This is a genomic window from Roseovarius tolerans (assembly GCF_900109855.1).
GTDB classification, from domain to species: Bacteria; Pseudomonadota; Alphaproteobacteria; order Rhodobacterales; family Rhodobacteraceae; genus Roseovarius; species Roseovarius tolerans.
In genome coordinates, this window is record NZ_FOBO01000009.1 from 111,474 (window position 1) to 152,644 (window position 41,171).

The following is a 41,171-nucleotide window of genomic DNA, read 5'->3' on the forward strand; positions in this document are numbered from 1 at the left end:
TTTTCACCGGGTGCAGGAACAGGGCTTCTACAGCCTGCTCTTTCTCGCACAGGCCATGGCGGACGAGGGGCTGGACACGCCCTTGCAGATCACCGCCCTCACCACCGGCGCGGCGCAGGTGCATGATGAAGCCTTGCCCTACCCCGCCAAATCCACGCTCGCGGGCCCCCTGCGCGTGATCCCGCGCGAGATGCCGCATATCACCACAGCGAGCCTCGATCTGACCCTGGCCGCGCGCGGCGCGCCCGATGCGGGCCTTGTGACCCGCGTGCTCGAAGACCTGGCGCAAGATCCCCGCAGCCACGCCGCCGCCCTGCGCGGCACAAGGCGCTATGAGGCCGAATGGCGCGAAACGGTCCTTGCCCCCGGCACCGCCCCGATTGCAAAGGGCGACACGGTTCTGATCACCGGCGGCTTTGGTGGTATCGGCCTCACGCTGGCCGAAGACCTCATCACGAAAAACAACGCCAATATCATCCTGATGGCGCGCCACGCCCTGCCGCCCCGCGCTGACTGGCCCCGGATCACCGCGACGCGCGGTGCCGGTGATCCGCTCGCCCGCCGCATCGCCGCCGTCAGCCGTCTCGAGGCACTGGGCGGCGAGGTCATGGTGATCGCGGGCGATGTCAGCAATATCGAGGACATGCAGGCCGCGAAATCGCAGATCGAGACGCGCTTTGGCCGGCTCAATGGCGTGATCCACGCCGCTGGCGTCATCGCCGACGCACCCCTGCTGGCCAAGGGGCCAGACACGATCGAGGATGTCTTCACCCCCAAGATCCACGGCACGCAGGTGCTGGAGCAGGTCTTTCCCGACGGCACGCTCGACTGGCTGGTGCTGTTCTCGTCCTCCTCCACCGCCACCGCGCCCGCGGGACAGGTCGATTACGTCGCCGCCAACGAATATCTCAACGCTTACGCCCGGTCACGGGCGGGCGGGCGCACCCGCGTCCTGGCGCTCGACTGGGGCATCTGGGCCGAGGTCGGCATGGCCGCCGAGGCCGTGGCACAGCAGACCGGCGAGGCCCCCACTGCCCCGCGCCTGCCGGTCGATCAGCCGCTCATCGACGAGGCCAGCTTTGACGCCGAGGGCAACCGCGTCTTTCACGCAAGCTACAGCGCCGCCACCCATTGGGTCTTCGATCAGCACCGCACGCGTGACGGTCAGGCGCTTCTGCCCGGCACCGGCTATCTCGATCTGCTGGCGCAGGCGCTGCGCGCGCAGGGCGAGGACGGCGCGTTCGAGATCCGCGATCTGATGTTCCTGCGCCCCTTCGACCTGGCCCAAGGGGCTACACGTGAGATGCGCCTCACCCTTACCCGCAGCGATCAGGGCTACGCTGCCCGGATCGAGGCCGACCACCTGCAGGCGGGCCGCCAGGGCTGGGTCACGCTGGCCGAGGCCGATCTGCGGCTGCTGCCGCTCACGCCGCCCGCGCCCCGCGATATCGACACCGTGCGCACACGCATGGAAGGCTGGAAGGAAGCGACCGATCCTCTCCCCTCCCCGCAAGAGAGGCATCTCGATTTCGGCCCCCGCTGGCGCGTGCTCCATGCGATGGGTCTTGGCGCGGGCGAGGGCCTCGCCCATCTGCACCTGCCCCCCGAGGCGCAGGGCGATCTGGAAAACGGCCACCTCTTGCACCCTGCTCTGATGGATATCGCCACCGGCTGGGCCATGGGCCTGATCGAGGGCTATGACGGCAGCGATCTCTGGGTGCCGATGTCCTATGGCGCGGTGCGGGTGCATGCGCCGCTTGGGCAGGATGTCCGGAGCATGATCCGGCTGACGACCGCACAGGCGCAAGAGACCGGCGTCGCCCGCTTCGATATCACGCTCACCGACCCCGCCGGTCGGGTGCTGGTCGAGATCGAGGATTTCGCCATCCGCAGACAGGCGGGCGGGCTGGCGATCACGCCGCCCCGCGCCGGTGAGATCCGCTTTGACGCTGGCGCTGACAGCACCCCCAACAGCCCCGCCGAAGAGCGCCTGCGCCACAACCTTCGTGAGGGCATCCGGCCCGCCGAGGGGGCCGAGGCGTTCCGCCGCGCCCTCGCCCTCGGTCAGCCGCAAGTGCTGGTCTCCTCGCTGGATCTGCCCGCGCTCATCCGTCAGGCCGAGGCCGGTGCGCAACCGCAAGAGACCGGTGCTCAACGCTTCGAGCGGCCCGATCTCGACGGCGATTACGTCGCCCCCGAAGGCGAGATCGAGACCCGGCTCGCGGGTTTCTGGTCCGACCTTCTCGGCCTCGACCCGGTCGGCGTCGAGGACAGCTTCTTCGACCTTGGCGGGCATTCGCTGATCGCCGTGCGCCTCTTCGGCATGATCCGCAAGGCGTATCGCGTTGATTTCCCGATCTCGATCCTCTTCGAGGCCCCCACAATCCGCGCCTGTGCCCGGCTGATCGAAGAGCGCATCGGCCCGCAGGAGGCAGGGGCGAGCACCCCCGCGACATCCGAGCCCGCCCGCCGCTTCACCCATCTGGTGCCGATGCATCGCGGCGAGGGCGGGCCGAAAACGCCATTCTTCCTCGTCGCAGGCATGTTCGGTAACGTTCTGAACCTGCGGCACTTGGCGCATCTTCTGGGGGATGATCGGCCGTTCTTCGGCCTGCAGGCGCGCGGACTCTATGGCGACGACAGCCCGCATGACGACCTGACCGAAGCCGCCCGCGACATGATCGCCGAAATCCGTCAGGTGCAACCCAAGGGGCCCTATCTGGTGGGCGGCTTTTCGGGTGGCGGCATCACCGCCTATGAAATGGCGCAACAGCTTGAGGCGGCGGGCGAAACGGTGGCCGTGGTGATCCTGCTCGACACCCCGCTGCCACAGCGCCGTCCCCTGGCGCGCCGGGACAGGGCGATGATTCAATGGCAGGAATTCAAATCGAATGGCCCGCTCTATCCGCTCAAATGGGCCGCGCGCCGCGTCGCGTGGGAGATCGCCAAACGCCGCCCGCAGCCGCATACCGACACGTCCGAACATCAGTTCCACGATCATGAGATCGAGGCCGCCTTCTACCGCGCCATCGACACGTATCAGGTCCACCCTTGGACCGGCACGCTGCACCTCTTCCGCCCGCCGCAATCGGGCAAGTGGCAGGTCTCGAACGGCCAATGGGTCAGCGATGAGCGCGCCTATGTACTGCCCGACAATGAATGGTCCGGCCATGCCCCCAACCTGTCGGTGACCGAAGTGCCGGGGGATCACGATTCCATGGTGCTGGAGCCCAATGTCCGCGTCCTCGCCGCCCGCATGCGCCGCGTGATCGAGGCGGCAGAGGGCACGCGGGATACCCCACCCGGCCACCGGGAGGCTGCCGAATGACTGCCCCGCGCGTCCTGACGATCGTGCTCAACTGGCGCACGCCCGAGATGAGCCTCAAATCCGCCACCGCCGCGCAGCGCGCCATGGCAGGCATCGCCGGTGAGATCGTGATCGTCGATAACAATTCAGGCGACGGCTCGTTCGAGAAAATGCAGGCGGAAACCTCCGGTTGGGACCGCGTCCGCGTGGTCCAATCGGGCCATAACGGCGGCTTTGGCGCGGGCAATAATGCGGGCATGCACGAAGGCCTCTCGGACGGCACACGCCCGGATTACGTCTATATCCTCAACTCCGATGCCTTCCCGGCTGAGGGCGCCATCGCGGCCCTGCTGGCCCATCTGGAAGCGACCCCCAAGGCCGGGCTGGCGGGCAGCCATATCCACGGCCCCGACGGTGCGCCGCATGTTAGCTGCTTTCGCTTCCCGTCTATCCTTGGCGAGTTCGAAGGTGCCGCGCGCATCGGCCCCATAAGCCGCCTCTTGCGCCATCATGCCGTGCCGTTGCCGATGGCCGAGACCACGCAGCCTGTTGACTGGCTGGCGGGCGCAAGCCTGATGATCCGGCAAGAAGTTCTGGAGCAAATCGGCGGCTTTGACGAAACCTTCTTTCTCTATTTCGAGGAAACCGACCTCTGCCGCCGCGCCGCGCAGGCGGGATGGCAAACGCATTACGTGGCCACCTCCCGGGTCGAGCATATCGGCTCGGTCTCGACAGGCATGAAGGGCTGGGACCGGGTGCCGGATTACTGGTTCGCCTCGCGCCGGCATTATTTCATCAAGAATCACGGGCGCGGCTATCTCGCGCTGGTCACGCTGGCACATCTGACCGCCGCGAGCCTCGGCAGCCTGTGGCGGCTGATCCGACGCAAGGGCGCGCCGCGCCCGCCGCATTTCCTGCGCGATCTGGTGTTGGGCGATCTGGGCTCGGCCCTGAGGGGCCCGATCAAACGTAAGGCGGACGCATGATGCAGGCGCTCCTCATCGGCAACGAGTCCCTCGCCCTGCAATGCGGCGAGGCGTGGCTGGCGCGCGGGCATGGCATCGCGGCAGTGGTGACACGCCATGCCGATGTTGTCGCATGGGCTGGCGAAAAGGGGCTGCGGATCGAGGCCCCCGGCGCAGGGTTGGCCGAACGCCTCGGCAATCTGAGCTGTGGCTGGCTGCTTTCCATCGCCAATCTCGATCTTCTGCCGCAAACGGTGCTTGCGCACGCCACGCGCGGCGCCGTGAATTTCCATGACGGCCCGCTGCCGCGCCATGCCGGGCTGAACGCACCGGTCTGGGCCATTCTGGAGGGTGACGCGCAGCATGGCATTACCTGGCACCTGATCGAAGGCGGCATCGATGAGGGCCGCATCGTGGTGCAACGCCTCTTTGACATTGCACCGGATGAAACCGCCTTTACCCTCAACGCCAAGTGCTATGCGGCGGCGCTCGACAGCTTTGACGAGGTGATCGGCGCGCTGGAACACGGCGTGCCGGGGCTGGTCGCACAGCAGAGCGTGCCGCGCAGCTATCACGCGCGCGACGACCGGCCCGGGAGCGCCTGGCTCGATGTCACCCGTCCCGCCGCCGATCTGGCGCGGGTGGTGCGCGCGCTTGATCATGGTGGCTATTTCAACCCGCTCTGCATGGCGCGCCTGCGCATCGGGGATCACATATTGCTGGTCGGGCAGGCCGCCCCCGTGCAAGGCCAAGGCATACCGGGCACAGTGCTGGAGAATGACGGCACCCGGCTGACCGTCGCCACCGACGATGGTGCGCTGCGCCTGAGCAGGATCACCGGCTCCGATGGTGCCACGGTCGATCTTGCCGCCTGCGCACCGGTGGGTCACTTGGTTACGCCCGCCTCTGATGAGGACCGGCAGGCGCTCGCCGATCTCGCCACGCAAGACGGCTATTGGCGCAGGGTCATGACGGCAATGCGTCCGATCACCCTGCCCGTTGTCTCGGGCAAGAGTGCAGCGACAGAGCGCCGTGCCCTTGACCTTGCGCCCGAGACGGCCCTTGCCGCCATCGCCACATGGGCTGCGCGGATTGGCGGCGATGAGGGCGCACATCTGGCCTATGCAGGCCCTGTGCAGGCCGACGCCCCGGATCTCGCCTGCCCCTGGGTGCCCGTTGATGCGAGCCGCCTGGCCGAGGACATGGCCGAGGCCGACGCACGCGGCCCCTTCGCGCTCGATCTCTTCGCGCGCGAACCCGCACTCGACGCCGCACATCGCCCGCATCTGGGGCTGCGCCTTGCGGGCAAGGACCTGATCCCCGGCACTGCCCTCACCGTAGATCTGACCGATACCCCGGCGCTGCTCTTTGACTCCGCCCGCGTATCGCCCGCGATGGCCGATCTGCTGGCCAAGCGATTGGAGGCGCTCGGGCGCGGCGAGAGTGCCGCGATGCCCGAGGCCGAGCGACGGTTGGTGGTCGAAGCGTGGAACCGCAGCGATACCGCCTATGACGCCCGCCCCATCCACCGGCTGATCGAGGCGCAAGCGCACAAGAGCCCCGAGTCGCGCGCGCTTGTCTTCGAGTCCGAGACCCTGAGCCATGCCGCGCTGGAAACCCGCGCCAATTGCCTCGCCCATGTTCTGCGTCAGATGGGCGTCGGCCCCGGCGTTCTGGTCGGGCTTTGCCTGCCGCGTTCCGCCGATATGGTCGTGGCCGCACTCGCCATCTGGAAGGCGGGTGGGGCCTACGTGCCGATGGACCCGGCCTATCCCGCCGACCGGCTGGCGCATTACCTGAGCGACAGCGGCGCGCGGGTGGTGGTGACCCGCTCGGATGTGGCCGAGGCCCTGCCGCAAGGTGACGCGCGACGGCTGTTGCTCGATACTGACCCCCGACTTGCCACCGCGCCCGACACGGGCCTCGACGGCGGCGCGGGGCCCAACGATCTGGCCTATGTGATCTATACCTCCGGCTCCACCGGGCGGCCCAAGGGCGTGATGGTCACGCATCGCAACGTCGCCAATTTCTTCGCGGGAATGGACGACCGCATACTCACCGAACCCGATGCCGTCTGGCTTGCCGTGACCAGCCTCAATTTCGACATTTCGGTGCTGGAGCTGTTCTACAGCCTCGCGCGCGGCTACACCCTCGTGCTCAGCGGCGACGAGGCCCGCGCGCTGGTCTCCTCGGGGCAGATCGCCACCTCAGAGCGCGGCATGGAGTTCAGCCTCTACTATTGGGGCAATGATGACGGCACCGGGCGCGACAAGTACAAATCCCTGCTCGAAGGCGCGCAATTCGCCGACACCCATGGCTTCTGCGCGGTCTGGACACCCGAGCGGCATTTTCACGCCTTTGGCGGGCCCTATCCCAACCCCTCGGTCACCGGGGCCGCCGTGGCCGCCGTCACGCAAAACCTCGCCGTGCGCGCCGGTAGCTGCGTGGCCCCGCTCCATCACACCGCCCGCATCGCCGAGGAATGGGCGGTGATCGACAACCTGACCAATGGCCGCGCGGGCATGGCCATCGCGTCAGGCTGGCAGCCCGACGATTTCATCCTGCGCCCGGAAAACGCACCGCCCAACAACAAGCCCGCGATGTTCGACGCGATCCGCGATCTGCGCAAGCTGTGGCGCGGCGAGGCCGTCGGCTTCCCCCGCGCCGATGGCACGCTGCACGAGGTGGTCACGCAGCCGCGCCCGGTGTCATCCGACCTGCCGGTCTGGGTCACGACCGCCGGCAACCCCGAAACATGGCGCGAGGCAGGCGCACATGGCGCCAATGTGCTGACCCACCTGCTCGGCCAATCGGTGCAAGAGGTGGGCGACAAGATCGCGCTCTACCATGCCGCGCTGCGCGAGGCGGGCCATGATCCGGCCGATTTCACCGTGACGCTGATGCTGCACACCTACGTGGCCGAAACCCGCGAGGAGGCCGCCCGCGTCGCGCGCGAGCCGATGAAGGATTACCTGCGCTCCGCCGCCGGGCTCATCAAGCAATACGCCTGGGCCTTCCCGGCCTTCAAGAAACCCAAAGGCGTGGATAACGCGTTCCAGCTCGATCTCGGATCATTGGACGAAGAGGAACTCGAAGGCATCCTCGATTTCGCCTTCGAGCGGTATTTCAACGACTCAGGGCTGTTTGGCACCATCGAGGATTGCGTCGCGCGAGTGGAGGAATTGAAACGCATCGGCGTGGATGAGGTCGCCTGCCTGATCGACTATGGCATCCCGGTGCGGCAAGTGCTAGACGGCTTGCGGCCCCTCGCCCGCGTGCTGGAACGCTCGAACCGGGTGGGCGGTATCCCCGAGGATGACTTCTCCATCGCCGCGCAGATCCTGCGCCACAAGGTCACGCATCTGCAATGCACCCCCTCGATGGCGCGGATGATCGCGATGAATGACGAGGCGCGGCATGCGCTCGGGCGGATCAGGCACCTTATGCTCGGCGGTGAGGCGCTGCCCGGCAGTCTGGTGCAGGAGTTGCGCGGTCTCACGCAAGCGCAGATCACCAACATGTACGGGCCCACCGAGACAACCATCTGGTCCACCACCGGCCCCGCCGAGGACGCGCCCGGCGTCTGCCCCATCGGCACGCCGATTTCAAATACGCAGACGTATGTTTTGGATAGCGACATGCAGCCCGTGCCGATTGGACAGCCCGGCGAATTGTGGATCGGCGGCGATGGCGTCACGCGCGGCTATCTGGGCCGCGAGGATCTAACCGCCGACCGCTTCCGCCCCGACCCGTTCCGTGACGGGGGCCGCATCTACGGCACCGGAGACCTCGTGCGCTGGCGCGCCGATGGGCGGCTCGATTTCATCGGGCGGGCCGATACACAGGTCAAGCTGCGCGGCTACCGGATCGAGTTGGGCGAGATCGAAGCGGCATTGGAGACTTGCGACGGCGTCGAGCAGGCCGTCGTGCTCCTGCGCGAGGACACGCCCGATGATCCGCGTCTCGTGGCCTATCTACGCGGCACCGCCTCTGACACCGCAATCAAGGCGCATCTGGCGCAGCACCTGCCCGCCCACATGATCCCTGCCCATGTCGTCACGCTCGACACCTTCCCGCTGACGCCCAACCGCAAGGTGGATCGCAAGGCGCTCCCTGCGCCTGCGCGCATCAGCGCACCGCGCCCGGCCAAGGCCACCGCCCCCGTGGCCCCCGCCAACAGCCTCGAGCGCGAGATCGCGGCGATCTGGGCGCGCATTCTCGGCGTGGCGGAGATCGGCGCGCAGGACAGTTTCTTCGACCTTGGCGGGCATTCCCTGCTGGCGGTGCAGGCGCATCGCGAGATCCGGTCAGAACTGGGCGTCGAGCGCCTCGGCATCACCGACATCTTCCGCTGCCCGAAACTGGCCACTCTCGCCGCGCGGGTGGCGGAATTGCGCGGTGACGTGCCCAAACCGGCCAATGATCCCGAACCGGCCCCGGCGACAGGCAACCGTGCCACCGCCCGGGCCGAGGCGATGGCCAAGCGCCGCGCGATGCGCGCCGCGCGCCGGGGATGACCGAGGCCCTCACCGCCACCCTGCGCGCGCTCCTGCCGCCTGGCGTGGCGCTTGGGCAGGCCGACCCGACCGCACCCGTGACGGGGCTGCTGCCTCAAGAGGCCGCGGCGATGGCACGCGCGGTCCCCGCACGCCAAAGGGAATTCGCCGCCGGACGCCGCGCCGCGCGCGCGGCGATGATCACGCTTGGCTTGCCTTCCGCCCTGGTCCCGCAGGGTGGCGATCGCGCTCCCGTCTGGCCCGACGGCCTGACCGGCACGATCAGCCATGGCGCGGGCACCTGCCTCGCTCTGGTTGCGCGCGTCGGTGATTTTGCCGGGCTTGGGCTCGATCTAGAACCCGCCACGGCCTTGCCCGACGATCTGAGGGATACGGTCTGCACCACGCAGGACCGCGCGCGACATACCTCGGCGCTTGCTGGTCGTCTGATATTCTGTGCCAAGGAAGCCACCTACAAGGCGCAATATGTCCTGAGCCGACAGCTGCTGGAGTTCCACGATCTGGCGGTCACGCTCAGCCCTGATGTCAGCCGCTTTACCGCCACGCTTTTGCGCCCCTGCCCGCCATTTGCCGAGGGCACGACATTCTCCGGGCATCTCGCGATCGCGGACGGGATTATTGCCGCGCTCATCACCCTGCCCCACGAGAGCAACACAGTGTTTCCGGATCGCGGGCAATAAACTATGGCGCAAATGTGGCCGGATCGTTAAATTGGGGCGAAATCAAGACGCAATTCTGTCAGGACCGTTTGGGGGCATTCGGTCGGCGGGGCGCGCGGGGTTACCCGCCTGACCTGTCGGCGTGATTTGGTCACCGGGCGGTTGGGTCGTCGATGCACTGCGATACGACGCTGATAGGTAGACCATGAGTTCGATCAAATCCTTGCCCGACGTGATGCGGATGCTGCGGCGCAGGCTGTGGCTTATCATGCTTGTCGCGCTGATCGGATCGGTCGTGTCGATCATGGTCGCGCTCAACCAGCCCAAGGTCTATCAGGCGACGGCGGTCATCCAGATCGAGACCCCGCAGGTCGAGCGCGACAGCCGTGGGCAGATCATCGGCAGCGATGCGCGCCACCGGCTGCAACTCATCGAACAGCGGCTGATGGCGCGCGATCACCTGATCAAGATGATCGACAAGCACGGGCTCTTTGCCGATGCCCACGACATGCCGCTGTCGCAGAAGATCTATCAACTTCGGATTTCGGCCCGGATCGAACAGATCACCGTCGGCATGCCCGGCGCGGGGCCCGCGACCACGCCCTCGGGGCTGAGCGTCACGGTCAGCCTTGGCGACCCGGACAAGGCCGCCGAGGTCGCCAATGATTTCGTCGATGCGGTGATCAGTCAGAACCGTCAGCGCCGCATGGAGTCGGTGCGGGAAACTCTCGATTTTTACAGCGATGAAGAGGCCCGCGTAGATGCGCGCATCGTGGCGCTCGAGGAACAGATCGCCGACTTCAAGCGCGCCAATGCCGACGCCTTGCCGACCAGTATCGGGTCGATGCGCGATCAGCTTGGGACCTTGCAGGAAACGCTGCTGGAGATCGATCAGCAGATCATCGCGCTAGAGACCGAAAGTTCGCGTCAGCGCGAAGAGGTGTTCGCCCGCCAGGTCGGGCAATTGAACGATCAGCGCGCGCTGGTATCCAGCCGCATCGCTGCCATCGAGGCCGCACTTGCCGCCGCACCACGGGTGGAGCGTGAACTCGGCGCGCTCAATCGCGATCTGGCCCAGCTTCAGGAACAGCTGACCGCGATCACCCGCAACCGGGTCGAGGCGGAAATGGCCAGCGTGCTTGAATCCCGGCAACAGCAGGAGCGGTTCGAAATCCTCGAAACCGCGATCCCGCCGCAGTATCCGGTCTCTACCAGCCGCAAGAAGCTGGCGCTCGCGGGCGGGCTGGCCAGCCTCGCACTCGGGCTGGCCCTCGCGCTTGTGCTGGAAATCCTCAACCCGGTGCTGCGCACCCCGTCGCAGCTCGAGGACGAGTTGGGCATCACCCCCGTGATCTCGATTCCGGTGGTGCGTCTGCGCGGCGAGCGGCGGGCGCGCCTGTTCAAGCGCCTTGGCACGTTGGCCCTCGCACTGCTGGTTTTGCCGATCCTGTTCCGGTTGATCGAGGAAAGGCTCTTGCCGTTGCGCGCACTTGGCGGCAACTGAGCCGGGTCAATATCCGTATTTGGTGATGTTCTCGCCCTCGGCCCGGTTCATCACCACGCCCAGTAGCGGCACCTCGTCGCCAAAGCGGGCCTTGAGGTCGCGCACCTCTTTTGCGGTGCTGCGCCCGCCGCCGACGACCAGCAGAACGCCATCGAATTGCGGCCTGAACCCCAGCACGTCATCATAGTAGAGCGCGGGCGGCATGTCGAAAATCACCACATCTGGCGCCAGCCGCGCACAAAGATCGGCCAGCACCGCCGCTGTGCCCGGCGCCTGCAGGAGTTCCGCAGCATAGGCTTCCGCCCGGTCATTGAGACCAAGCGCAAGATGTGGCCCGATATGCATCGCATTCTTGTCGGGCCGCAGGAAATGCCGCTCGGCGGACAACTCGCCAGTCAGGAAACGGGACATGCTGCCCGGCTCCGAGACGCCGAGCATCTTCGCCAGCGACGGACGGCGGAGGTCCATGTCCATCAGGACGGTGCGCAGGCCCGATTGCCGCGACAGGCTGATCGCCAGATTGGCCGCGACAAAGGACTTGCCGCAATCCGGCGTGGCCGAGGTGATTGCCACCCGGTGCCAGCCGCGCGCCCGCAGCGTCGCCACCAGCTTGGTGCGCAGCACGTCAAAGGCCACATGCGCCGGATCCTCGCGGGTGGCGGAAATCAGGCGATTGCGGATCAGGTGACGGGTATCCAGCGGCACGGCCCGCAGATCGTCCCAAAGTGGCTGCTGTGTCGACGCGACGGGCTCAGGCTCAGGCTCAGGCTCAGGCTCAGGCTCAGGCTCAGGCTCAGGCTCAGGCTCAGGCTCAGGCTCAGGCTCAGGCTCAGGCTCAGGCTCAGGCTCAGGCTCAGGCTCAGGCTCAGGCTCAGGCTCAGGACTGTCCAGCGATTCGGGAGTTACGGCAAAGGCTTCCTCCGGCTCGGCCCGCATCTCGGGGTCGAGCGGAAAGGCCCTTTCATCTCCGCGCTCCTCAAGGGAGGTCTCGGCCACGTCCCCGGCCTCCTCGGCCGTGTGCCGCGCCTCTCGGCGGCGCATATAGGCGTCGTGGCGCTGGAGTTTCATTGGCACGGCTCCACCCCCCGCCACGCGCCGGGGCGCGTGCCATGCGTCATGAAGAGGCGAGCCGATGCTGCCATATCCGGGAACTCCTGCCTGTTGCGCCCGGTATGCCGGGCAAATCCGGCAACAATGCGACGGAAAATCACTGATTATATGCCCCGCGCCTCAGAACCCGATAAGGTTGGCCCGGTCCACCGCCGCCTGCAGAAACGCCTCGCGATCCGCGACCGGGGTCCATCCCAGCAGGGCCTTGGGCTTGGCATTTTCGAACCGCGCGTAATGCGCCCGTGATTTCCAGTCACGCAGCGACGCGCGGATCACGCCGGGGCGGCGCAGCGCATGGGTCTTGAGCACGGATTTCACCGCATCCGCAGCCCAGAGCACCGTCAGGTTGCCCGAACTCACGCGCAGACGCGCCCCAAGCCGCATGTGGATTGCGTTGAAATAGCTGCGCGCCGAGGGCTGCACATCGCCCACGAGGTTGAACGACTGACCGAGCGCCGCCTCCTGTGTGGCCATCCGAATGAGCCCGTCCGAGACATCGCCGATCAGCACGAAGGGCAGCGGATTGTCGCCCTCGCCCCAGAGCCGCACCGCCCCCGCGCCGTGCCAGCGCCCGATCCCCCAATGCTGCAGCGGCCCGCCATGGCCCACAACGATGCCGGGCCGCGCGATGGTCAGCGGCAGGCCGTGTTCGCGCTGCATCTCCCACAGCCGCCGCTCGCATTCCGCCTTGGAGCGGGCATAGAGATTGCGGTCGCTCATGTCCTCGGCGAAGGGCGTAGATTCGGTGATCATCTTCGCAGGGTTCGACATGTCATAAGACGCAATCGTGCCGGTATAGACAAAGCGTCCCACCCCCGCCGCCAGCGCCGCCCGCGCGATCCGGTCCGAGACGCCGATATCGTTTTCCAGACAGTCCTCCCACGAGGTGCCAAGCGCGCGGGCGAGGTTATACACGATGTCGATCCCCTCCATCGCGCGGGTCAGCCCCGCTTCGTCGCGCAGGCTGACGGCGCAGGTCTCGACAGTCTCAGGCAGATCGTCGAACGGGCCATGCCCCCCCCGCGACAGCACCCGCACGTCATGGCCCTGCGCCACCAGGGCCCGCGTCAGGTCGCGGCCCAGAAACCCGGTGCCGCCGATCACAAGCGCCGTCGGTTCAGGTTTGCGGCGCGGCTTGGGGTGGCGGACAGTCTCGCGCCCCTGATCCGGCATCAGCGCAATCGTCGCGTCGATCGCCCGGCTGACACCCTCCACCGCCGCGCCGTCAAAGCGTGGATCGAGCGGGCGACCCTCGCGGATGGCCCCATAAAACGCGTCGAACAGCCCCATGAAGCCAAGCGCATAGGGCGATTTGCGGTTCAGCGATCCGATCTGTCGCGCAGCATTGCCAACGCCTTCGCGCAGATGTGCCCAGGCCACGCCCATCTCTCGCAGGAACGGGTTGAGCACCAGATCAGCGGTGTTCTCACGGGTCACGGTCAGCACATCGGCGGCGTAGTCCAGCCGCGCCAGCGCCGACGAGCCGCGCAAGGTCAGCGAGCGGTCGTCGACGCTCTCGACCAGTTGCAGGTTGATCGCCAGATCGACCTCCCCCGCCTGCGCCGTGATCCGCCAGCTTTGCGGGCGCGTGCCCGCGCCGGGCAGGTGCACGGGCTTCGACAGATGCAGCCCCGTTACCGTTACCGTCACCGGACCGAACAGATCCTGCGCAAAGGCGAAAAGATGCGGGCCCAACTCGCGCAGCAGGTTTCCCGGCTCGCGCAGCATCCACAACCCGAAAGGTCCGGAGCGCAGCGGCCCCAGCGGAAAGGCCCAGGTTATCTCGGCGCTTGAAATCCGCCCCAATTCTCCCGCCGCGACCAGCGCCTTGAGGCGCTGATAGGCGGGCAGCCCTAGGAAATTATGCCCGGCGGCAAGGTGACGCCCGGCGGCGCGCGCCGTCTCGGCCACGCTTGCTGCCTCATCCCCCGAGAGGGCCACCGGCTTTTCCACCAGCACATGCAATCCGGTGGCAAGGCATTTGCGCGCCAGGGCCGCGTGGCTGTCGGGCGGCGTCAGGATATGCACCGCCTCGACCGTACCCGAGGCAATCAGATCGTCCAGATCGGTGAAGGCTCGCGCCCCGTGCGCCGATGCCAGCCCTTCTGCCGCCGAGGCCGACAGATCACACACCGCCGCCAGCCGCACCCCCGGTGTCAGCTTAAGTGCCGCCGCATGCCAACCCGCGATATAGCCCGCGCCGACAAGCCCCACATTGATCACCTTATCCGTCATCAGAAACCGCTCACTTGTATTCGATGATCCGCATCGCCGCCCCGCGCCGCTTGCGCAAGGCGTAGGTCAGCATGCCAATCAGGTTGGGACATTTCGACAGGGTCAGGAACACCGCGTGATGCAGCGCGGTGCCGGTGGTCATGCCCTTGCCGCGCAGGCCCTGCACCGTCTTGAGGTAGGACAGAAGATAGGCCGCGAAAACCAGCACCAGCAGCGGCAACCAGAAGACCAGCCCCGCCAGCGCCAGAAGCGGCAAAGCCAGACCGTAAACCCAGACCCGCGCCCGTTCGCGCGCGAAATAGCCGGGATGCAGATCGCCCACCTGCGCAAAGCCATGCCCCGAGCGCACCGCGCGCCGCCACCATTGGCCCAGCCGCGTCATCGCGGCATCATGCCGGGTCATCGGCAAGGGCAAGCGGCGCAGGCTCCACCCAGCCTTGCGCAGACGCTGGCAAAACTCGTCATCCTCGGCGGCGATCACCTGCGCGTCAAAGCCCCCGGCCTCGATATAGGCAGCACTCCGCACCATCATGTCGCCGCCACAGGCCGTGATATCGCCCGCCGGGCGGTGCCATTCGTGATCGCAAAGCGCGTTGTAGACCGACGCGTCGGGGGCGATTTCAGACCGCCATCCGGTGACCAATCCAAGGCGCGCATCGTCCTGCAAGGCCGCCAGCCCCGCCTCGATCCAGCCCGGCACCACCATGCAATCGCCGTCGATGAATTGCACCACGTCGGGCGGCGTCTCTCCCAGCGCCTCGAACCCTTCATGCCGCGCCCGCGCGGCGGTAAACGGCGTGGCGGGGTCAAGCGTCACGACCTCTGCGCCCGCCGCCCGCGCCGCCGCAACGCTGCCATCGGTCGAGCCGCTATCGACATAGACGACGCGCCTTCCCTCCAGCGACGCGAGCGACGCCTCCAGCCGCGCGCCCTCATTGCGCCCGATCAGCACCACGGCGAGGGTCATTTCCCGCTCTCCGGTCTGAGGGTTTTAGGCGGGGTGCCGTTGGCGTAGCCTTCAAACAGCGTGGCGAGCCATGCCGCCTCGCTGTCGGAGGCGAACTCGTCGACCACCTTCGCGCGCCCGGCCGCGCCCATGCGCGCGCGCATCACCGGATCACCCAGCACCCGCGCCAGCGCCGCGCGCAGCGCCACCAGATCACCGGGGGGCACCAGTAGCCCGCTCTTCCCGTCCTCGACCAGTTCCGCCACCCCCGCGATGCGCGTCGTCACCACCGGCAGGCGGGCGGCCAGCGCCTCCATCAGAACTACGGGCAGCCCTTCGGCGAAACTTGGCAGGACCAGCGCCGTCGCCTCTCGCAGCAGTGCCGCCACCTCGTCCTGTGACCTGTAGCCGACAAAATCCACATGATTCCCAAGCCCCGCCGCCAGCCTCTCCAGGCCGTCACGCTCCGGCCCGTCGCCGACCAGCGTCAGGCGCAGGTCGGGATGATCCCCGATCAGCCCCTGCAGGGCCTCCAGCAGCACCGGCACACCTTTTACCGCCGCCAGCCGCCCGACGAAGAGAAGATGCGCGGGGGTCTCTGGCGCGGGCCGGTCGTAGCGCGCAGGGTCAACCCCGCAATGCACGATATGCAGCTTGGCCCAGTGCTCAGGCGCGGAGAACGCCATCGCCTGCGAGCGGGCGAAATGGCTGATACAGGCCACGAACTGCGCCCGCGCGATCTTTTCATCCAGCCGCCAGCGATACGGCTCATAGAAGATATCCGGCCCGTGCAGGGTGAAACTGTAGGGAATGCCCGACATTTCCGAGGCCAGCACCGCCACCGTGCAACTCGACTTGGCGATATGGTTGTGCAGATGCGTGAGGCCGCGCGCGCGCAGGTGCTGCGCCAGCACGGCGGCCTCGGCGAGATAGATGAGTTGATAGAGCGTCGGCTTGATCCCGCCGGGGCTCGTCCGCCAAGCGAGCAGCAAGGCCCGCAGCCACGCCCCCGGCCTGCGCCACGCCGCCAGATGCGCGGCGATCAGGCGGCGGGGCGAGACAGACGCCTCCAGCACGTGAAAGGTGCCCGCCGCCTCTGTCCGCTGCTCGGGGCCGGTGTGATGTTCCGCCCCGGTGCGGCGCATCGAACAGGTCTCGACCGTCAGGCCGCGCGCCCGCAACGCCGCCACCTCGCGCTGAATGAACGTATCGGTCGCGCGCGGATACTCGCCCGTCAAATAGGCGATGCGCGGGCTCATCCCCCGCCCTCGGTCGCGCGTGCGAAGGCGCTGTCGAAGTCGTCCTGCGGTGTCCAGCCGAGCGCCGCCTCCGCAGCCGCGACATCATAGCGGACGGGTCGCATCCGGGCGCGCAGGATGGCGGGACGCAACAGCCCCGGCAGGCGGTCGCCCAAAGGCGACAGCAGCCAGGCCAGCGGCATCACCAGCCGCCAGTTGAACGGCAGCACGTGGCGCGGCCAGCCGGTGCGCCGCAGCGCCGCGACATAGCGCGCCCGCGTGGGCCGGTCCGGCCCCAGAATGTTGAGCGCACGGCCCTCGCCCGGGGCCTCGGCGGCCCGCACGAAGGCGCGGGCGCAATCCGCCAGAGACACGACCGGAACCTCACCGCCACGCTCCAGCAGGATCAGCGTGCCGCCCATTGCGGGGCCAAGATGCGCGGTCGTCACCCGGCCGGGGCCAAGGATCGTACCGGGGCGCAGGATGGTGTGACGCAAGCCGCTGCCCCGCAGCATCTCTTCCTGCGCCAGCTTGGCACGGGCATAGGCGTCGCGGCGGTCGGGGCGATCTTCCAGCGGCGTGGCTTCGGTCACGACACCCTTGGCATCGGCACTGTAGACCGCAATGGAACTTGCCAGCACCAGACGCGGCGGTAAGGGCTGCGCCTGCATCGCCTCAATCACCCCACGCGTCGCCTTAACGGTGTCGCGCGCCTGCACCGCCTCGTCGCCCGAGAGCGACCCGGCAAGATGGATCACGCAATCCACGCCATCGAGCGCGGGCAACTCTCTCGAGGTCAGATCGAGATCATCCCGCGTCAGCGCGCGCACCTCATGTCCGCGCGCCTTCGCCTCGTCCACGACCGCGCGGCCCAGAAAGCCGCCCGCCCCGGTGATCATCAGTGTCAGGCCCATGATGCTGCCTCCATCGGTTCGCATGTGCTTTGCATGACGTGCGCCCCTGCATCGCAGCCTGCGTTCTGAATGGCCAGTGTCACCTCGGTCAGATGCAGCGCCATGGCATTTGTCAGCCGACAGGCCCGCCCCTCGGCCAGAGCCGCCAGCATTTCCACCGGGCCGAGCGCGAAATTCATCGACGCCGCCCCCCAACGGCCGACCTTGGGATGCGAGGCCGCGCGGGGCCGCAGACGCCGCCCGAACGGATGCTCCATCAAGCGCCGCCGCAAGACGAACCGCCGATAAAACCGAACGGCGGCGGCATTGCTCCACGCCTCTTTCACCTGCAACACGCCATCGTCGCCGATCACCCGGATGCGGTGATCATGCGGTGCCGCGATCGAACAGGTCAACCGCGCCACAGGGCCCTGCGCAAAAAAAAGCGTCGCCACCGAGAAATCCGGCGTGCCGGTCGCGCCGGGCTTGTCGGGCAGCACCTCGGCCGAGGCGCCGACCACGCGCTCCACCGGGCCAAACATCGCGATTAGCCACGACAGGTAATAGCCCGCATGCTCCAGCGTGCAGCCGACGGCAAACTCGTCCGCATGCGGCCAGGGCGCACCGCTCTCGCTCTGCCATTTGGCAAACGGGGCCTGCGGGATGAACCCGTCATCCAGTTCCGCATAGACAAGGCGCGGCACGCCCGCCACGCCGCGCCGCACCGCCGAGAGCAGTACCTGCGCCGCCTCGCCCAGCACCGAACAGGGGGCCGAGACCAGCATCAGCCCGCGCGCCGTTGCCAGATCATGCAATGCCTGCGCCTGCGTCATTTCCATCGCCAGCGGCTTTTCGCAATAGACGTGATGCCCGGCCTCCAGACAGGCGCGGTTGATCTCGTAATGCGCGTCGGGATTGGTGAGGTTCAGTACCACATCGCCGGGCGTGAGCCGGGCGAGCAAGGCCGCAAGGCTGTCCGCGGGCTGCACCCCCCAATGCGCCGCGAACGCCGCCATACGCGCCGAATCACGGTCATGCACCGCGATGACGGTCACCTCGGGATGCACGGCAAAGGAGCGCAGGTAGAGATCGGCCACGAATCCGCAGCCGATGAGCGCCACGCGCCCGCCTTTGGCCTGATGGGCCGCCCGGTCTGACCCGTTCCCCTGTATCATGCGCCCCCGCTAACCATAGGATCGTGTCAAGATTCAGCCCTTTGCCTTCCGATAACAAGCCTTCAGATAGCAGTGATGCAGCAAGGGCACAGGCACGCTTGGGAAAATCCTGAAATTCCCGCGATTTCGCCGCAGCCTGAACCCAGCCCTGCTATAGCAGACGGGTCAGACAGCTATCGGGACGCCACTTTTGGACTTTCGCATTCACGACCGAACGCTCCACATCGCGCCGCGCACCCGCGCGGGGCTGCTGGCCGACCTGTCCGACCGGCTGCGCACCAGACGCGGGTTTGCGCTCGCGACGATCAATCTCGAGCATCTGGTGAAACTGCCGCGCGACCGGGAGTTTCTCGACGCCTATGCCCGGCATGACTTCGTGGTGGCCGATGGCAATCCCGTGGTGTGGCTGTCGCGGCTGGCCGGAGCCCCGGTGGAACTGGTGACCGGCTCTGACCTGATCGAACCGCTGGCCCGTATCGCCGCCGAGACCGGCACGCCGCTGGCCCTTGTCGGCAGCACCGAGACCGCCCTGCAGAGGGCGGAGGACAGTCTGCGTGCGCGCGTACCGGGGCTGGAGATCGCCGCGCGGATCGCACCGCCAATGGGATTTTCGCCACTCGGCGATCAGGGTGCGGACGTGATCAAGGCGCTTGAGACGTCGGGCGCGGGACTGTGCCTTGTCGCCCTTGGCGCACCGAAACAGGAAATCTTCGCCGCCCGTGCCCATGCAGCCCTGCCGCATATGGGCTTTGCCAGCATCGGTGCCGGGCTCGATTTCATCGCCGGACGACAGCGGCGTGCGCCGCTCCGGTTGCGGCGTATCGCGATGGAATGGCTCTGGCGCATGCTGAGCGATCCGCGCCGCCTGCTCCTGCGCTATACGCGCTGCGCGCTGATCCTGCCGGGGCTCGCATGGCGCGCGTGGCGCATGCGGACCTAGTCTTCGCCACCTGGGCCAAGAGCAAGATCTGCATCCCGCCCCCTTGATCGCCTAGATCAGTGTTTGGCGGCCCGTGCCCCCGGCTTTGCAACCGATTGTCTGAATAACCTTGAGGATTGGGATGTCCTGAAGCTGCCATTGCCGTGAGCCGCGCATCGACGGGCCGCGGTACGGCGATGCTACGATTGTTCGGAAGAATTTTATCTCTGCCAAATCAGGAAAACATCCAGCGATGCGCAGTTTGCAGCCAAATCGCCGTGCCGGGGGGCGGCCCGTTGATGCGCGGCGATCTTCGACCGCGTATCGCGCGGGTGCTTTGATCCAACGGAAACTCCAGGCCAGTAAACCCATCCGCGCAACGCGCGGTCATTAACACTCGAGACGCTGTGTCAGGTTTCAACCGTTCCACACAAAGACGCCGAACCCGTGCGCGCACGCATTTTCACGTCCCCGCGTCACATGCAGGAAACTCTCGACGCAGGCGCGCGGGCTGGTCTAGGCTTGCCCGGACACTCACGGCGCGTTTCTGGGGAGACACGGATAGATGCTGGCCTTGATCATCAGGCGCCTGGCCCTCGGGCTGGTCACGGTCTGGCTTGTCTCCGTGATCATCTTTCTCGGCGTCGAGGCGCTGCCGGGGGATGCCTGCACCGCCATTCTGGAGCGGGACGCACATGGTGAAGCGCTCGCAAAATGCCGCGAGGTGATGGGGCTGAACACGCCCGCACTGACGCGCTATCTCGACTGGTCTGGCGGTATCCTCACCGGCGATTTCGGGCTGTCGGCAAATGGCCAGGAACGGATCGCCGAACTGGTGGGCTACCGGCTGCGCAACTCGCTGCTGCTGGCGGCGGGGGCGCTCGGCGTGGGCATACCGCTTGCCATCTTCCTCGGGGTGATCGCCGGTTTGTGGCGTGACCGCTGGCCGGACATCCTGTTCTCGACCGGGGCGATCTTTGCCATGACCATCCCCGAATTCGTTGCGGCCACGATCCTGATCCTGATCTTCGCGATCTGGCTCGGCTGGGTGCCTGCCATCGTGCTCACCCCCGCCGACGCCCCACCGCTGGAGTTCTTCCCCGAGTTCATCCTCGCCTCGACCGTTCTGACCATGCTGATGATCGCCCATGTCATGCGCATGGTACGCGCCTCGATGATCGAGGTGATGGCGGGCGACTACGTTCAGATGGCCACGCTCAAGGGCGTGCCCTACTGGCGCATCGTCTTTCGGCACGCGTTGCCCAATGCCCTGCTGCCCGCAATCAACGTGATCGCGCTGACCGTCGCGTGGCTCCTGGGCGGGGTCGTTGTGGTGGAGGTGGTGTTCAACTATCCGGGCCTCGGGCGGCTCCTGGTCGATGCCATTTCCGACCGCGATCTGCCGGTGGTTCAGGCAATCACGATGATCGTGGCGATCACCTATGTGGGGGTGAACCTTGTGGCCGACATCCTCAGCCTCGCGCTCAACCCGCGTCTGCGCAGTCATCAAGAGAGGGGCGCATGAGCACCACCACGCCTGCCCCGCGGAGCCTGCGCATTCTGGAGATACTGCGCGCCATGATGGCGCGGCCCTCGGGCGCGATCGGGCTCACGCTGGTGGCGTTTCATCTGGCGCTGGCGGTTCTCAGCCCGTGGATCGTGCCGTTCGACTACATGGCGATGGATGCCACGATCACGCTGGCGGGTCCGTCGCCTGCGCATTGGCTGGGCACCGATCATCTCGGGCGCGACGTGCTGACGCGGGTGATGCTGGGCGGGCGCGAGGCGCTTCTGGTCACCGGTACGGCCACACCCGTCGCGCTGATCTGGGGCGGCCTGTTGGGGGTCTATCTCGGCCTCAAGGGTGGCTGGCGCGACGAGATCGCGATGCGTCTGGTCGATGCGTTCCTTGCCCTGCCGGGCATTTTGCCGCTCTTGGTGCTGATCACCGTCTTCGGCAGCGGCGGCGAGGTGCTGATGCCGACGCTGGCGTTTTTCTTCGGCATCCCGGTGATCCGCGTGGCCCGGGCGGCGGCGCATGAGGTGGTGGCACGCGATTTCGTTTCGGCGGCGCGGGCACGCGGGCACCGCCCGCTCGACATTGTACGGCGCGAGTTGTTGCCCAACGTGACCGATACATTGCTGGTCGAGGGCGCGATGCGCTGGTCGTGGATGCTGCTGGGGTTTTCGGCGCTGTCCTTTCTGGGCTTTGGCGTCTCGCCCCCCAAACCCGACTGGGGGCTGATGATCTCGGATGCGCGGGTCTACATGTCGCTGGCGCCCTTGGGGGTGATCGCGCCGGTCATCGCCCTGTCGACCCTGATCATCGGGATCAATCTCAGCGCCGATGCGCTGGCCAAGACGCTCGGGCTCGACCACAGCCGCAAGGCGGTGATCTGACATGGCAGGCCCGCCGCCCCTCATCGACATTCGCAAGCTCTGCGTGGGGTTTCGCGGGCGCGCGGGCGCGATGCTTCCGGTGCTGCACGAGGTCGATCTGACGGTCTGCCGGGGCGAGAGCATCGGCATCGTCGGCGAAAGCGGATCGGGCAAGAGCACGCTGGCGCTTGCGGCCATGGGCTATCTCAAGCATGGGCTGCAAAAGATATCGGGCGACGTGATCTATGACGGGGCCGAGATGTTCGCGCGCCGCCCGGCGGAGCTGGCCCGGATCAGGGGCGGTCAACTGGGGCTGATCCCGCAGAATTCCGGTCAGGCGCTGACCCCCACGATGCGCATCGGCACGCAGATCCGCGAGGCGCTGCACCTGCATTGCGCCCTGCCCGAGGGCGAACATGCGACCCGCGCGCGCGACCTGCTGGCACAGGTGCGCCTGCCCGACCCCGAGTCGATCCTGCGCCGCTACCCGCACGAGCTGTCGGGCGGACAGCAACAGCGGGTTGCGATTGCCATGGCGCTTGCGGGCGAACCCGATGCCCTGCTGCTCGACGAGCCGACCACGGGCCTCGATGTCACCACGCAGGCGCATATCCTCGACTTGCTGCGTGATCTGGCCCAGTCCCGCAACATGGCGATGGTCTATGTCAGCCACGATCTGGGCGTGATCGCGCGGGTCTGCGACCGGGTTCAGGTGCTCTATGCCGGAGAGACAGTGCTGGAGGGGCCGACCCGCGCGGTGCTGCACGACCCGGCACATCCCTATGCGCGCGGGCTGCTGGCGTCGATCCCACGGCTGGGCGAGAAAACCTTGCCACGTGCCCTCGACGGTCGCCCACCCGGACCGGGCGAGCCGCGCGAGGGCTGTACCTTCGCACCGCGCTGCGCGCTGGCCACCGAGGACTGCCGCGCCGCCACCCCGCCGATGCTTGCAGGCGGCGCGGATCAGATGAGCCGCTGTCTGTACCCCGAAAGGGTGAATGAAATCACCGGGGATCAGGCGGGCACGCAGCCGCATGGCTGTCCCGAGGACAGCCCCTGCGCGCTCGATCTGGCGGGGCTGTCGATCCGCTATGATCGGCCCGGGCTGTTCGAGCGGCTACGGGGCGCCGCGCGCCCGCCCGCCACGGTGGACGGCATCGACCTGCATCTGCGGCAGGGCGAGACAATCGGCCTGGTCGGCGAGTCGGGCAGCGGCAAATCGACCATTCTCAAGGCGATTTCCGGGCTGCTGCCCCCCGCCTCGGGCCAGATCACGCTTGGGGACGGCACCGCCCTGCCTTTGACCGTGGAGAGCCGCCGCCCCGATCAGCTGCGTCGCATCCAGATGATTTTCCAGAACCCCGATGACAGCCTCAACCCGCGCCAGTCGGTGGCCGAAATCCTCGCTCAACCGCTACGGCTCTATTTCGGGCTGACGGATAGTGCCCTGCGCGCGCGGACGGTGGAACTGCTCGACACCGTGCGGCTTGGTGCGCCTTACCTCGACCGCCGTCCCGGTCAGCTCTCGGGCGGCGAGAAACAGCGCGTGGCGGTGGCCCGTGCCTTTGCCGCCGGGCCCGAGATCGTGCTCTGCGACGAGATTACCTCGGCGCTCGATGTCTCGGTGCAGGCCGCCGTTCTCGACCTGCTCAACGAACTCAAGGCGGCGCACAAGACCGCCTTCGTCTTTGTCAGCCATGACCTGACGGTGGTGCGGGCGCTGTCGGACCGCGTGGCGGTGCTCTATCAGGGGCGGATCTGCGAATTCGGCCCGGCGGCGGTGGTCTATGGCAGCCCGTCACATCCCTACACGTCGGTGCTGCTCAACGCCGTGCTGACGCCCGACCCCGATCACGCGCCGCGTCTGATGGCTGATGATGTGACGGAACTGGCACCCCCCGCGCATGGCTGCCCGTTCCAGCGGCGGTGCCCGGTGAAATGCGGGACGATCTGCGACACCGACACGCCCCCCGCTCAGCAGGCGGGCGACGGCCATGTCATCCGCTGCCACATCCCCCTGGCAGAATTGCGCGCTAAACAGACAGGCTGACCCGACGAAATCTTGTGACGATTTCGATCCGCTTTCATCGGGTGAAAGCGGCCTCTCGGAAGAACCGTCCGTCTGGATGCATTTCAAATGCCAGCTCCTATGACGCGAGAGAGCGGCCCCGGCTCACATCCGCGAATGGCTTGGTACTGCCGCTGAAGTTCAGCCCCAATGCGCGGAATCAAGGTGCCGTAGGCACCGCCGCGCAGCGCCCGACCGCCCCCTCGGGCGGGCACCGCGCGGCTCATCTCTGAAACCGCCAAGGTCCGCTCTAGGCCACCCATCCCCGACGTCCAAACCCGCTGCCTATGCACAAACAGGGCTCAGTCCTGACATGGCTCGGCGGATTGTGCCGCTACGGCATCGATCGTTCCGCTCGACCGCCACCCACATAAAAAAGCCCGGCCATTTGGCCGGGCTTTTTCCTGCGTTTCCGTCACCAGACGATCAATCGTCGCGGCTCTCCGGCGTTTCGACGAAATTGTCGAACTCGTCGCCACCGACCACATCGTCGTCCACCACCGGAGCGGCCAGTGCCGCCGCTGCAGCGGCCTCTTCCTGACGCGCCTCGATGACGACATTGTCACGCGACTGCGCAATGCGGCGCATTTCCTGCGTGGCACGGCCCGTACCCGCCGGGATCAGGCGACCCACGATGACGTTTTCCTTGAGGCCCACCAGCTTGTCGCGCTTGCCCTGCACCGAGGCTTCGGTCAGCACGCGGGTGGTCTCCTGGAACGACGCCGCCGAGATGAACGACCGGGTCTGCAACGATGCCTTGGTGATGCCCAGCAGGATCGGCTCGCCCTTGGCGGGACGCCCGCCCTTGGCCTCTGCCTTGGCATTGGCCTCGTCGAACTCGATCTTGTCGACATGCTCACCCTTGAGCAGCGTGGTATCGCCCGAGTCCTGGATCTCCCATTTCTGGAGCATCTGGCGCACAATGACCTCGATGTGCTTGTCGTTGATCTTCACGCCTTGCAGACGGTAGACCTCCTGCACCTCGTCGATCATGTAATTGGCCAGCGCCTCGACGCCCATGATGCCGAGGATGTCATGCGGCGCGGGGTTGCCGTCCATGATGTAGTCACCCTTCTGGACAAAATCACCTTCCTGAACGGGAATGTGCTTGCCCTTGGGCACCATGTATTCGACGGGCTCCAGGCTGTCATCGGCAGGCTCGATCGAAATGCGGCGCTTGTTCTTGTAGTCGCGCCCATAGCGAACGTAGCCGTCGATTTCCGCGATGATCGCGTGATCCTTGGGGCGGCGCGCCTCGAAGAGTTCGGCCACACGCGGCAGACCGCCGGTGATGTCCTTGGTCTTGCCACCCTCGCGCGGAATGCGCGCGACCACGTCACCCGCCTGAACCTGCTGGCCTTCTTCAACCGACAGGATCGCATCGACGGACATCGGATAGATCACCGGGTTGCCCGCATCGTTGCGCATCGGCTCGCCATCCTCGCCCACGATGAAGATTTCGGGCTTGAGCTCGTTGCCACGCGGCGCGGCGCGCCAGTCGGTCACGATCTTCTGGGTCATGCCAGTGGCCTCGTCGGTCACGTCGCGGACAGAGACGCCCGAGGTGAGATCGACGAATTTCGCCATACCGGATTTCTCAGCCAGGATCGGCAGGGTGTAGGGGTCCCATTCGAACAGCTTCTGACCGCGCACGACCTTGTCGCCTTCCTTGACGAAAAGCTTGGTGCCGTAGCCCACCTTGTGGCTCGCCAGTTCGACACCCTTGTCGCCAAGGATCCGGATCTTCATGTTCCGGCCCATGACCAGCATCTCGCCGCTCGAGTTCTCCAGCGTCTGGGGCTGCTCATATTCGATCACCCCTGCCTGGCTTGCCTCGAGGAAGGACTGCTGGCCACCCTGTGCCACGCCGCCGATGTGGAACGTCCGCATCGTCAGCTGCGTGCCCGGCTCGCCGATCGACTGCGCGGCGATGATGCCGACAGCCTCGCCGATATTGACCATCGTGCCGCGTGCAAGGTCACGGCCATAGCACATCGCGCAGACCCCATCCTCGGCCTCACAGGTCAGCGGCGAGCGCAGGCGCACCGTCTGCACCGCGGCCTCTTCCAGCGAATCGGCCATGCGCTCGTCGATGAGATCGCCCTTGGAGGCCAGCACCCGGTCGCTCAGCGGATCGACGATATCCTCGGCCACCACGCGGCCAAGGCAACGCTCGGCCAGTGAGGCCACGATCTCACCGTCATTCACCGCCGCCTCGACGGTGACCGCACGCTCAGTGCCGCAGTCGTGCTCGCGCACGATGCAGTCCTGAGCCACGTCCACCAGACGCCGCGTGAGGTATCCCGAGTTCGCGGTTTTCAGAGCCGTGTCCGACAGGCCTTTACGGGCACCGTGCGTCGAGTTGAAGTATTCAAGAACGGTCAGACCTTCCTTGAAGTTCGAGATGATCGGCGTCTCGATGATGTCGCCGTTCGGCTTGGCCATCAGGCCGCGCATCCCGCCCAGCTGTTTCATCTGCGTGACCGAGCCACGGGCACCGGAGTGCGCCATCATGTAGACCGAGTTCGGCTCCATCACGGCACCGGCCTCGTCGCGACGCTCGGCAGAGATCGAGCCCATCATCGCCTCGGTGACCTCGTCGTTACACTTCGACCAGGCATCGACGACCTTGTTGTATTTCTCACCCTGGGTGATCAGGCCGTCCATGTATTGCTGCTCGAAGCCTTTGACGTTCGTGCGGGTCTCCTCGACGATGGTCCACTTGCCATCGGGGATCACCATGTCGTCCTTGCCGAAGGAAATCCCGGCCTTGAACGCCTCGCGGAAGCCCATGGTCATGATCTGGTCGCAGAAGATGACCGATTCCTTCTGACCGCAGTAACGGTAGACGGTGTCGATCACCTGCTGCACCTCTTTCTTGCGCAGCAGACGGTTCACGAGATGGAACGGAGCCTTGGCGTTCTGCGGCAGCAGCGCCCCAAGCCGCGCGCGGCCCGGCGTGGTTTCCACCCGCACCATGACCTCGTCGCCATGCTCGTCGATCTGCGGCACGCGCACGGTAATCCGCGCGTGCAGATGCACTTCACCCGCGTCGAGCGCGTGCTGAACCTCGTCGAGCGACGAGAAGATCATGCCCTCGCCCTGCATGCCTTCGCGCATCAGCGTGACATAGTAGAGACCAAGAATCATGTCCTGCGACGGCACGATGATCGGTGCGCCGTTGGCAGGGCTGAGGACGTTGTTGGTCGACATCATCAGCACCCGCGCCTCAAGCTGGGCTTCCAGCGAGAGCGGCACGTGCACAGCCATCTGGTCGCCGTCAAAATCGGCGTTGAAGGCGGCACAGACCAGCGGGTGAAGCTGGATCGCCTTGCCTTCGATCAGTGTGGGCTCGAAGGCCTGAATGCCCAGACGGTGCAGCGTCGGCGCACGGTTGAGCATGACAGGGTGCTCGCGGATCACCTCATCGAGGATATCCCACACCTCGGGGCGCTCTTTCTCGACCAGCTTCTTGGCCTGTTTGACGGTGCTGCTCAGGCCCTTGGCCTCCAGCCGCGAATAGATGAACGGCTTGAACAGTTCCAAGGCCATCTTTTTGGGCAGGCCACACTGATGCAGTTTCAGTTCCGGGCCCGTCACGATGACCGAGCGGCCCGAGAAATCGACCCGCTTGCCCAGAAGGTTCTGGCGGAAGCGGCCCTGCTTGCCCTTGAGCATGTCCGACAGCGACTTGAGCGGGCGCTTGTTGGCACCGGTGATGACCCGGCCGCGACGACCGTTGTCAAACAGAGCATCGACCGATTCCTGCAGCATCCGCTTTTCGTTGCGCACGATGATGTCGGGCGCACGCAGCTCGATCAGGCGCTTGAGACGGTTGTTGCGGTTGATCACCCGGCGATAGAGATCGTTGAGATCCGACGTCGCGAAACGGCCACCATCCAGCGGCACCAGCGGGCGCAGTTCGGGCGGGATGACCGGCAGCACCGTCATCACCATCCATTCCGGGCGGTTGCCGGATTCGAGGAAGGATTCAACCACCTTGAGGCGCTTGATGATCTTCTTGGGCTTCAGCTCGCCGGTGGCTTCCTTGAGATCGGCGCGCAGGGTTTCGGCCTCGTTCTCGAGGTCGATATTGGCCAGCATCTCGCGGATCGCCTCGGCGCCGATATTGGCGGTGAAGGCGTCCATGCCATACGCGTCCTGCGCGTCCATGAACTCTTCCTCGCTCAGCATCTGGCCATAGGTCAGATCAGTGAGACCGGGCTCGATCACCACGTAATTCTCGAAATAGAGCACCCGCTCCAGATCGCGCAGCGTCATGTCCAGCATTAGACCGATGCGCGAGGGCAACGATTTCAGGAACCAGATATGCGCGCAGGGTGCGGCCAGTTCGATATGGCCCATACGCTCGCGCCGGACCTTTTGCAGCGTGACTTCAACGCCGCATTTCTCGCAGACAACGCCGCGATATTTCATGCGCTTGTACTTGCCGCAGAGGCATTCGTAATCCTTGATCGGGCCAAAGATGCGCGCACAGAACAGACCGTCACGCTCGGGCTTGAACGTGCGGTAGTTGATGGTCTCGGGCTTCTTGATCTCGCCGTAGGACCACGACAGAATCCGCTCGGGGCTGGCCAGAGAGACCTTGATTTCGTCGAACACCTTGGCAGGGGCCACGGGGTTGAACGGGTTGTTTGTGAGTTCCTGGTTCATTTTCAAATCCTTAGAGGCTGGCGGTGAGGTGAGGGGCAACGCCGTTTTCTTGCAAAGAAAACGGACCGGACCCTTTGAAAGCGTCCGGCGCGTTGCGCTTACTCATCCTCCTCCGCATCCAGGAGTTCCATGTTGAGGCCGAGGCCGCGCACTTCCTTGACGAGCACGTTGAACGATTCCGGAATACCGGCCTCGAAATTGTCCTCGCCTTTTACGATGCTCTCATAGACCTTGGTCCGGCCCGCCACGTCGTCCGACTTGACCGTCAACATCTCCTGCAAGGTGTAGGCGGCGCCATAGGCTTCGAGCGCCCAGACCTCCATCTCACCAAAGCGCTGACCACCGAACTGCGCCTTGCCGCCCAAGGGCTGCTGCGTGACGAGGCTGTAAGGCCCGGTCGAGCGCGCGTGGATCTTGTCATCCACCAGGTGGTGCAGTTTCAGCAGGTACTTGATGCCCACGGTCACGGGACGCGAGAACTGCTCGCCCGTGCGCCCGTCGAACAGCACCGACTGACCGCTCTGATCAAAGCCCGCACGTGTGAGTGCGTCGTTCACGTCGCCCTCTTTCGCGCCGTCAAAGACCGGGGTGGCAATCGGCACGCCGTTGGTGACGGTGCCCGCGGATTCGATCAGCGTCTGCTCGTCCATGCCTTCGATGCCCTCTTCGTAGACATCGTCGCCATAGGCGATGCGCATCGCCTCGCGGACCGGGGTCAGATCACCGGACCGGCGATATTCTTGCAGCGCCTCGTCGATCTTGAGACCCAGACCGCGCGCAGCCCAGCCCATGTGGGTTTCGAGGATCTGGCCCACGTTCATCCGTGACGGCACACCCAGCGGGTTGAGGCACAGATCGACCGGGGTGCCGTCCGCAAGGAACGGCATGTCCTCGATCGGGATCACCTTGGAGATCACACCCTTGTTGCCGTGACGCCCGGCCATCTTGTCGCCCGGCTGAAGCTTGCGCTTCACGGCGATGAAGACCTTGACCATCTTCATCACACCCGGCGGCAGGTCGTCGCCGCGGCGGACCTTCTCGACCTTGTCCTCGAAACGGGCATCGAGCGTGCGCTTTTGCGCCTCGTATTGCTCGTGCAGCGCCTCGACAATCTTGGCGTCAGCCTCGTCCTTGAGGGCAAGCTGCCACCACTGACCCTTGGTCAGGGTGCTCAGCAACTCTTCGGTGATGTCCGAGTTGGCCTTGACGCCCTTGGGCCCCTTGACCGCGACCTTGCCGAGGATCAGCGATTTGAGACGCGCATAGATGTTGCGGTCGAGAATCGCCAACTCGTCGTCACGGTCCCGTGCCAGACGCTCGACCTCTTCACGCTCGATCTGCAGCGCGCGCTCGTCCTTCTCCACACCGTGGCGGTTGAACACACGCACCTCGACCACCGTGCCGAAATCACCCGGCTTGACGCGCAGGGACGTGTCGCGCACGTCGCTCGCCTTTTCGCCAAAGATCGCGCGGAGAAGTTTTTCCTCCGGCGTCATCGGGCTTTCGCCCTTCGGGGTGATCTTGCCCACAAGGATATCGCCCGGCTCCACATCGGCCCCGATATAGACGATGCCCGCCTCGTCGAGGTTGCGCAGCGCCTCTTCACCGACGTTGGGGATGTCACGGGTGATCTCTTCCGGCCCCAGCTTGGTATCGCGGGCGGCGACCTCGAATTCCTCGATATGGATCGAGGTAAAGACGTCATCGCGCACGATCCGCTCCGAGATCAGGATCGAGTCCTCGTAGTTGTAGCCGTTCCACGGCATGAAGGCCGTGATCACGTTCTTGCCAAGCGCCAGTTCGCCCATATCGGTGCAGGGGCCATCGGCGATGACCTCGCCCTTCTGGACAGTATCGCCCACCTTGACCAGCGGCTGCTGGTTGATGCAGCTGTTCTGGTTCGAGCGCTGGAACTTGCGCATGCGGTAGATATCCACGCCCGGATCGCCGATTTCGAGATCGGCGGTGGCGCGCACCACGATCCGCTGTGCATCGACCTGGTCGATCACACCAGCGCGTTTGGCCATGATCGCAGCGCCGGAGTCGCGGGCGACAACGCCCTCGATCCCGGTGCCCACCAGCGGCGCCTCGGCGCGCAATGTCGGCACCGCCTGACGCTGCATGTTCGACCCCATGAGGGCACGGTTGGCGTCGTCGTTTTCCAGGAACGGAATGAGCGAGGCGGCGACCGAGACCAGCTGCTTGGGGCTGACGTCGATCAGGTCCACATGCTCGCGCGGGGCCAGCATGTATTCGCCCGACTGACGGGTCGACACCAGATCGTTGACGAACTTGCCCGCGTCATCGAGATTGGCGTTGGCCTGCGCCACGGTGTGGCGCATTTCCTCGGTGGCGGACATGTATTGCACTTCGTCGGTGACCTGCCCGTCCACGACCTTGCGGTAGGGGGTTTCGATAAAGCCGTACTTGTTCACCCGCGCAAAGGTCGCGAGCGAGTTGATCAGGCCGATATTCGGGCCTTCCGGCGTCTCGATCGGGCACATCCGGCCATAGTGCGTGGGATGCACGTCGCGCACCTCAAAGCCCGCACGCTCGCGGGTCAGACCGCCCGGCCCGAGCGCCGAAAGACGACGCTTGTGCGTCACTTCCGAAAGCGGGTTGGTCTGGTCCATGAACTGCGACAGCTGGCTGGAGCCGAAGAATTCGCGCACGGCGGCGGCAGCAGGCTTGGCGTTGATCAGGTCCTGCGGCATCACCGTGTCGATCTCGACCGATGACATTCGCTCCTTGATCGCGCGCTCCATCCGCAGCAGACCGACGCGATACTGATTTTCCATCAGCTCGCCGACCGAGCGCACCCGGCGGTTGCCGAGGTGGTCGATGTCGTCGATATCGCCCTTGCCGTCGCGCAACTCAACCAGCGCCTTGACGCAGGCCACGATGTCCTCGCGGTCGAGCGTGCGCTGCGTGTCGGGCTTTTCGAGATTGAGGCGCATGTTCATCTTGACCCGGCCAACAGCCGAGAGGTCATAGCGCTCCGCATCGAAGAACAGCGTCTCGAACAGCGCCGCCGAAGCCTCTTCGGTGGGCGGCTCGCCGGGGCGCATGACGCGGTAGATATCCATGAGCGCGGTCTCGCGGTTCATGTTCTTGTCCGCCGCCATGGTGTTGCGGATATAGGGGCCCACGTTGATCCCGTCGATATCAAGCACCGGAATGTCGGTGATCCCTGCGTCGAGCAGCGCCTGCAAGGTGCCGCCGGTGATCTCGCCAGCCTTGTCGTATTCCAGCGTCAGCTCATCGCCCGCCTCGACATGGATCGCGCCGGTTTCCTCGTCGATGATGTCGCGCGCCACGAACTTGCCGACGATATGCTCGAACGGCACCAGAAGCTCGGTGACCTTGCCGTCGTCGATCAGTTGCTTAACCGCACGCGGCGTGATCTTCTTGCTTGCTTCAAAGATCACTTCGCCGGTCTTGGCGTCAATCAGGTCATAGGTCGGACGGGTGCCCCGCACCCGCTCGGGGAAGAACTTGGTGACCCAGCCCTTTTTCTTCTTCAGCTTGAAATCGACCGTGTCATAATAGGCATTCATGATGCCTTCCTGATCGAGGCCGAGCGCATAGAGCAACGTCGTCACCGGCAGCTTGCGGCGGCGGTCGATGCGGGCGAACACGATGTCCTTGGCGTCGAATTCGAAATCGAGCCAGGAGCCGCGATAGGGAATGATGCGGCAGGTGAACAGCAGCTTGCCCGACGAATGGGTCTTGCCCTTGTCGTGGTCGAAGAACACGCCCGGAGAGCGGTGCATCTGGGACACGACCACGCGCTCGGTGCCATTGACCACGAAGGTGCCGTTATGCGTCATCAGGGGCATATCCCCCATGAACACGTCCTGTTCCTTGATATCCTTCACCGACTTCGCGCCGGTATCCTCGTCGACATCGAACACGATCAGGCGCAGCTTGACCTTCAGCGGGGCGCTGTAGGTCATGTCACGCTGCATGCACTCCTCAACGTCGTATTTCGGCTTTTCCAGATCGTAGCTGACGAATTCCAGCACGCTGGTCTCGTTGAAATCCTTGATCGGAAAGACGGATTGGAACACGCCCTTGATCCCCTCGCCGTCAAGCGGCTGGGGCTCGTCGCCGGATTTCAGGAACAGGTCATACGAGGATTTCTGAACCTCGATGAGGTTCGGCATCTCCAGCACTTCGCGGATCTTGCCGTAATATTTGCGCAAACGTTTCTGGCCAAGGTAGGATTGAGCCATGGTCGATGTCACCTTTCATTTCTCACCGGTCGCGCGCGCTGTCGGGGCTCAGCGCCGCGGCCATCCGAGAGGGCTTGGTTCGATCAATTCCCGGCCATCGTCCCAATGACGGCCTCCCGATCCTTTAAACCTCGCCTTAGAAAAGCCCCGAACCGCGCAGGGCCTCTCTGAGACAGGTTTGGCCGAGCCCGGATTCCCGGGCCCAGCCTTCAAATTCGCTCCGGGAAACCCCGGCGCAAATTACTTGAGTTCGACTTCGGCGCCAGCTGCTTCCAGCTTGCCCTTGATCTCGTCGGCTTCGTCCTTGGAGACCTGCTCCTTTACGGCCTTGCCACCGGCCTCGACGAGGTCCTTGGCTTCTTTCAGGCCCAGACCGGTGATCGCGCGAACTTCCTTGATCACGTTGATCTTCGATGCGCCTGCGGATTTCAGGATCACGTCGAATTCGGTCTGCTCTTCAGCAGCCTCGCCGGCGTCGCCAGCAGGACCCGCCATCATGACCGCGCCACCGGCTGCGGGCTCGATGCCGTACTCGTCTTTCAGGATGGTTTTCAGTTCTTGTGCTTCGAGAAGCGTCAGACCAACGATCTCTTCAGCCAGTTTTTTCAGATCAGCCATTTTTCAGCTCTTTCCGTTCTCTAGATGTGTTCCAACGTCGGGAAGTAAACCCTACGCGAATGTTACAGTATGCCTTACGCGGCTTCGGCCTTCTCTTCGATGGTCGAAAGGATGCTCGCGATGTTCGAAGCAGGTGCGCCAATGGCCCCCGCGATGTTCGAAGCGGGTGCGCCGATCATGCCTGCAATCGTCGCGATGAGTTCATCGCGCGACGGCAGTTTCGACGTAGCTTCAACACCGGCACGGTCCAGTGCCGTCTCGCCCATTGCCCCACCAAGGATTTCAAACTTCTTGTTGTCCTTGGCAAAGCCCTCCGCGACCTTGGCTGCTGCCACAGGGTCTTCGGAGAAGGTGAGTACGGTCATACCCGAGAGGTAGTCTGCAATGCTTGCGCACGGCTTGCCCTCAAGGGCGATCTTGGCGAGCCTGTTCTTTGCAACACGAACCGATGCCTCTGCCGCACGGGCGCGGGCACGCAGATCCTGCATTTCGGCAACTGTAAGACCCGTGTAGTGGGCAACCACTACGACGCCAGAGCTTTCGAAGATCTGGCCGAGTTCCTCGACCACTTTCTCTTTCTGGGCTCTATCCACAGTTTCACTCCAAATTTGGGGGTTTCCCCCCGGCTCAGTTGTGCCACCCCTTGCAAGGCGGCGTTCGGGTCCAATCTCAGGGTCCCGAGGCCAAGATCACCCGAGGGCAAATGCCCAGGCTGGAAATCTCATCTCGTTCCCCATCTCAGGAAGGAATTATTCACCGCGACTGCGATGAACCCTCCGTCTCGGACAGGACAGGGCCGATTGTGGCCCTGCCATTCGCCCCGGGGTCGAAACCCCGGATGCAAATTCTTATTCGACAGCGGCGCTGCTGACGTCGATCGACACGCCTGCACCCATCGTCGAGGTCAGGCTGATCTTCTTGACATAGGTGCCCTTGGCGCCTGCCGGTTTCGCCTTCTGCACGGCAGAGACAAACGCGCGGACATTCTCGGCCAGCTTTTCGGCATCAAATGACGCCTTGCCGACACCGGCATGCACGACACCGGCCTTCTCGGCCTTGAACTGCACCTGGCCGCCCTTGGCATCCTTGACCGCCTGCGCCACGTCCATCGTCACCGTACCCACCTTGGGGTTCGGCATCAGGTTGCGCGGGCCCAGCACCTTGCCCAACCGGCCCACGACAGGCATCATGTCGGGCGTGGCGATGCAGCGATCAAATTCGATCTTGCCGCCCTGCACGGTCTCCATCAGGTCCTCTGCGCCGACGATATCCGCACCAGCGGCCTCGGCCTCTTCAGCCTTGGCACCACGAGCGAAGACGGCGACGCGCACGGTCTTGCCGGTGCCGTTGGGCAGGCCGACGACGCCGCGCACCATCTGGTCTGCGTGACGCGGATCAACGCCAAGGTTCATCGAGATTTCGACCGTTTCGTCGAATTTCGCGGTCGCGTTGCCCTTGATCAGGGCGACCGCGTCCTCGACAGTCAGGTTGTCTTTGCCAGTCGCTGCTTCACGCAGGGCGCGGGTCCGTTTTCCAAGCTTTGCCATCTTACTTCACCTCGATGCCCATGGAACGCGCGGAGCCGAGGATGATCTTCATCGCGGCTTCGACGTCGTTCGCGTTCAGGTCCTGCCACTTCGCTTCGGCGATCTCGCGCACCTGCTTGGTGCTCACGGTACCGGCAGAGGCGCGGCCCGGTGTCTTGGAGCCGGATTGCAGCTTGGCGGCCTTCTTGAGGTAATAGGACGCCGGCGGCGTCTTGATCACCATGTCAAAGGACTTGTCCTGATAATAGGAAATCACGGTCGGGCACGGGGCACCCGGCTCCATGTCCGCGGTCTTGGCGTTGAACGCCTTGCAGAATTCCATGATGTTGATGCCGCGCTGGCCCAATGCGGGGCCGACGGGCGGGCTGGGGTTGGCTTGCCCGGCTTTCACCTGCAGCTTGAGCGTCCCTACGAGTTTCTTGGCCATGTGGCCTCTCCTTTTGGTCCAACACCGTCGGGGCGCGCCCCTTCGGTTCTCTTGTTGTGTGGTCCGGTCCGATGGCCGCGGCCACCTCGTCTCCCACGGCTCACATCATCAGGCCTGTTTGGTGACCTGTGTGAATTCCAGTTCGACCGGGGTTTCCCGGCCAAAGATCGACACCGACACCTTCAGGCGCTGGTTGTCCTCGTCGACATACTCGACCATGCCGTCGAAATCCTCGAACGGGCCGTCATTGACCTTGACCTTCTCGCCCACCTCGAAGTGGATGAGCGTGCGCGGGCTTTCCTCGCCCTCCTGCACGCGACCGAGAATCGACTGCACTTCGGCATCGCGCATCGGCATCGGACGGCCCTGCGGACCCAGAAAGCCGGTGACGCGATTGATCGAGTTGATCAGGTGATAGCCGCGATCCGACATCTCCATATGCACCAGCACATAGCCGGGCATGAAGCGACGTTCGGCAGTCACCTTCTTGCCACGGCGGATCTCGATCACCTCTTCGGTGGGAACCAGCACCTCGTCAATCTCGTCCTCGAGACTGTTGTCGGTGACGGATTGTCTGATCTGCTCGGCGATCTTCTTCTCGAAATTCGAGAGAACACTGACCGAGTACCACCGCTTTGCCATCGTCGCCCTATGCCTTTGTTCTTACCGGCCCGGGCCGGATTTTCGTATTCTTCCAAGCGGTTGCACCCGCACGCTCTGAAACGAAAAGCGGCGCGCAACCCGAATCGCCGCGCGCCATGTCCAGAAGTGTTGCGTCAACTACCTTTGATCGTTCACGAATTCAAGGCCCGGCAACGAATTAATAAGCCGCTCAGCCAAACAGGCCCAGCACGCCCTGCAATCCACTGCGGATACCCAGATCGACCAGCGCAAAGAAGATCGCGGTCAGCGTGGCCATGATAAACACCATGACCGTGGTCAACAGCACCTCGCGGCGGGTGGGCCAAACCACCTTGGCCACTTCCGAGCGGACCTGCTGAATGAACTGAAGCGGGTTCGTGCGTGCCATCTGCGCTGTCTTCCATGATTTCGCTACTGCGCGCCGACATACGCCCGCTGTCCGGCGAATTCAAGGGCCGATGGCCGCCCCTTGACCGACTAGTGCGGATCGCGCGCGATGCGCTCGAACGGGTCAGGCCGCCCCTCGAACGGGTCCGGCTCCACCTCACGCGCGGCGCGCAGCCGCGCCACGATATCGCGCAGCCGCCCGATGCCGATTTGCGGAAGGGCGATCTCCGCGCCGCCGCGCAGCCGGTCGCGCAGACCGGTCATCCGTTCCGGTCCGAAGATGGCAACGCCGATAAGCGCAAGGCAGAACAGCGCGAAGCCCACGATCAGAACCGCTCTCGGCCAGATCAGAACCGCCGCGAAGACCAGCGCCCAGGTCGCATGTCGCGGCTCCGGACGAAACGCCCGAAGCCGCGACCAGAGGCCAGCGCGCGTCTTGGGCGCGGCCTTGGCTTTCTGAGGTTTTTTCTTGGCATGTGGCTGAACCGACTGCAGCGCCACCTGTGGCGCAAGATCGGGCAACGTATCGATATTGGCGCGGCGACGATCCTCGTTCATGATCGATTTGATCGTCGCTATGGCATTCTGCACCGCAATATCGGTCGATGCCGCGTCGGGCGGCGGACGCCCCTCGAATTCCCGATCAGGATGTGGCGGATACAAGTCGGAGCCCCCGGCCCGACGTAAATCGTATTCCATGGCAATAAAACTCTTCTTTCCACGCCCCCACGCGGATCGACGGCCCGAATCCGGGCGGCATGCGTCGATTAATGGTGACGGTGGGGCGCAAATGTGGCGAGATCGTGGCGAGCCTGCGGCGAAAACGGGGCAATTCCGATTTTCACCACATTTAAGCTATATTTTGCGCGCATTTTGCGATTTGGGCGCGCGCCGCTCAACCATGGCGGGAAGATCAGAACGCTCAAGGCCTCATCAAGACGCGCCCGACTCGCGTGGCGTTTGCCACCAGGAGCGAACATGCAGCGATCTGGAAAATGGCAGGGGCAGCAGGGTTCGAACCCGCGACCTACGGTTTTGGAGACCGTCGCTCTACCAGCTGAGCTATACCCCTAGACTGCGGCGGTGTTATTGATTTTCGACACGGGCGTCAAGCGGGTGCCAGACACTAATCGCAGGTCGGGCGGAACGCCCGGCAGATGCGCCACGCGCCCTGTCCTGACCTGCCCCTGACCTCGCGCGGAATCACGCTGCCGGACGCGCCTTGAAACGCGGGCTCTGCACCACGCCGCTGTCGAAAAGCTGCGCGATCTCGGTATCATCAAGCCCCACAACGTCGCCCAGCACCGCCTCGGTATCGGCCCCCAGAACCGGGGCCGCGCGCGGCGCGCTGCGGCCATGCCCGGAAAAGACCGCCGGATGCCCGGGCACCGGAAATTCACCCAGCCCCGGCTGATCAAGCGTCTGGAACATCGGGTTCGCAGCGCTCAGATCGGCGTCCTCAGACAGCGCCTCGCGCATGGTGCGAAACACCGACCATGTCAGCCCCGCCGCGTCGAAATCCTCCGCGAACTCACTCACCTCGCGGCTCGCGAACCACGGGCGCAAGATCGCGGTGATCTCGCGGCGCAACTCCCAGCGCACACCTTCGTCATTCAGATCGCGCCCCGTGCGCTCAGTCAGATCCGTCATCGCCGCCTCGGTGCCGGTCGCCTTGACCAGCCCGCGCCATTGCCGGTTGGTCAGGCCGATGACCATCACCCGCCGTCCGCAGGCGCAGACGAAATCCTGACCGTAAGCGCCATAGAGCGCGTTGCCGGATTTCGGCCGGTCGCTGTCATTGACCACCGCATCGCCGATCAGGCCCAGATGACCCATCACCGCCGCCGCCACATCCTTGAGCGACAGTTCCACCTCCTGACCGAACCCGCGCCGCAGCCGGTCGCGCTCGGCGGCCAACAGCGACGACACCACCAATTGCCCGGCCACCAGATCCCAGGCGGGCAGCGCATGCGCCACCGGTTCCGGCCAGCCCACCGGGCCGGTCATCGCGGGCACGCCAAGCGCCGGATTTACCGTGTAATCCACCTGCGGGCGGCCCTGCCGGTCACCCATCAGCGTGACCATGATCAGGTCGTCACGAAATTTGCTCAGCGTCTCGTAATCCATCCAGCCACGCACCCGCAGATTGGTCAGGAACATCCCCGCATCCTCGCCCGGGGCGGTGACGATCCGCGTGACAAGCTCCCGCCCCTCAGGCCGGCGCATGTCCACGGCGATGGATTTCTTGCCCTTGTTGAGCCCGGCCCAGAAAAGGCTCTGGCCCGAAGGTGCCAGCGGCCAGCGCCCGGCATCGAGCCCGCCTCCGATCCGATCAAAGCGAATAACCTCGGCCCCCATCTGCGCCAGCGTCATCCCCGCCAGCGGCACCGCGACAAAGGCCGACCCCTCGACCACGCGCATTCCCTTGAGTATTCCGCTCATAGCGTCTCCTCCCATATCGCCGTCGCCTGCATGCATTGATGGCCCTCCTGCCCGCTCATCAATCGCAGCGCGCCGCCTTCCTCCTCGACCGCCATGATCTCGGCCTCGCGGCTGTCGGTCAACAGCATCGGATGCACCGCCCGAAAATCAAAGAACGCAGGCCTGCGCCCCCGCACACGGCACGCCGCCTGCATCAGCCACGTCGCCTGCAACGGCCCATGCACGACAAGGCCGGGATAATGCTCGACCTCCTGCGCATAGGGCAGGTCGTAATGAATGCGATGCGCGTTGAAGGTCAGCGCCGAGTAGCGAAACAAGAGCGCCTCGCTCAGCGGGCGCACCTCGTGGAGAGCGGCGGCCTCCGGCATCGGTTGTTTCGCAGGGGGTGAGAATGCCTCGGGGATATCGAGGTAGACGATGTTCTGCACCTCCTCGATCGCCAGCCCGCGCTCGCCAAAGACCTGATGCTCCACCGTCACCAGAACCATCGGTCCGGCGCGGCCCTGCTTTTCCTCGATCTTGGCCAGATGCGAGCGTTGGCGCAGCGCCTCACCCACCCGCAGCGGCGCGCCCAGCCTGAGCTGTCCGCTCGCCCACATGCGCCGCGACAGGCGCACCGGCGGCAGGAAATCGCCCAGCACCGGATGCCCGTCCCGCGCCAGTTCGGCAAGCGGCGCGGTCGGGTTGAAGCCACACCAGTGCCAGAGCGCGGGCATGTCCTCGCCCTGCCCCGGCGCAGGCTGTCCGGTTACGCCCAGCGTGGCGTGCAATTGCGCCGCCAATGCAGCGGTGATGCCGCCCTCCCTCACCTGACTGCGCCCCGCCCAGGCTGCGATGTTGAGTGTGTCCATATCCCGGTCTCTTCCCTTTGCGCAAAGCCTGCCGAAGATTGGAAAAAAGTCAATAATTCAATATGTTATCAGAATACCGTCGCATGCAGAGCCGTTTATGCAGGCGCAGAACACCGCCCCGCGCATTGAAATACATCACGAATTCGCGCTCCACAGGCCGCACCGTGCCACCGTCGCAGGTCCGTGCATGCCGTGATCGCCGCCGTTGCGCGGCGCCGCAGATTGCCCCATTCCAGCGGCCAAAGCCCGAAAACAGCCGGGACCGCCCCGCAAGGGACGGCCCCGATCCAAGGCAGGTCCGTGAGTGTTATCTGCCTCAAAATAGCGCCAGCGCCATGATCACCAGCCCGATGAACCCGGCCATGAACACCACCGAACGCACCATCGCCACGCCCGCGACATAGACCGCAATATAGATAACCCGGCTCAGCACGAAGACCTGCGCGCCTCGACGACGGGAGCGAAGACTGGCTGCGCGGGCTGTCTTGATAGAACATCCGCGCTCACGGCCCCACCACAAAAAGAAAAGGGCGCCCCGAAGGACGCCCCTTACAATCACTCTGACCGAAAGATCACTCGATGATCTTCGCGACGACGCCTGCGCCGACGGTGCGGCCGCCTTCGCGGATGGCGAAGCGCAGGCCGTCTTCCATGGCGATCGGGGCGATCAGCTCGACCTCGAACTTGAGGTTGTCGCCGGGCATCACCATCTCCGTGCCCTCGGGCAGGTTCACCGTGCCGGTCACATCCGTGGTGCGGAAGTAGAACTGCGGGCGGTAGTTGGCGAAGAACGGCGTGTGACGGCCACCCTCTTCCTTGGTCAGGATATAGGCCTCGGCCTCGAACTTGGTGTGCGGCTTGACCGAACCGGGCTTGCACAGCACCTGGCCACGCTCCACGCCCTCACGGTCGATACCGCGCAGCAGCGCGCCGATATTGTCGCCCGCCTCGCCACGATCCAGCAGCTTGCGGAACATCTCGACACCGGTGCAGGTCGTCTTGCGGGTGTCCTTGATGCCGACGATCTCGAGCTCGTCACCGACGTTCACGACGCCACGCTCGACCCGACCGGTCACAACCGTGCCACGGCCGGAAATCGAGAACACGTCCTCGATCGGCATCAGGAAGGGCAGGTCCACGGCGCGCGCCGGCGTCGGGATATACTCGTCCACAGCCACCATCAGCGCCTTGATCGAGTTCTCGCCGATCTCCGGATCGGTGCCGTTCATCGCCGCCAGCGCCGAACCCTTGACGATCGGAATGTCGTCGCCGGGATAGTCGTAAGAGGTCAGCAGTTCGCGGATCTCCATCTCCACCAGCTCCAGCAGCTCCTCGTCATCGACCTGATCGACCTTGTTCATGTAGACGACCATGAACGGAATGCCGACCTGGCGACCCAGCAGGATGTGCTCGCGGGTTTGCGGCATCGGGCC

At 65.2% G+C, this 41,171-nt stretch carries 28 protein-coding genes and 1 tRNA gene (1 of these 29 only partly in view); 9 read left to right on the forward strand and 20 right to left on the reverse strand.

The genetic code is table 11. From position 1 onward, the window contains the following. The 5 genes from BMX04_RS10695 to BMX04_RS10715 form a co-directional block, all read left to right on the forward strand. Positions 1 to 3,328, forward strand: the 3' portion of a protein-coding gene (locus BMX04_RS10695; RefSeq protein ID WP_175477351.1) for a type I polyketide synthase. The gene continues 3,068 nt to the left of window position 1, outside the view; the window shows 3,328 of its 6,396 coding nt (coding positions 3,069–6,396); its start codon lies beyond the left edge, outside the window; it ends in the stop codon at positions 3,326 to 3,328. Next, complete coding sequence (locus tag BMX04_RS10700; protein WP_074786313.1) at positions 3,325 to 4,293, forward strand: glycosyltransferase; 969 nt, start codon at positions 3,325 to 3,327, stop codon at positions 4,291 to 4,293. The genes BMX04_RS10695 and BMX04_RS10700 overlap by 4 nt, the downstream gene beginning before the upstream one ends. Further along, positions 4,290 to 8,789, forward strand: a complete 4,500-nt coding sequence (locus BMX04_RS10705) for a MupA/Atu3671 family FMN-dependent luciferase-like monooxygenase (RefSeq protein WP_074786315.1) — start codon at positions 4,290 to 4,292, stop codon at positions 8,787 to 8,789. Before BMX04_RS10700 ends, BMX04_RS10705 begins: the two co-directional genes overlap by 4 nt. Then, complete coding sequence (locus BMX04_RS10710; protein ID WP_074786317.1) at positions 8,786 to 9,469, forward strand: 4'-phosphopantetheinyl transferase family protein; 684 nt, start codon at positions 8,786 to 8,788, stop codon at positions 9,467 to 9,469. The genes BMX04_RS10705 and BMX04_RS10710 overlap by 4 nt, the downstream gene beginning before the upstream one ends. A gap of 184 nt (positions 9,470 to 9,653) precedes the next feature. Continuing rightward, complete coding sequence (locus tag BMX04_RS10715; protein ID WP_050662462.1) at positions 9,654 to 10,952, forward strand: Wzz/FepE/Etk N-terminal domain-containing protein; 1,299 nt, start codon at positions 9,654 to 9,656, stop codon at positions 10,950 to 10,952. Positions 10,953 to 10,958: 6 nt separating this feature from the next. Here BMX04_RS10715 and BMX04_RS10720 read toward each other — a convergent pair whose 3' ends face one another. The 6 genes from BMX04_RS10720 to BMX04_RS10745 form a co-directional block, all read right to left on the reverse strand. Further along, positions 10,959 to 12,020, reverse strand: coding sequence for a CpsD/CapB family tyrosine-protein kinase (locus BMX04_RS10720; RefSeq protein WP_139194535.1), 1,062 nt, complete (start codon positions 12,018 to 12,020; stop codon positions 10,959 to 10,961). Between the two features lie 162 nt (positions 12,021 to 12,182). Beyond that, positions 12,183 to 14,297, reverse strand: coding sequence for an NAD-dependent epimerase/dehydratase family protein (locus BMX04_RS10725; RefSeq protein ID WP_074786321.1), 2,115 nt, complete (start codon positions 14,295 to 14,297; stop codon positions 12,183 to 12,185). Between the two features lie 10 nt (positions 14,298 to 14,307). Then, positions 14,308 to 15,264, reverse strand: coding sequence for a glycosyltransferase family 2 protein (locus BMX04_RS10730; protein WP_074786323.1), 957 nt, complete (start codon positions 15,262 to 15,264; stop codon positions 14,308 to 14,310). Next, positions 15,261 to 16,502 (reverse strand): glycosyltransferase family 4 protein, encoded by a 1,242-nt coding sequence (locus BMX04_RS10735; RefSeq protein ID WP_074786325.1) that lies wholly within the window; start codon positions 16,500 to 16,502, stop codon positions 15,261 to 15,263. Before BMX04_RS10735 ends, BMX04_RS10730 begins: the two co-directional genes overlap by 4 nt. Further along, positions 16,499 to 17,395, reverse strand: a complete 897-nt coding sequence (locus tag BMX04_RS10740) for an NAD-dependent epimerase/dehydratase family protein (RefSeq protein WP_074786327.1) — start codon at positions 17,393 to 17,395, stop codon at positions 16,499 to 16,501. The genes BMX04_RS10735 and BMX04_RS10740 overlap by 4 nt, the downstream gene beginning before the upstream one ends. Beyond that, positions 17,386 to 18,549: a Gfo/Idh/MocA family protein gene (locus BMX04_RS10745; RefSeq protein ID WP_074786329.1), complete on the reverse strand. Its 1,164-nt coding sequence runs from the start codon at positions 18,547 to 18,549 to the stop codon at positions 17,386 to 17,388. Before BMX04_RS10745 ends, BMX04_RS10740 begins: the two co-directional genes overlap by 10 nt. 190 nt (positions 18,550 to 18,739) lie before the next feature. Here BMX04_RS10745 and BMX04_RS10750 point away from each other — a divergent pair, with 190 nt between their 5' ends. The 4 genes from BMX04_RS10750 to BMX04_RS10765 all read left to right on the forward strand — a co-directional run bounded on the left by BMX04_RS10750 (position 18,740) and on the right by BMX04_RS10765 (position 23,897). Beyond that, positions 18,740 to 19,489, forward strand: coding sequence for a WecB/TagA/CpsF family glycosyltransferase (locus BMX04_RS10750; protein WP_074786331.1), 750 nt, complete (start codon positions 18,740 to 18,742; stop codon positions 19,487 to 19,489). A 544-nt stretch (positions 19,490 to 20,033) separates the two neighbouring features. After that, complete coding sequence (locus BMX04_RS10755; RefSeq protein ID WP_074786333.1) at positions 20,034 to 20,993, forward strand: ABC transporter permease; 960 nt, start codon at positions 20,034 to 20,036, stop codon at positions 20,991 to 20,993. Then, a complete protein-coding gene (locus tag BMX04_RS10760; protein ID WP_074786335.1) occupies positions 20,990 to 21,868 on the forward strand; it encodes an ABC transporter permease in 879 nt (292 codons plus the stop codon). The genes BMX04_RS10755 and BMX04_RS10760 overlap by 4 nt, the downstream gene beginning before the upstream one ends. 1 nt (position 21,869) lies before the next feature. After that, positions 21,870 to 23,897 carry a dipeptide ABC transporter ATP-binding protein gene (locus BMX04_RS10765; protein WP_074786338.1) on the forward strand — a complete coding sequence of 676 codons (2,028 nt, stop codon included), beginning with the start codon at positions 21,870 to 21,872 and terminating at the stop codon, positions 23,895 to 23,897. A gap of 444 nt (positions 23,898 to 24,341) precedes the next feature. Here BMX04_RS10765 and rpoC read toward each other — a convergent pair whose 3' ends face one another. The 14 genes from rpoC to BMX04_RS10830 form a co-directional block, all read right to left on the reverse strand. After that, positions 24,342 to 28,589: a DNA-directed RNA polymerase subunit beta' gene (gene rpoC, locus BMX04_RS10770; protein WP_074786340.1), complete on the reverse strand. Its 4,248-nt coding sequence runs from the start codon at positions 28,587 to 28,589 to the stop codon at positions 24,342 to 24,344. A gap of 98 nt (positions 28,590 to 28,687) precedes the next feature. Beyond that, the gene (gene rpoB / locus BMX04_RS10775; protein WP_074786343.1) at positions 28,688 to 32,824 is read right to left on the reverse strand and encodes a DNA-directed RNA polymerase subunit beta; all 4,137 of its coding nucleotides are present in this window, start codon (positions 32,822 to 32,824) and stop codon (positions 28,688 to 28,690) included. Between the two features lie 240 nt (positions 32,825 to 33,064). Further along, the gene (gene rplL, locus BMX04_RS10780) at positions 33,065 to 33,442 is read right to left on the reverse strand and encodes a 50S ribosomal protein L7/L12 (RefSeq protein ID WP_050663726.1); all 378 of its coding nucleotides are present in this window, start codon (positions 33,440 to 33,442) and stop codon (positions 33,065 to 33,067) included. Positions 33,443 to 33,516: 74 nt separating this feature from the next. Next, positions 33,517 to 34,035 carry a 50S ribosomal protein L10 gene (gene rplJ / locus BMX04_RS10785; RefSeq protein ID WP_050663727.1) on the reverse strand — a complete coding sequence of 173 codons (519 nt, stop codon included), beginning with the start codon at positions 34,033 to 34,035 and terminating at the stop codon, positions 33,517 to 33,519. Positions 34,036 to 34,290: 255 nt separating this feature from the next. After that, positions 34,291 to 34,989 (reverse strand): 50S ribosomal protein L1, encoded by a 699-nt coding sequence (rplA, locus tag BMX04_RS10790; RefSeq protein WP_050663728.1) that lies wholly within the window; start codon positions 34,987 to 34,989, stop codon positions 34,291 to 34,293. A gap of 1 nt (position 34,990) precedes the next feature. Further along, positions 34,991 to 35,416, reverse strand: a complete 426-nt coding sequence (rplK, locus tag BMX04_RS10795; RefSeq protein WP_050663729.1) for a 50S ribosomal protein L11 — start codon at positions 35,414 to 35,416, stop codon at positions 34,991 to 34,993. A gap of 108 nt (positions 35,417 to 35,524) precedes the next feature. Beyond that, on the reverse strand, positions 35,525 to 36,058 hold the full coding sequence (nusG, locus tag BMX04_RS10800) for a transcription termination/antitermination protein NusG (RefSeq protein ID WP_050663730.1): 534 nt from the start codon (positions 36,056 to 36,058) through the stop codon (positions 35,525 to 35,527). Positions 36,059 to 36,248: 190 nt separating this feature from the next. Next, positions 36,249 to 36,446 (reverse strand): preprotein translocase subunit SecE, encoded by a 198-nt coding sequence (gene secE / locus BMX04_RS10805; protein WP_050663731.1) that lies wholly within the window; start codon positions 36,444 to 36,446, stop codon positions 36,249 to 36,251. Between the two features lie 89 nt (positions 36,447 to 36,535). Beyond that, entirely contained in the window at positions 36,536 to 37,144 is a 609-nt protein-coding gene (locus BMX04_RS10810) for a hypothetical protein (protein WP_074786346.1), read from the reverse strand. A 297-nt stretch (positions 37,145 to 37,441) separates the two neighbouring features. Then, positions 37,442 to 37,517 (reverse strand) — tRNA-Trp (locus tag BMX04_RS10815). A gap of 131 nt (positions 37,518 to 37,648) precedes the next feature. After that, positions 37,649 to 38,887: a CoA transferase gene (locus BMX04_RS10820; RefSeq protein WP_074786348.1), complete on the reverse strand. Its 1,239-nt coding sequence runs from the start codon at positions 38,885 to 38,887 to the stop codon at positions 37,649 to 37,651. Next, positions 38,884 to 39,738: an HTD2 family dehydratase gene (locus BMX04_RS10825; RefSeq protein ID WP_074786350.1), complete on the reverse strand. Its 855-nt coding sequence runs from the start codon at positions 39,736 to 39,738 to the stop codon at positions 38,884 to 38,886. Before BMX04_RS10825 ends, BMX04_RS10820 begins: the two co-directional genes overlap by 4 nt. A gap of 316 nt (positions 39,739 to 40,054) precedes the next feature. Further along, entirely contained in the window at positions 40,055 to 40,171 is a 117-nt protein-coding gene (locus BMX04_RS19820; RefSeq protein ID WP_338049890.1) for an MAPEG family protein, read from the reverse strand. A gap of 139 nt (positions 40,172 to 40,310) precedes the next feature. Then, positions 40,311 to 41,171: elongation factor Tu (locus tag BMX04_RS10830; protein ID WP_074786360.1), on the reverse strand; the 861-nt coding region annotated here is incomplete at its 5' end.

Bases quoted from the DNA above. Each gene is read 5' to 3' on its own strand.
- BMX04_RS10700 (WP_074786313.1), top strand. From the start codon at position 3,325: ATGACTGCCCCGCGCGTCCTGACGATCGTGCTCAACTGGCGCACGCCC.
- BMX04_RS10705 (WP_074786315.1), top strand. From the start codon at position 4,290: ATGATGCAGGCGCTCCTCATCGGCAACGAGTCCCTCGCCCTGCAATGC.
- BMX04_RS10710 (WP_074786317.1), top strand. From the start codon at position 8,786: ATGACCGAGGCCCTCACCGCCACCCTGCGCGCGCTCCTGCCGCCTGGC.
- BMX04_RS10715 (WP_050662462.1), top strand. From the start codon at position 9,654: ATGAGTTCGATCAAATCCTTGCCCGACGTGATGCGGATGCTGCGGCGC.
- BMX04_RS10720 (WP_139194535.1), bottom strand. From the start codon at position 12,020: ATGAAACTCCAGCGCCACGACGCCTATATGCGCCGCCGAGAGGCGCGG.
- BMX04_RS10725 (WP_074786321.1), bottom strand. From the start codon at position 14,297: ATGACGGATAAGGTGATCAATGTGGGGCTTGTCGGCGCGGGCTATATC.
- BMX04_RS10730 (WP_074786323.1), bottom strand. From the start codon at position 15,264: ATGACCCTCGCCGTGGTGCTGATCGGGCGCAATGAGGGCGCGCGGCTG.
- BMX04_RS10735 (WP_074786325.1), bottom strand. From the start codon at position 16,502: ATGAGCCCGCGCATCGCCTATTTGACGGGCGAGTATCCGCGCGCGACC.
- BMX04_RS10740 (WP_074786327.1), bottom strand. From the start codon at position 17,395: ATGGGCCTGACACTGATGATCACCGGGGCGGGCGGCTTTCTGGGCCGC.
- BMX04_RS10745 (WP_074786329.1), bottom strand. From the start codon at position 18,549: ATGATACAGGGGAACGGGTCAGACCGGGCGGCCCATCAGGCCAAAGGC.
- BMX04_RS10755 (WP_074786333.1), top strand. From the start codon at position 20,034: ATGCTGGCCTTGATCATCAGGCGCCTGGCCCTCGGGCTGGTCACGGTC.
- BMX04_RS10760 (WP_074786335.1), top strand. From the start codon at position 20,990: ATGAGCACCACCACGCCTGCCCCGCGGAGCCTGCGCATTCTGGAGATA.
- BMX04_RS10765 (WP_074786338.1), top strand. From the start codon at position 21,870: ATGGCAGGCCCGCCGCCCCTCATCGACATTCGCAAGCTCTGCGTGGGG.
- rpoC (WP_074786340.1), bottom strand. From the start codon at position 28,589: ATGAACCAGGAACTCACAAACAACCCGTTCAACCCCGTGGCCCCTGCC.
- rpoB (WP_074786343.1), bottom strand. From the start codon at position 32,824: ATGGCTCAATCCTACCTTGGCCAGAAACGTTTGCGCAAATATTACGGC.
- rplL (WP_050663726.1), bottom strand. From the start codon at position 33,442: ATGGCTGATCTGAAAAAACTGGCTGAAGAGATCGTTGGTCTGACGCTT.
- rplA (WP_050663728.1), bottom strand. From the start codon at position 34,989: ATGGCAAAGCTTGGAAAACGGACCCGCGCCCTGCGTGAAGCAGCGACT.
- rplK (WP_050663729.1), bottom strand. From the start codon at position 35,416: ATGGCCAAGAAACTCGTAGGGACGCTCAAGCTGCAGGTGAAAGCCGGG.
- nusG (WP_050663730.1), bottom strand. From the start codon at position 36,058: ATGGCAAAGCGGTGGTACTCGGTCAGTGTTCTCTCGAATTTCGAGAAG.
- secE (WP_050663731.1), bottom strand. From the start codon at position 36,446: ATGGCACGCACGAACCCGCTTCAGTTCATTCAGCAGGTCCGCTCGGAA.
- BMX04_RS10810 (WP_074786346.1), bottom strand. From the start codon at position 37,144: ATGGAATACGATTTACGTCGGGCCGGGGGCTCCGACTTGTATCCGCCA.
- BMX04_RS10820 (WP_074786348.1), bottom strand. From the start codon at position 38,887: ATGAGCGGAATACTCAAGGGAATGCGCGTGGTCGAGGGGTCGGCCTTT.
- BMX04_RS10825 (WP_074786350.1), bottom strand. From the start codon at position 39,738: ATGGACACACTCAACATCGCAGCCTGGGCGGGGCGCAGTCAGGTGAGG.